Source organism: Streptacidiphilus sp. BW17, from assembly GCF_041262485.1.
GTDB lineage: Bacteria > Actinomycetota > Actinomycetes > Streptomycetales > Streptomycetaceae > Streptacidiphilus.
On record NZ_JBGCCR010000032.1, the window covers coordinates 1 to 57671 of the forward strand.

52 protein-coding genes (1 of these 52 running past the window's edge) are annotated in these 57671 nt (G+C 70.9%); 30 read left to right on the top strand and 22 right to left on the bottom strand.

Annotation, left to right across the window (positions count from 1 at the left end; genetic code table 11):
* Window positions 1-113 precede the first annotated feature (113 nt).
* The 4 genes from ABH940_RS29350 to ABH940_RS29365 all read right to left on the bottom strand — a co-directional run bounded on the left by ABH940_RS29350 (window position 114) and on the right by ABH940_RS29365 (window position 4750).
* Window positions 114-1490 carry a GH1 family beta-glucosidase gene (locus tag ABH940_RS29350; RefSeq protein ID WP_370106644.1) on the bottom strand — a complete coding sequence of 459 codons (1377 nt, stop codon included), beginning with the start codon at window positions 1488-1490 and terminating at the stop codon, window positions 114-116.
* A gap of 96 nt (window positions 1491-1586) precedes the next feature.
* Window positions 1587-2489: a carbohydrate ABC transporter permease gene (locus ABH940_RS29355; protein WP_370071585.1), complete on the bottom strand. Its 903-nt coding sequence runs from the start codon at window positions 2487-2489 to the stop codon at window positions 1587-1589.
* Window positions 2482-3429, bottom strand: coding sequence for a carbohydrate ABC transporter permease (locus ABH940_RS29360; RefSeq protein ID WP_370071586.1), 948 nt, complete (start codon window positions 3427-3429; stop codon window positions 2482-2484). The genes ABH940_RS29355 and ABH940_RS29360 overlap by 8 nt, the downstream gene beginning before the upstream one ends.
* Window positions 3422-4750 (bottom strand): ABC transporter substrate-binding protein, encoded by a 1329-nt coding sequence (locus ABH940_RS29365; protein ID WP_370106645.1) that lies wholly within the window; start codon window positions 4748-4750, stop codon window positions 3422-3424. Before ABH940_RS29365 ends, ABH940_RS29360 begins: the two co-directional genes overlap by 8 nt.
* A 195-nt stretch (window positions 4751-4945) precedes the next feature.
* On the opposite strand from ABH940_RS29365, the gene ABH940_RS29370 reads away from it, so the two are divergent.
* The 7 genes from ABH940_RS29370 to ABH940_RS29400 all read left to right on the top strand — a co-directional run bounded on the left by ABH940_RS29370 (window position 4946) and on the right by ABH940_RS29400 (window position 13801).
* The gene (locus ABH940_RS29370; protein ID WP_370106646.1) at window positions 4946-6259 is read left to right on the top strand and encodes an ROK family transcriptional regulator; all 1314 of its coding nucleotides are present in this window, start codon (window positions 4946-4948) and stop codon (window positions 6257-6259) included.
* Window positions 6256-8214: a hypothetical protein gene (locus ABH940_RS29375; RefSeq protein ID WP_370106647.1), complete on the top strand. Its 1959-nt coding sequence runs from the start codon at window positions 6256-6258 to the stop codon at window positions 8212-8214. Before ABH940_RS29370 ends, ABH940_RS29375 begins: the two co-directional genes overlap by 4 nt.
* A 197-nt stretch (window positions 8215-8411) precedes the next feature.
* Complete coding sequence (gene kdpF, locus ABH940_RS29380) at window positions 8412-8501, top strand: K(+)-transporting ATPase subunit F (protein ID WP_370071590.1); 90 nt, start codon at window positions 8412-8414, stop codon at window positions 8499-8501.
* Window positions 8501-10165 (top strand): potassium-transporting ATPase subunit KdpA, encoded by a 1665-nt coding sequence (gene kdpA, locus ABH940_RS29385; RefSeq protein WP_370106648.1) that lies wholly within the window; start codon window positions 8501-8503, stop codon window positions 10163-10165. Before kdpF ends, kdpA begins: the two co-directional genes overlap by 1 nt.
* Window positions 10162-12282 (top strand): potassium-transporting ATPase subunit KdpB, encoded by a 2121-nt coding sequence (kdpB, locus tag ABH940_RS29390; protein ID WP_370071592.1) that lies wholly within the window; start codon window positions 10162-10164, stop codon window positions 12280-12282. The genes kdpA and kdpB overlap by 4 nt, the downstream gene beginning before the upstream one ends.
* 44 nt (window positions 12283-12326) lie before the next feature.
* Window positions 12327-12956 carry a potassium-transporting ATPase subunit KdpC gene (kdpC, locus tag ABH940_RS29395; protein WP_370071593.1) on the top strand — a complete coding sequence of 210 codons (630 nt, stop codon included), beginning with the start codon at window positions 12327-12329 and terminating at the stop codon, window positions 12954-12956.
* Window positions 12957-12997: 41 nt separating this feature from the next.
* Window positions 12998-13801 carry a class I SAM-dependent methyltransferase gene (locus tag ABH940_RS29400; RefSeq protein ID WP_370071594.1) on the top strand — a complete coding sequence of 268 codons (804 nt, stop codon included), beginning with the start codon at window positions 12998-13000 and terminating at the stop codon, window positions 13799-13801.
* A 17-nt stretch (window positions 13802-13818) separates the two neighbouring features.
* On the opposite strand, the gene ABH940_RS29405 is transcribed toward ABH940_RS29400, so the two are convergent.
* A complete protein-coding gene (locus ABH940_RS29405) occupies window positions 13819-14592 on the bottom strand; it encodes an HAD family hydrolase (protein WP_370106649.1) in 774 nt (257 codons plus the stop codon).
* A gap of 53 nt (window positions 14593-14645) precedes the next feature.
* Window positions 14646-15713: a YeiH family protein gene (locus tag ABH940_RS29410; protein ID WP_370071596.1), complete on the bottom strand. Its 1068-nt coding sequence runs from the start codon at window positions 15711-15713 to the stop codon at window positions 14646-14648.
* 147 nt (window positions 15714-15860) lie between these two features.
* On the opposite strand from ABH940_RS29410, the gene ABH940_RS29415 reads away from it, so the two are divergent.
* The 4 genes from ABH940_RS29415 to ABH940_RS29430 all read left to right on the top strand — a co-directional run bounded on the left by ABH940_RS29415 (window position 15861) and on the right by ABH940_RS29430 (window position 19850).
* The gene (locus ABH940_RS29415; RefSeq protein ID WP_370106650.1) at window positions 15861-16910 is read left to right on the top strand and encodes a LysR substrate-binding domain-containing protein; all 1050 of its coding nucleotides are present in this window, start codon (window positions 15861-15863) and stop codon (window positions 16908-16910) included.
* Between the two features lie 28 nt (window positions 16911-16938).
* A complete protein-coding gene (locus ABH940_RS29420) occupies window positions 16939-17301 on the top strand; it encodes an ArsR/SmtB family transcription factor (protein ID WP_370071598.1) in 363 nt (120 codons plus the stop codon).
* A 246-nt stretch (window positions 17302-17547) separates the two neighbouring features.
* Window positions 17548-19353 (top strand): alkaline phosphatase family protein, encoded by a 1806-nt coding sequence (locus ABH940_RS29425; RefSeq protein WP_370106651.1) that lies wholly within the window; start codon window positions 17548-17550, stop codon window positions 19351-19353.
* A 140-nt stretch (window positions 19354-19493) separates the two neighbouring features.
* A complete protein-coding gene (locus ABH940_RS29430; protein WP_370071600.1) occupies window positions 19494-19850 on the top strand; it encodes a hypothetical protein in 357 nt (118 codons plus the stop codon).
* Window positions 19851-19861: 11 nt separating this feature from the next.
* Here ABH940_RS29430 and ABH940_RS29435 read toward each other — a convergent pair whose 3' ends face one another.
* The 3 genes from ABH940_RS29435 to ABH940_RS29445 form a co-directional block, all read right to left on the bottom strand.
* Entirely contained in the window at window positions 19862-21553 is a 1692-nt protein-coding gene (locus tag ABH940_RS29435) for a sigma-70 family RNA polymerase sigma factor (protein ID WP_370106652.1), read from the bottom strand.
* Window positions 21554-21741: 188 nt separating this feature from the next.
* On the bottom strand, window positions 21742-22266 hold the full coding sequence (locus ABH940_RS29440) for an SsgA family sporulation/cell division regulator (protein ID WP_370071602.1): 525 nt from the start codon (window positions 22264-22266) through the stop codon (window positions 21742-21744).
* A 117-nt stretch (window positions 22267-22383) separates the two neighbouring features.
* Window positions 22384-22674 (bottom strand): dsRBD fold-containing protein, encoded by a 291-nt coding sequence (locus ABH940_RS29445; RefSeq protein WP_370071603.1) that lies wholly within the window; start codon window positions 22672-22674, stop codon window positions 22384-22386.
* A 107-nt stretch (window positions 22675-22781) separates the two neighbouring features.
* Between ABH940_RS29445 and ABH940_RS29450 the strand changes: the two genes are divergently transcribed.
* From ABH940_RS29450 to ABH940_RS29470, 5 genes are all read left to right on the top strand, one after another.
* Entirely contained in the window at window positions 22782-23045 is a 264-nt protein-coding gene (locus tag ABH940_RS29450) for a lipopolysaccharide assembly protein LapA domain-containing protein (RefSeq protein WP_370071604.1), read from the top strand.
* 51 nt (window positions 23046-23096) lie between these two features.
* Complete coding sequence (locus ABH940_RS29455; protein WP_370071605.1) at window positions 23097-24596, top strand: phytoene desaturase family protein; 1500 nt, start codon at window positions 23097-23099, stop codon at window positions 24594-24596.
* A 178-nt stretch (window positions 24597-24774) separates the two neighbouring features.
* The gene (locus ABH940_RS29460; RefSeq protein WP_370106678.1) at window positions 24775-26172 is read left to right on the top strand and encodes an APC family permease; all 1398 of its coding nucleotides are present in this window, start codon (window positions 24775-24777) and stop codon (window positions 26170-26172) included.
* A gap of 25 nt (window positions 26173-26197) precedes the next feature.
* Entirely contained in the window at window positions 26198-26914 is a 717-nt protein-coding gene (locus ABH940_RS29465; protein ID WP_370106653.1) for a FadR/GntR family transcriptional regulator, read from the top strand.
* A gap of 45 nt (window positions 26915-26959) precedes the next feature.
* Window positions 26960-28438 carry an acyl-CoA synthetase gene (locus tag ABH940_RS29470; RefSeq protein WP_370106654.1) on the top strand — a complete coding sequence of 493 codons (1479 nt, stop codon included), beginning with the start codon at window positions 26960-26962 and terminating at the stop codon, window positions 28436-28438.
* Window positions 28439-28473: 35 nt separating this feature from the next.
* Here ABH940_RS29470 and ABH940_RS29475 read toward each other — a convergent pair whose 3' ends face one another.
* The 5 genes from ABH940_RS29475 to tdh all read right to left on the bottom strand — a co-directional run bounded on the left by ABH940_RS29475 (window position 28474) and on the right by tdh (window position 33744).
* On the bottom strand, window positions 28474-29697 hold the full coding sequence (locus ABH940_RS29475) for an LLM class flavin-dependent oxidoreductase (protein ID WP_370071608.1): 1224 nt from the start codon (window positions 29695-29697) through the stop codon (window positions 28474-28476).
* Window positions 29698-29908: 211 nt separating this feature from the next.
* Entirely contained in the window at window positions 29909-30400 is a 492-nt protein-coding gene (locus tag ABH940_RS29480; protein ID WP_370071609.1) for a peptidylprolyl isomerase, read from the bottom strand.
* Window positions 30401-30476: 76 nt separating this feature from the next.
* Window positions 30477-31421, bottom strand: a complete 945-nt coding sequence (locus ABH940_RS29485; RefSeq protein ID WP_370071610.1) for a LysR family transcriptional regulator — start codon at window positions 31419-31421, stop codon at window positions 30477-30479.
* A 4-nt stretch (window positions 31422-31425) separates the two neighbouring features.
* Complete coding sequence (locus ABH940_RS29490) at window positions 31426-32628, bottom strand: glycine C-acetyltransferase (RefSeq protein ID WP_370106655.1); 1203 nt, start codon at window positions 32626-32628, stop codon at window positions 31426-31428.
* Window positions 32629-32715: 87 nt separating this feature from the next.
* Entirely contained in the window at window positions 32716-33744 is a 1029-nt protein-coding gene (gene tdh, locus ABH940_RS29495; RefSeq protein WP_370071612.1) for an L-threonine 3-dehydrogenase, read from the bottom strand.
* A 211-nt stretch (window positions 33745-33955) separates the two neighbouring features.
* Here tdh and ABH940_RS29500 point away from each other — a divergent pair, with 211 nt between their 5' ends.
* The 3 genes from ABH940_RS29500 to ABH940_RS29510 all read left to right on the top strand — a co-directional run bounded on the left by ABH940_RS29500 (window position 33956) and on the right by ABH940_RS29510 (window position 38192).
* Window positions 33956-36088, top strand: a complete 2133-nt coding sequence (locus ABH940_RS29500) for a SpoIIE family protein phosphatase (protein WP_370106656.1) — start codon at window positions 33956-33958, stop codon at window positions 36086-36088.
* 145 nt (window positions 36089-36233) lie between these two features.
* Window positions 36234-37046: a PP2C family protein-serine/threonine phosphatase gene (locus ABH940_RS29505; RefSeq protein ID WP_370071614.1), complete on the top strand. Its 813-nt coding sequence runs from the start codon at window positions 36234-36236 to the stop codon at window positions 37044-37046.
* Between the two features lie 105 nt (window positions 37047-37151).
* Entirely contained in the window at window positions 37152-38192 is a 1041-nt protein-coding gene (locus tag ABH940_RS29510; protein WP_370071615.1) for an MASE1 domain-containing protein, read from the top strand.
* Here ABH940_RS29510 and ABH940_RS29515 read toward each other — a convergent pair.
* The 3 genes from ABH940_RS29515 to ABH940_RS29525 form a co-directional block, all read right to left on the bottom strand.
* Window positions 38189-39115 carry a hypothetical protein gene (locus ABH940_RS29515; protein WP_370071616.1) on the bottom strand — a complete coding sequence of 309 codons (927 nt, stop codon included), beginning with the start codon at window positions 39113-39115 and terminating at the stop codon, window positions 38189-38191. The two genes, ABH940_RS29510 and ABH940_RS29515, sit on opposite strands and share 4 nt — an antisense overlap.
* A 4-nt stretch (window positions 39116-39119) precedes the next feature.
* Complete coding sequence (locus ABH940_RS29520; RefSeq protein WP_370106657.1) at window positions 39120-40151, bottom strand: SPFH domain-containing protein; 1032 nt, start codon at window positions 40149-40151, stop codon at window positions 39120-39122.
* Between the two features lie 104 nt (window positions 40152-40255).
* Window positions 40256-41755: a cytosine permease gene (locus ABH940_RS29525; protein WP_370106659.1), complete on the bottom strand. Its 1500-nt coding sequence runs from the start codon at window positions 41753-41755 to the stop codon at window positions 40256-40258.
* A gap of 70 nt (window positions 41756-41825) precedes the next feature.
* On the opposite strand from ABH940_RS29525, the gene ABH940_RS29530 reads away from it, so the two are divergent.
* Window positions 41826-42494 carry a TetR/AcrR family transcriptional regulator gene (locus ABH940_RS29530; RefSeq protein ID WP_370106660.1) on the top strand — a complete coding sequence of 223 codons (669 nt, stop codon included), beginning with the start codon at window positions 41826-41828 and terminating at the stop codon, window positions 42492-42494.
* A 44-nt stretch (window positions 42495-42538) separates the two neighbouring features.
* Complete coding sequence (locus ABH940_RS29535) at window positions 42539-44194, top strand: amidohydrolase (protein ID WP_370106661.1); 1656 nt, start codon at window positions 42539-42541, stop codon at window positions 44192-44194.
* 27 nt (window positions 44195-44221) lie between these two features.
* Here the strand turns inward: ABH940_RS29535 and ABH940_RS29540 are convergent, their stop codons facing one another.
* Together ABH940_RS29540 and ABH940_RS29545 are read right to left on the bottom strand one after the other, a co-directional pair.
* Entirely contained in the window at window positions 44222-46420 is a 2199-nt protein-coding gene (locus ABH940_RS29540; protein WP_370071621.1) for an NEW3 domain-containing protein, read from the bottom strand.
* A 150-nt stretch (window positions 46421-46570) separates the two neighbouring features.
* The gene (locus ABH940_RS29545) at window positions 46571-47572 is read right to left on the bottom strand and encodes an ROK family protein (RefSeq protein ID WP_370106662.1); all 1002 of its coding nucleotides are present in this window, start codon (window positions 47570-47572) and stop codon (window positions 46571-46573) included.
* Window positions 47573-47722: 150 nt separating this feature from the next.
* Here ABH940_RS29545 and ABH940_RS29550 point away from each other — a divergent pair, with 150 nt between their 5' ends.
* The 9 genes from ABH940_RS29550 (at window position 47723) to ABH940_RS29590 (ending at window position 56486) form a co-directional block, all read left to right on the top strand.
* The gene (locus tag ABH940_RS29550) at window positions 47723-48859 is read left to right on the top strand and encodes an ROK family protein (protein WP_370106663.1); all 1137 of its coding nucleotides are present in this window, start codon (window positions 47723-47725) and stop codon (window positions 48857-48859) included.
* A 355-nt stretch (window positions 48860-49214) separates the two neighbouring features.
* Window positions 49215-50483: a sugar ABC transporter substrate-binding protein gene (locus ABH940_RS29555; protein ID WP_370071624.1), complete on the top strand. Its 1269-nt coding sequence runs from the start codon at window positions 49215-49217 to the stop codon at window positions 50481-50483.
* Window positions 50484-50485: 2 nt separating this feature from the next.
* The gene (locus ABH940_RS29560; RefSeq protein WP_370106664.1) at window positions 50486-51454 is read left to right on the top strand and encodes a carbohydrate ABC transporter permease; all 969 of its coding nucleotides are present in this window, start codon (window positions 50486-50488) and stop codon (window positions 51452-51454) included.
* Window positions 51447-52259 (top strand): carbohydrate ABC transporter permease, encoded by an 813-nt coding sequence (locus ABH940_RS29565; protein ID WP_370071626.1) that lies wholly within the window; start codon window positions 51447-51449, stop codon window positions 52257-52259. Before ABH940_RS29560 ends, ABH940_RS29565 begins: the two co-directional genes overlap by 8 nt.
* A 29-nt stretch (window positions 52260-52288) precedes the next feature.
* Entirely contained in the window at window positions 52289-53569 is a 1281-nt protein-coding gene (locus ABH940_RS29570; protein ID WP_370071627.1) for a Gfo/Idh/MocA family protein, read from the top strand.
* 165 nt (window positions 53570-53734) lie between these two features.
* On the top strand, window positions 53735-54061 hold the full coding sequence (locus tag ABH940_RS29575) for a hypothetical protein (RefSeq protein ID WP_370071628.1): 327 nt from the start codon (window positions 53735-53737) through the stop codon (window positions 54059-54061).
* A gap of 99 nt (window positions 54062-54160) precedes the next feature.
* Window positions 54161-54838, top strand: a complete 678-nt coding sequence (locus ABH940_RS29580; RefSeq protein WP_370071629.1) for a hypothetical protein — start codon at window positions 54161-54163, stop codon at window positions 54836-54838.
* Window positions 54839-54949: 111 nt separating this feature from the next.
* Entirely contained in the window at window positions 54950-55786 is an 837-nt protein-coding gene (locus ABH940_RS29585) for a thioredoxin domain-containing protein (protein ID WP_370106665.1), read from the top strand.
* Window positions 55787-55835: 49 nt separating this feature from the next.
* Complete coding sequence (locus ABH940_RS29590) at window positions 55836-56486, top strand: vitamin K epoxide reductase family protein (protein WP_370106666.1); 651 nt, start codon at window positions 55836-55838, stop codon at window positions 56484-56486.
* A 57-nt stretch (window positions 56487-56543) separates the two neighbouring features.
* Here ABH940_RS29590 and ABH940_RS29595 read toward each other — a convergent pair whose 3' ends face one another.
* The 3 genes in view from ABH940_RS29595 to ABH940_RS29605 are tightly spaced (at most 44 nt apart) and all read right to left on the bottom strand, a layout consistent with a single transcriptional unit that may run on beyond the window.
* Window positions 56544-57203, bottom strand: a complete 660-nt coding sequence (locus ABH940_RS29595; RefSeq protein WP_370071632.1) for a class I SAM-dependent methyltransferase — start codon at window positions 57201-57203, stop codon at window positions 56544-56546.
* A gap of 44 nt (window positions 57204-57247) precedes the next feature.
* On the bottom strand, window positions 57248-57586 hold the full coding sequence (locus tag ABH940_RS29600) for a winged helix-turn-helix domain-containing protein (protein WP_370071633.1): 339 nt from the start codon (window positions 57584-57586) through the stop codon (window positions 57248-57250).
* Window positions 57583-57671, bottom strand: the 3' end of a protein-coding gene (locus ABH940_RS29605; protein ID WP_370071634.1) for a hypothetical protein. It continues 679 nt past the right edge of the window; only the last 89 of its 768 coding nucleotides appear in the window; its start codon lies off the right edge, out of view; the stop codon is at window positions 57583-57585. The genes ABH940_RS29600 and ABH940_RS29605 overlap by 4 nt, the downstream gene beginning before the upstream one ends.

Consider the following 57671-nt stretch of genomic DNA (forward strand, 5'->3'; position numbering starts at 1 on the left):
CCGACACCCCACCCCCACCCAACACCCGCTACCCCCACCGCGACTAGCAACCCCCCGCCCGCCGACCAGCCGCTGTCCCAGCCGGGAGCGGCCCACCGGCACGTCCTCACCCCTCACACCGTCCCGGGAAACTGGGCGCGGTGGGCGCGGATGATGTCGGCGTAGCGGTGGCCGCTGGACTTGATGGTGCGGCGTTGGGTCGGGTAGTCGACGTGGACCAGGCCGAAGCGCTTGTCGTAGCCGTAGGCCCACTCGAAGTTGTCCAGCAGGGACCAGCAGTAGTAGCCGCGCAGGGGCGCTCCGCCCTCGACGGCGCGGGCGCAGGCGGCAAGGTGCTGCTCCAGGTACGCGGCGCGCTCCGGGTCGAGGACCGATGGCGCGCCCGCCGCACCGCCCGCCGTGACGACGTCCGCGTAGGCCGCGCCGTTCTCGGTGACGAACAGGTGCTGGGCGCCGTAGTCGCGGGTGACGCGGAGCAGCAGTTCCTCCAGTCCGGCCGCGTGGACCTCCCAGCCCATCGCCGTCTTCGGGCCGGGGCCCGAAAGCTGGGTGAAGTGCGGGACAGGACCGTCCGGCCGGTCCGCGATGATCTGGCGGAAGTAGTAGTTGACGCCCAGCCAGTCCAGCGGCTGCGCGATGGTCTCCAGGTCGCCCGGATGGACGGGCAGGTCCACGCCGTAGACGTCGAGCATGTCCTGCGGGTAGCCGCGGCCGAAGATCGGGTCGAGCCACCAGCGGTTGATGTGGCCGTCCGCGCGTCGCGTCGCCGCGGCGTCCGCGTCCGACTCGGACGCCGGTTCGCAGGTGCTGAGGTTGTTGGTGAGGCCCACCCGGACCGGGCCCGGGGCGGCGGCGCGGACCGCCTGGGCGGCGAGGCCGTGGCCGAGGTGGAGGTGGAACGAGGCGCGGACGGCTGCGGTCAGGTCGGTCAGGCCGGGGGCCATGTTGCCCTCCAGATGCCCGATCCAGGCGCTGCACAGCGGCTCGTTGAGGGTGGCCCAGTACTCGACGCGGTCGCCCAGGCGGGCGGCGACGGCTCCGGCGTAGTCCGCGAAGGCGTGGGCGGTGGCGCGGAAGGGCCAGCCGCCGCGGTCCTGGAGCGCCTGAGGGAGGTCCCAGTGGTAGAGCGTGGCGTTCGGGCGGATCCCCGCCTCCAGCAGCGCGTCGACCAGGCGGTCGTAGTGGTCGAGTCCGGCCTGGTTCACCGCGCCGGTGCCGTCGGGGAAGATCCGGGGCCAGGCCAGCGAGAAGCGGTACGAGTCGAGGCCGAGGGTGCGCATCAGAGCGATGTCCTCCGGCCAGCGGTGGTAGCTGTCGCACGCGTCCGCGCCGGTGTCGCCGTTGTCGATCGCGCCGGGGACGGCGCAGAAGGTGTCCCAGATGGACGCGGTCCGCCCGTCCTCGGCGACCGCCCCCTCGATCTGGTACGCGGACGTCGCCGCGCCCCACAGGAAGTCGGGGCCGAACACGGACGTGTCGGGGGAAGACATGGGTCTCCTCAGCTCACGGTGCAGGGAACGGGAAGGGCGAATGACGAAGGGCGAAAGACCAGACGAGAAGGGCGAAGGACAGCGGAACGCGGCGCCCTACTTGACGGAACCGGCGGTCAACCCGGCCACCAGATACCGCTGGAGCAGCAGGAACGCCACCACCACGGGAACGCTCACCACCAGCGACGCCGCCATGATCTGGTTCCAGTACACGTCGTTCTGCGACGCGTAGTTGCGCAGGCCGACGGCCAGCGTCCGCGTCGAGTCGTCGGTCATCACCGAGGCGAAGAGCACCTCGCCCCAGGCGGTCATGAAGGAGTACACCGCCACGGTCACGATCCCGGGGACGGCGGCCGGGATGATGACCCGTACCAGCGCGCCGATCGGGCCGTTGCCGTCGACCTTGGCGGCCTCGTCCAACTCCCGTGGGATGGAGTCGAAGTAGCCGACCAGCATCCAGATGGAGAAGGGCAGGGTGAAGGTCAGGTAGGTGATGACCAGGCCGAGCAGGGTGTTGGACAGCTGGACGCCGGTGGCCGTGCCGATGTTGACGTAGATGAGAAAGAGCGGCAGTAGGAACAGGATCCCGGGGAACATCTGTGTCGACAGCACCGTCACGCTGAACAACTGCCGTCCCGGGAACCGGTACCGGCTCACCGCGTAGGCGGCGAGGATCGCGATCAGCACCGAGACGACGGTCGAACAGGTAGAGACGATCAGGCTGTTGACGAAGTAGTGGCCCAGCGGGACTGTGCTCCAGATGTCGATGTAGGGGCGCAGCGTCAGGTGCTGGGGGATCCACTGGAACGCCGACTGGACGTCCTGCAGCGGCTTGAGCGAGCCGGTCACCATGACGTACAGCGGCACGAAGGTGAACAGGCCGAGCAGCGTCAACACGATCCGCCGGGTCCACAGGAAGGCGGGCGGAGGCGCCATCGGCGAGCGCGGCGAGCGACGTCGGCGGCGGTTCCCCCGCAGAGCAGAGGCAGCGTCAGACATCCGCCTTCCTCCTCCGGTTGGTGACGAGCAGGTAGATCGCCGTGACGACGAGCAGGAAGAGGAGCAGCAGCACCGACATCGCCGAGCCGGAGCCGAAGTTCCAGTTCTCGAAGGACGTGTCGTAGATCTGCAACGAGATCAGGTTGGCCTGCGGCGGCGGGACATTGCCGAAGAGGACGTACGGGGTGTTGAAGTCGTTGAAGTTCCACAGGAACAGCACCAGCACCAACACCTGGTTGACCGGGCGCAGTTGCGGCAGCGTGATTGAGCGGATCCGCCGCCAGACGCCCGCGCCGTCGATCGCCGCCGCCTCGTAGAGGTCGCCGGGGATGTTCTGCAGACCGGCGGTGACCACCAGGAAGGCGAAGGGCCAGGTGCGCCAGACCGCGGTGACGACCAGGGCCCAGAAGCTGTTGCCGCCGATGAGCCAGAACGGCGCGGTGTGGAACAGGTGCAGGTCGTCGACGAGCAGGCGGTTCACCAGACCGGTGTCGCGCTGGAACATGAACTCCCAGGTGATCGCGGCGGTGTAGGCGGGCAGCGCGTACGGGACGAGGAAGTAGGTGCGGAGCAGGCCACGGCCGCGGAACGGGTCCTGCATCAGCAGCGCGGCGCCCGTGCCGAGCAGCCAGGAGATCCCGACCGTCAGCACGGTGAACCCGCAGGTGACCAGGAAGGAGTGGAGCAGCAAGCTGCCGACCGCGCCGTTGAAGTTCAGGGCGAAGCGGTAGTTGTCGAGCCCGGCGGAGGGCGCGGCGGTCCAGTTGCGGATGAAGAACTCGGTGAGCTGCTTGAAGCTCATGACGATGCCGACGAGCATCGGCACCACGTGGACCAGCAGTTCGAAGAGGACGGCGGGAAGCAGCAGCAGGTACGGCAGCCCGGCGCGGCGGACGTGGCGAGTAACGGCAGCGCGGACCGCTGCGCGCGCCTCAGCCACCGGCCTGCAACTGCTGCTGGGCCTGGTCGAGTTGGCTGGCGATGCTCTGGTCGGTGACCGGCTTGCCGCTGGCTGCGTCGGCGAACAGGTTCTTCAGCGCAGTGCCGATCACGGTCTCGAACTGGCTCTCCGTCGCGACCGCCGGCATCGGCGCGGCTGAGGAGGCGAGCACGTTCTGGAAGACCTTGACGGTCGGGGTCTGGAAGGCCGGGTCGGTGTACGCGTCGCTGACCGAGGGCAGTGAGCCGTAGGACTTGTTCAGCGCGATCTGTGTCGGCTGACTGGTCATGAACTTCACGAACTTCAGCGCCGCGTCCTTGTTCTTCGTGCCGCCGAAGACGGAGAGGTTGATCCCGGCGACGATCGAGTCGACGTGGGTGGGTCCGCTCGTAGCGGAGGTGTCGGCGAACGGGACCGGGACGACGCCGTACTGGCTGGGCGACATCCCGTAGTTGGTGAGGTCCTGCCCGGCGTCCTGCCAGAGCATCATGGCGGCCTTGCCGGTGGCGAAGTCCTTGACCGCCTCGGTGCCGTTGGAGTACTCGGCGTCGCTCGGGTTGGCGATCTTGTCGGCGGCCATGAAGTCGACGTACGTCTTGACGCCCGCGATGTTCTGCGGGGTGTCGAAGGTCGGTTTGCCGGAGCTGTCGAAGAAGCTGCCGCCCTGCTGCGCCGCGAAGGTGAAGGCGTGGTGCGCGTTCTCGGGGGTCTGGGCGCCCTCGACGCTGACGCCCCACTGGCCGCTCTTGGTGAGCTTCGTGCCGTCCGCGACGAACTCGCTCCAGGTGGTGGGCGGGGTGGTGATCCCGGCGGCCTGGAACATCGCCTTGTTGTAGTAGAGGGCGTAGGCCATCGAGTAGATGGGGACGCCGACCGGCGGTTTGCCGGGCGCGCCGGTGGCGGCCAGGGCGCCGGGCAGGAACCGGCTCGAACCGCCGATCTGTTGCATCACGTCACTGGTGAACGGCAGGAAGGCGCCGGTCGCCTGGAGCGAGGCGGACCACGTGTTGCCGATGTTGAGGACGTCGGGGCCCTGGCCCGAACTCACCGCCGCCATGATCCGGTTGAGCAGGTCGTTCCAGCCGATGACTTCGAGGTGGACCTTGATGCCGGTCTGCTTGGTGAAGGCGTTGAGCTCCGGGGTGAGCACCTGGACGTCGTCGGCGATCGAACTGCCCTGGTCGCTGGCCCAGTAGGTAAGCGTCTGCTGCGAACTGCCGGATCCTCCGCCGGAGTTGCTCCCCGAACTGCTGCACCCCGTGGCCAACAGGGCGGTGGCTGTGCTGCACACGGCGAGGGCGAGCAAGGCTGATCTACGCATGGTGAGCCTTTCGACGGCGTGCGGGCGTGTGGGTGTGTGGGTGTGCGGGCGTGTGGGTGCGCGGGTCTGTAAGGGGTGGGGGACGAGTACGGAAGAAGGTTTGCTCATGACTTAGTTCGAGGTGTGATTTAACTCGTGGGAGAATGCACCGTCAACAGCTTGCGAGGGCATGAAATTGGCCGAGAGGATGGCGCCATGACGGATGAGGGTCGGCGCAACGTCCGTGACCTGCGGCGCGGCAACCGGGCTCGGCTGCTGCGCCGGCTCTACTTCCACGGCCCGCTGAGTCGGCAGGAGTTGGTGGAGACCACGGGCCTGAGCTCGGCGTCGGTGAGCAACGTGGTTGCCGACCTGCTGGAGGCCGGGGTCGTCGTCGAGGCGGGCGCGGTCGAGTCGGACGGCGGGCGCCCGCGGATCCTGCTGCGCGTCGACCACGCACGGTTCCAGGCCATCGGCGTGGACGTGGGGGAGACCCGGGTCCGGATGGAGCGCTTCGACCTCGGACTGCACGAACTCGCGGCCGTGGACGTGCCGATGGTGGGAGCAGGCACCGCAGGCTCGCTGGAGCCTGAGCACGTGGTGGCCGCGATCGCAGGCGGACTGCGGGAGTTGACGGCCGACGTGTCCGAGCCGCTGCTCGGCGTGGGGATCGGCGTACCGGGGATCGTGCAGCATCACCCGCAGGCCGTCGTCCACGGGCAGACCGTGGGGTGGGACGCGGTTCCGCTGGAGGAGATGCTGCGCGAGCACACCGACCTGCCGCTGCACATCGACAACGGCGCGACCACCATGGCGCAGGCCGAGATGTGGTTCGGCGCGGGCAGCACCGCGCGTTCGGGTGCCGGAGGTTCGGGCAACGCCGCAGGTTCGGGCAGTGCCGCGCGGCCGGGCAGCGCGGTTTTCCTGCTGCTCGGTTCCGGCGCGGGCGGGGCGGTGATCCTGGACGGCGCGCCGATGCGCGGCTCGACGACCAGCGCGGGGGAATGGGGCCACCTCAACGTCGAGTACGGCGGGCGTCTCTGCCGCTGCGGCTCACGGGGCTGCCTGGAGGCGTACGTCGGCGCGGAGGCGGTGATCGCCCGGTTTCAGGAGGCGGCGGGCGATGATGCGATGGACCGTCAGAGTCCCGATGTGGACGAGGAATCGGTACTACGACGGATCCTGACGCTCGCGGACGAGGACGCCGGACCGGTCAGCGACGCCGCACGTGAGGTGCTGGACGAGACGGCGGTGCGGATCGGGGTGGGCATCGCCAACGTGGTCAACTTCCTCAACCCGCAGCAGGTCATCATCGGTGGCTGGGCCGGTCTGGCGATGGCGCCACGCCTGCTGTCGCGCATCCGTGAGGTTGCCCGCGCCCACGCGCTGCGGCTGCCCTACGCGTTGACCTCGGTGGAGTTGGGCGCGCTCGGTCCGGACGCCGTCGCTCGCGGCGCGGCGACCCTCCCGGTCGCACGGTTCCTGGCGGCGGGGGGTTCCGCACGGGCCCATGAGAGAGTGCTGAAGTGACCGTCGCACCGCGCAAGCTGCTCCTGTCCCTGATCGTCGTCCTCGCCTTAGTCCTCGCGACCGTTGTCGCCCTCCTGCTGCACACCGGCGCAACGCCCGGGGCACGCAGCGCCGATGCGGCACCGGCGTCCACCGGCGGCGGCCTCGGGCCGAACGTGGTGGTCTTCGACCCGACCATGTCCGAGTCGTCGATCCAGGACCAGTTGAACCTGATCGCCAACTCCCAGGCGGGCAACGAGTTCGGGACCGGCCGCTACGCGATCCTGTTCAAGCCGGGTACCTACGGTTCGGGCGCCGATCCGCTGGTCTTCTCGGTCGGCTACTACGAGAGCGTCGCGGGTCTCGGGCAGAACCCGGGCGATGTCGTCATCAACGGCAGCGTCGACGTGTACAACCAGTGCAACGACGGCAACCAGAGCCAGTGCTACGCCACCACCAACTTCTGGCGCTCGTTGACCAACCTCACCGTCAACGTCACCGGCGGCTCTGCCGCGAATGTCACCGGCGGCTCCGCCGCGGGCGTCACCGGAGGCTCCGCCGGCGCGGACGGCTGTTACGCGGGCACCGACTTCTGGGCCGTGTCCCAGGCCGCGCCGCTGCGGCGGGTGCACATCAACGGCAACCTCAGCCTGATGGACCACTGCACCGGTTCGCCGGACTGGGCCAGCGGTGGCTTCATCGCCGACTCGGAGCTCGCCGGAGGGACCGTCACCAACGGCTCCCAGCAGCAGTTCTTCACCCGGGACAGCAGCCTGGACGGGTGGAGCAACTCGGTGTGGAACCAGGTCTTCTGCGGCGACGCCGGCGCGCCCGCGCAGAGCTTCGCGAGCGACTCCGGCGACCAGGGCGGGCCCGACTCCTACACCACGCTGTCCACCTGCCCGGTCACCCGCGAGGCGCCCTACCTCTACCTGGACGCGACCGGGAACTACCGCGTCTTCGTCCCCGCCACGCAGACCGACTCGACCGGTCCGACCTGGGCTCACGGCAACACAGCCGGGACCTCGCTCCCGCTCAGCAGCTTCTTCGTCGTCCGGCCGGGTGCGACCGTCGACCAGATCAACGCCGCGCTGTCGACCGGCGAGAACCTGCTCGTCACGCCGGGCGTCTACGACGTGCCGAGCAGCATCCAGGTGAGCCACCCGGACACGAAGATCGTCGGCCTGGGTTTCGCGACCCTGGTCCCGACCCGCGGCAACGTCACCATGAACATCGCCGACGTCGGCGGCGTCAACGTCACCGGCCTGATCCTCGACGCGGGGACGACCGGCTCGCCCGCGCTGCTCCAGGTCGGAACCAAGGGGTCGACGGTCAGTCATGCGGCCGACCCGGTCAGCCTGGACGACGTCTTCTTCCGGATCGGCGGGGCGACGCCGGGGACGGCGACGACGGCGTTGGTCGACAACAGCAACGACTCCCTGATCGACGACGCCTGGATCTGGCGCGCCGACCACGGCGCGGGCGCCGGCAGCTGGGCCGGGGACCGGAGCGACACCGGTCTCGTGGTCAACGGCGACCACGTCACCGCCACCGGACTTGCCGTGGAGCACTTCCAGAAGAGCGAGGCCGTCTGGAACGGCCAGCACGGCGAGGTGATCTTCTATCAGAACGAGAACCCCTACGACGTCCCCAGCCAGTCCGCCTGGCGGGCGAGCCCGACCCAGAACGGCTACCCGGCGTTCTCCGTCGCCGACAGCGTCACCTCGTTCCAGGGGTACGGGATGGGCAGCTACTCGAACTTCAACCAGGGCAGCGTCCAGGGCAACCTCAATCAGGGCAGCGCAGTCCACAACGCCATGGCCTTCCAGGCCCCGCACGCCCCGGGCGTACAGTTCCACGACCTGCTCACGGTCTTCCTCAACGGCACCGGCGGCATCGACTCCGTGATCGACGGCACCGGTGCGGCCGTGGGCCAGTCCTCCGCCGGCCCCAGGGACGTCGTGTCGTATCCCTGACGGGGCCGGCACTGACGGGGGCCGGCACTGACGTGTCCCAGCTGTTCGTACGGCCTTTCGGGGGACGCCGCCGTCCGGGTGGTTTGCCCGGACGGTCGCGGGGTGACCGTTCGGCGTATGTCCGACGTGGCCTTCATCGCCGTGACCGTTGCCGTCTTCGGTCTGCTCGCCCTGATCGCGAAGGGGGTCGAGCGGCTGTGACGGCTGACAACATCGTGGGTCTGGTGGTGGCCTTCGCCCTGGTCGGGTACCTGGTCGTGGCGCTTCTGCTGCCGGAGAGGTTCTAGTGAGCCCGACCCTGGCCGGGTTCCTGCAGGCGATCGCGCTGGTGGCGGCGCTGGCTCTGTCCCACCGGCCGCTCGGCGACTACATGGCCGGGGTGCTGACGGGCAGTCGGCACCTGCGGATCGAGCGCGTGGTCTACCGGGCCATCGGCGTCAATCCGGACGGCGACCAGACCTGGTACGTCTACCTGCGCAGCGTGCTGGCCTTCTCGGCCGTCTCGGTGCTGTTCCTGTACGGCTTCCAGCGGCTGCAGAACGACCTGTGGCTCTCGCTGGGCTTTCCGGCCGTGCCGCCCCCGACTGCCTGGAACACCGCCGCGTCGTTCGTCACCAACACCAACTGGCAGTCGTACTCCGGTGAGGCGACGATGGGCCATCTGGTGCAGATGGCCGGGCTCGCGGTGCAGAACTTCCTCTCCGCCGCCGTCGCCATCGCCGTCGTCGCGACGCTGATCCGCGGCTTCGTCCGGGCGAAGACGGACCGGGTGGGCAACTTCTGGACCGACCTGACCCGCATCACCGTCCGGGTGCTGCTGCCGATCGCGGTGGTCTTCGCCATCGTCCTGATCGCCTCCGGTGTGGTGGAGAACCTGCACGCGGCGCAGACCATCCACACCATCAGCGGGGCGACCCAGTCGATCCCGGGCGGGCCGGTCGCCTCCCAGGAGGCGATCAAGGAGCTCGGGACCAACGGCGGCGGCTTCTACAACGCCAACTCCGCCCACCCGTTCGAGAACCCCAACGCGTGGACCAACTGGCTGGAGATCTACCTGCTGCTGGTCATCTCCTTCGCGTTGCCGCGCACCTTCGGCACGATGATCGGCGACCACCGCCAGGGCTACGCGATCGTGGCCGTGATGTCGGTGTACTGGGTGGCGTCGACGAGTCTGGTGTCCTTCTTCGAATGGCAGCACCACGGCACCGCGCTTCAGGCCGCGGGTGCGGCGATGGAGGGCAAGGAGGTGCGGTTCGGCATCGCCGGCTCCGCACTGTTCATCAGTTCCACCACGCTGACCTCGACCGGCGCGGTCAACGCCGCGCACGACTCGCTCAGCCCGCTCGGTGGCGGGGTGGCGCTCTTCGACATGATGCTCGGCGAGATCGCGCCCGGCGGTACCGGATCGGGCCTCTACGGGATGCTGATCCTGGCGATCGTGACCGTCTTCGTCGCGGGCCTGATGGTCGGCCGCACGCCGGAGTACCTGGGCAAGAAGCTGGGCGGGCACGAGATGAAGTTCGCCTCGCTGTACATCCTGACCACGCCGGCGATCGTGCTGGTCGGCACGGGTGTGGCGATGACGTTCCCGGCGGAGCGGGCCGCGATGCTCAACAACGGCGCGCACGGTTTCACCGAGGTCCTCTACGCCTTCACCTCGGCGGCCAACAACAACGGCTCGGCCTTCGCCGGACTGAACGTCACCAGCACGTGGTGGAACACCGCACTCGGTCTGACCATGCTCTTCGGCCGATTCCTGCCGATGGTGTTCGTCCTGGCGCTGGCGGGGACGCTGGCCAAACAGAAGCCCGTGCCCAGGACGGCCGGGACGCTTGCCACGCACAACACGCTCTTCGTCGGGATGCTGAGCGGCGTGGTGCTGATCGTCGTCGGCCTCACCTACTTCCCGGCGCTGGCGCTGGGACCGCTCGCGGAGGGCCTGCACAAGTGAGCGAGATCAGCGAGAGCGGGATCGGCGAAAGCGACCTGTCGGAGACCCATCGGGTCTCCGGCGGTCTGCTCGACCCGAAGCAGTTGCTGGAGTCGCTGCCCGACGCGGTCCGCAAGGTCGACCCGCGGGTGATGGTCCGCAACCCGGTCATGTTCGTGGTGGAGATCGGTTCGCTGCTCACCACGTACGCGGCGATCCGGCACCCCAGCGTCTTCGCCTGGGTGATCACGGCGTGGCTCTGGTTGACCGTCGTCTTCGCCAATCTGGCCGAGGCGGTGGCGGAGGGCCGGGGCAAGGCCCAGGCGGAGACGCTCCGCAAGACCCGCACCGACACCCTGGCACGCCGGGTCGTCGGCTCGTGGACGCCGGGCGCGACCGACGTGCCGGAGGAGACCGTCGCGGCGACCGAACTCCGGCTCGGCGACCACGTGGTGGTCGAGGCGCAGCAGATCATCCCGGGCGACGGGGACGTGGTCGAGGGTGTCGCCTCCGTGGACGAGTCGGCGATCACCGGTGAGTCCGCGCCCGTGATCCGTGAGTCCGGCGGTGACCGGTCGGCCGTGACCGGTGGTACGAAGGTACTCTCGGACCGGATCGTCGTGAAGATCACCTCGGAGCCGGGCAAGACCTTCATCGACCGGATGATCGCACTGGTCGAGGGCGCGGCCCGGCAGAAGACGCCGAACGAGATCGCGCTCAACATCCTGCTGGCGTCGCTGACCATCGTCTTCCTGCTTGCGGTCGTGACGCTGCAGCCGATGGCGACCTACGCGGGCGCCGAGCAGACCATCGTCGTCCTGGTCGCGCTGCTGGTCGCGCTGATCCCGACGACGATCGGTGCGCTGCTCTCCGCGATCGGCATCGCCGGCATGGACCGGCTGGTCCAGCGCAACGTGCTGGCGATGTCCGGCCGTGCGGTCGAGGCGGCCGGTGACGTCTCCACCCTGCTGCTGGACAAGACCGGCACCATCACCTTCGGCAACCGCCAGGCCGCCGAGTTCCTCCCGGTCGGCGCGGTGGAGGTGGCCAAGCTGGCCGACGCCGCGCAGTTGTCGTCGCTGGCGGACGAGACGCCCGAGGGTCGTTCCATCGTGGTGCTGGCCAAGGAGAAGTACGGCCTGCGCGCCCGGCACCAGGGCGAGCTCGGGCATGCGACCTGGATCGAGTTCACCGCGCAGACCCGGATGTCCGGCGTGGACCTGGACGAGCCCGACGGCGTCCACGCCACCCGCAAGGGCGCGGCCGCGGCCGTGGCCACCTGGGTCCGGGACAACGGTGGTGAGCCGGACCCGGCACTGGACACGGTCGTGGGCCGGATCTCCAACCTGGGCGGCACGCCACTGGTCGTGGCGGAGCGCGTGTCCACGCGACCGGCGCAGGTGCTCGGCGTGATCTACCTCAAGGACGTGGTCAAGCACGGCATCCGCGAGCGCTTCGAGGACCTGCGGGCGATGGGCATCAGGACGGTCATGATCACGGGCGACAACCCGCTGACGGCTGCCGCCATCGCCGAGGAGGCGGGCGTTGACGACTTCCTGGCCGAGGCGACGCCCGAGGACAAGATGGCGTTGATCCGTCAGGAGCAGGCGGGCGGCAAGTTGGTGGCCATGACCGGCGACGGCACCAACGACGCCCCCGCGCTGGCCCAGGCGGACGTCGGCGTGGCGATGAACACGGGCACCTCGGCCGCGAAAGAGGCCGGGAACATGGTCGATCTCGACTCCAACCCGACCAAGTTGATCGAGATCGTCGAGATCGGCAAGCAGTTGCTCATCACGCGCGGCGCGCTGACCACCTTTTCGATCGCCAACGACGTGGCGAAGTACTTCGCGATCATCCCGGCCATGTTCGCCAGCGTGTACCCGGGGCTCGGGCATCTGAACATCATGCACCTGCACAGCCCGAAGTCGGCGATCACCTCGGCGATCATCTTCAACGCGCTGATCATCATCGGGCTGATCCCGCTGGCGCTGCGCGGCGTCCGCTACAAGCCGTCGTCCGCCTCCTCGTTGCTGCGCCGGAACCTCGGCGTCTACGGCGTGGGCGGGCTGATCCTGCCGTTCATCGGCATCAAGGTGATCGACCTGATCGTCCAGTTCATCCCCGGGCTGCACTGATGGCTTCTGGCCTGCACTGAGCCGGACGACACTGAGGAGTTGTGATGGCTGCGCCCCTGCCGGCGGTGGTCCGGCTGCATCTGACCGGGCTTCGGCTGCTGCTGGTCTTCACGGTGGTCTGCGGCATCGTCTACCCGCTGGTCATCACCGGGATCGGCGAGCTGATCCTCCCGGGGCAGGCCAACGGCTCCCGGGTGACGCTGAACGGACGGACCGTCGGCTCCAGCCTGATCGGGCAGACCTTCTCGCTGCGCCCGATCGACCCGAAGGCCCCCTCGCTGCCGGATGCGCGCTGGTTCCAGCCGCGTCCCTCGGCGGCGGGCACCGGCTACGACACCACCGCCTCGGGCGGCTCCAACCTGGGCCCCGACGACGCCGGCCTGACCCGGACGGTCAAGGCCCGGCGGTTGGCGATCGCGCTCTTCGACGGTGTGTCACCGGCCTCCGTGCCGCCGGACGCGCTCACGTCCAGCGGCTCCGGCCTGGACCCGGACATCTCGCCCGCGTACGCCTACGAGCAGGTGAACCGGGTCGCCCGCCGACGCGGGCTGGCGCCCTCGGTGGTGCGCGCGCTGGTCAGCGACCACATCCAGGGGCGCGTGCTCGGCTTCCTTGGCCAGCAGCGGGTGAACGTGGTGACGCTCAATCTGGCGCTGGCGCGCCTGCAACCGTAAATACGAGCAATCGACGCCGCGTCCGTCCGAAAATATCGCTCATGATGCACTCCTTCGAAGAACTGATCACCGAGGCGGAGCACGCTCCGACCGAGGGCTGGGACTTCTCCTGGTTCGAGGGACGTGCCACCGAGGCACGGCCCTCCTGGGGCTACCAACGTGTGCTCGGCGAGTGGCTCGCGCGGACGGCAGGCGGTACGTCGCTGGACCTGCAGACCGGCGGCGGCGAGGTGCTGGCGGGCGCGCTCGCAGGTGGACCGGTGGGTGTGCCACTGGGTGTGTCCGGCGAGCGCCGTCCGCGCACCATGGTGGCGACGGAGTCCTGGCCGCCCAACGCCGCCAAGGCGACGCGGCTGCTCCACCCGCTCGGCGTCGCGGTCGTGGCAACGCCGGACGAGCCGCCGCTGCCCTTCGCCGACGGCGGGTTCGACCTGGTGACGTCGCGTCACCCGGTCCGGGCGTGGTGGGACGAGATCGCCCGGGTGCTGGCGCCCGGTGGGCACTACGTGGCACAGCACGTCGGGCCGTCCAGCGTCTTCGAGGTGACCGAGTTCTTCCTCGGCCCGCAGCCCGAGTCCACCCGCAACTCGCGCCACCCCGACGGGGAGGTCGCGGAGCTGCGGGAGGCCGGTCTGGAGCTGGTCGACCTGCGGGCCGAGCGGCTGAGGATGGAGTTCTTCGACGTCGGCGCGGTGGTCCACTTCCTGCGCAAGGTCGTCTGGATCGTCCCCGGCTTCACCGTCGACGCCTACCGCGACCGGCTGCGCGAGCTGGACGCCCTGATCCGCGCGGAGGGCCCTTTCGTGGCGCACTCCGCGCGGCATCTGATCATCGCTCAGAAGTGATCGCTTCTTGTGAGCGATCAGACCTCGTCGAGCACGGCTGTGAGACCGTTCGGTCGCTGGTCCACCGGCAGGGGGGCGACCTCCAGGAAGGTGCAGCCGAGGGCCGTCGCGCCGCCGTCGGCGCCGGCGTCGTCGCCGACCATCAGGGTCTCGGTGGGGACGCGGCCGAGCGCGGTGAAGGCGGCCTGGAAGATCGCCGGGTCGGGCTTCACCACCCCGACCTCGTAGGACAGCACGTAGGCGTCGACCAGTTCGTCGAACCCGTGCTCGCGGAAGACCGGCCGCAGGTCCCAGCCGATGTTGCTGACCACCGCGATCGGGATCTCGCGGCGGCGCAGCTCCTTCAGCGTCGCCTCGGCGTCGGGGTAGGGCCGCCAGGCGGCCGGGCTCATGTGGCGGTCGTAGAGGACCTCGACCAGTTCGTCGGCTCGGTCGGCTCGGTCGGCTCGGTCGGCTCGGTCGGAGTGATCGGAGTGGTCGGCGTGGGCGGCCAGGGCGGTGTCGGACAGCGCCAGGCGGGTCATCGCGGTGAAGGCGGCGCGGTGGCGCCGGGCGTCGAGGTCGCGCTCCTTCCAGAGGGGGACCAGGTCGTCCGGGACCGCCTCGGGGACGGCGCCGCCGGGCAGCGCTCCGGCGCGCTCCAGCCGGGCGGCCAGGTCTTCCCTCTCGGCGGCCGGGAGCTCGATGCCCGTCGCCTCCAGCGCCCCGGCCAGCCACTCGGCGGTCGAGGTGACCCGGAACAGCGTCCCGGAGAAGTCGAACATCACGGCGTGGCTCTTGGTTCTGCTCATCACCCGCCATATTTGATCATGTCGATCGGCGCCCTGTGCACAGCACTGTGTGATCAGGTGGTCACCAGCACGCCCGCGTAGGCGACGCCGGCGATCATCGCCCAGGAGGCGAGGCCGACCAGCAGCGCCCGGCGGCCGGTGCGGACCAGGGTGCGGATGTCGACGGCAGCGCCGAGGGCGAAGAGCGCGGCGGCCATCAGCAGGTCGTCGACCGTCGCCGCGATGTTGACGGTCCCGGTGGAGAGCAGGTCGGTGCTCCGGATCGCGACGCAGGCGAGGAAGCCGACCAGGAAGAGCGGCACCGGCGCCGGGCGCTTCGTCCCCTGCGGGTCGGCGTGTGCAAGGTCGGCGCGTGCATCACGGCGGCTGCGGACCAGTGCCACGCCGGTGACGATCGGAGCGAGCAGGGCCACGCGCATCAGCTTGACCACGACGGCCTCGGCCAGTGCGGCCGGACCGGCGGTCTGGCCGACGGCGACGACCTGCCCGACGTCGTGGACGCTGGCCCCGGCCCAGCGGCCGAACTGGATCGGGTCCAGGCCGAGCGGGTGGCGCAGCAGCGGCAGCACGGCGATGGCCAGGCTGCCGCAGAGGGTCACCAGCGCGACGGCGGTGACCGTGTCCCGCTCCTCGCTCTCGGTGACGCCGTTCATGGCTGCCACGGCGGACGCGCCGCAGATGGAGAACCCGGTGGCGATCAGCAGCGGCTGGTCCCCGGGGAGCCCGGCCTTGCGGCCCAGCCACTGGGTGCCGAAGAAGGTCGCGAACAGGGTCACCGCGACGACCAGCAGCGTCTGCCAGCCGAGGCCGAGCACGTCGCTCAGCGCCAGCTTGAGGCCCAGCAGCACGATGCCGAGCCGCATCACGCGCTTGGCGGCGACGTCGAGACCGGGACGCGTCGCGGCGGGCAGCAGCCGCAGATTGCCCGCGAGGACCCCGAGCGCGACGGCCGCCGTCAGCGGGGAGAGCGACGGCACCAGCTGGTGCGCGCCCCACGCGATCCCGACCGCGACCGCCGAGGCGGCCAGTCCGGGCAGCGCGGCGGGAAGACGCCGCGAGAGGGGGAGTCCGACGGCAGTGCTGCCAGGGGGTCGTACGGGCGTCACGGTCACGATGCCCACTCTTGATCGACATCGAGGGAGCCGGTAGACGGAAATCCGGGAGGACATCATAAGGTTTCCCTATGGCGGACACGCAGCCATGACAGCAGGACAGCGATGACAGCAGGACAGCGATGACAGCAGGGCAGAAATGACAGCAGGGCAGAAATGACGGAGAACGGGGCCGACCAGCCGACCTCGCGGCGGTTGCCCGACCTGCAGACGCTGGAGTTGCTGGTCGCGGTCGCCGACACCGGCAGCATCGGGCGGGCTGCCGCCCAGCAGCGGATCACGCAGCCTGCGGCCAGCGCCCGGCTGCGGACCCTGGAGCGGAAGCTGGACCTGTCGCTGCTGGACCGGTCCCGGCGCGGCTCGCAGCTGACGGCCGCCGGGCTGGTGGTCACCGACTGGGCGCGCGGCGTGCTGGAACAGGCGCATGTGCTGGCCGAGTCGCTGGCGGCGCTCCAGGCGCAGCAGCGCGGCGAGCTACGGCTGGTGGCCAGCCTGACCCTGGCCGAACAGCTGCTGCCGGGCTGGCTGATCAGCCTGCGCCGGGTCAGCCCGGGGACGCATGTCGGGCTGCGGGTGACCAACAGCCACCAGGTGATCGAGGCACTCCGGCACGGTGAGGCGGACCTCGGGTTCATCGAGGGCCCGTTCGTGCCCAGGGACTTCCGCTCGCTGCCGGTCGGCCGGGACCGGCTGACCGTCGTCACCTCGCCGGAGCATCCCTGGGCGCGCCGCGCCGCACCCGGTGCAGCACCCGGGACCGGGCCCGTCCCCGTGACGGGTGCCGAGCTCGCCGAGACGCCGTTGCTGTTGCGCGAACCGGGCTCCGGGACGAGGGAGACGCTGGAGCGCGCGCTCCGACCGTGGGTCGGGCCGTCCGTGCCCGCGCTGGAGCTGGGCGCCACCGCACCGTTGCGCAGCGCCGCCGCCCAGGGCGCGGCCCCGGCGGTGCTGTCGCTGCTCGCCGTCGCCGACGACCTGGCGGCCGGGCGGCTGGTGGAGATCCCGGTCGCCCCGGACGTGGTGCTGAGCCGCGTGCTCCGCGCCGTCTGGCCCTCCGGCGGCGAACTGCCCGCGCCGGCCCGCCTGCTGCTGGACATGATCCGGAGTGGGCGGCCGGACGGACAGCAGGGGAGCGGACAGCAGGGGAGCGGACACCAGGCCAGGGGCCGGCAGGGGAGCGGCCGGCCGGGGAGCGGTGCGCGTTGAGCGCGGCGGAACTGGAAGGATGACGCAGGTGAGTACATCTTCCGAGCAGCCCGCGTACCGCCACAGCGTCCCCGGCCGGCCGTTGAGCGACGCGCAGGTCGGGACGGCCGTCGGGGTGCTGGCGATGCTCGCCGAGCCGACCCGGCTGCGACTGCTGTGGGCGCTGCGGGAGGGCGAGTTGGGCGTGACGGCGCTGGCCGAGGCGGCGGGCTGTTCACCGACGGCCGCGAGCCAGCACCTCTCCAAGCTGCGGATCAGCGGCCTGGTCGACCAGCGTGCGGAGGGGCGGGCCCGGCTGTACCGGCTGCGCGGCGCGCACCTGCACCGGTTGCTGGACGAGGTCGCTGCTCACGCGGACCACGCCCTCCAGGGGATCCCCCCGCACGCCTGAGTCGACCGCAGTCCCAGGCGGTGCGTGCTCCGCCCAACCACTTGTCTGGACAAGGACTGACCACTTGTCCAATCACGGTCAGACTACTTGTCCGGACAAGTTGGCCGACTTTAGTCTCTGAACGTTGTCCGACCGTTCGTCCTGCGGACAGCCCTGCACGTTACCCATGCACTGCATGGACAGGCAGTCCTCCCGGCGGGGCCCAAATCCGCAGCACGGGGGGACCGACGGAAGGGTCAGCGGAGAATGAGTCGGATCTGGCGGGCGCTCAGCGCCGTGGTCGCGCTGCTCGGCGCACTGTTGGTGGTGACGCCCGCTCATGCGGCCACCACCAGCGGCAACTTGATTGTGAACGGTGACGCGGAAGCGGGCTACTGCACCAAGGACTGGACCGCGGCCACCACCATGCCCGGGTGGAGCGTGCTCTCCGGCAGCCCGGACGTGGTCTGCTACTCGGCCGGCAGCTTCGGCCACCCGTCGACCCCCGCGCCCGGCAACGCCTTCTTCGCCCCGGGCGACCAGGGCGACGGCGCGATGGAGCAGACCGTCGACGTCTCCTCGGCGGCGACGGCGATCGACGCGGGCGGCGTCAACTACAACCTGTCCGGCTGGCTGGGGGGTTGGACCACCTACGCCGGGGAGGTCCAGGTCTCCCTGGCTTTCCACGACGCCTCGGGCAACCCCCTCGGCACGACCGCCGAGCTGCCCACCGTCAGCGCGGCCGACCGCGGTGACGCGACGTCGTTCCTGTCCCGCAGCGCGACCGGGGCGGTGCCCTCGGGGACCCGCTCGATCGTCGTCGAGGTCCAGTTCCTGAACAGCTCCGGCGAGTCCGGCTACCTGGACAACCTCTCGCTGACCCTGAACACCCCGGTGACCGCCGCCACGTTGACCCCGCCGGTCTCCCAGGTCCCGGGCTACGACCACGTGTTCATGGTCATGATGGAGAACACCGACTACTCGGCCGTCATGAACGACCCGACCGACACGCCGTTCATGCACAGCCTGATGTCCCAGGGCGCGACCCTGAACAACTACCACGGCGTCTACCACCCGAGCGACGAGAACTACCTCGCGATCGCGGGCGGTGACACCTACACCAACGGCGCCACCTACTGGCCCAACATCAACTCGCCGGAGCAGAACCTCGGCGACACCCTCGACGCCGCGGGCAAGAGCTGGAAGACCTATGAGCAGGGCATGGGCACGCCCTGCAACACCACCACCCAGTACGACGCCAAGTACGAGCCGGACGACGCGCCGTTCATCAACTACACGGACATCAGCGGCAATGCGTCCCGCTGCGCGGCGCACCTCTTCGACACCACGCAGCTGACCACCGACCTCAAGTCGGCGGCCACGACGCCGAACTTCTCCTGGATCGCCGCCGACGACTACTACGACGGCGAGGCCTCCGGCAACGGCAACACCACCAGCCTGCAGACCCAGGACACCTGGCTCAAGCAGACCCTGACGCCGGTGCTCGACTCCCCGGCCTGGACGACGCAGAAGTCGCTGCTGATCCTGACCTGGGACGAGGACACCAGCAACCCGGACAACCACGTCCTCGCCGTGGTCGACGGCTCCCAGGGAACGGTCCCCGCGGGCACCACCAGCAGCTCCCGCTACGACCACTACAGCACCGCCCGCACCATCGAGTCCGCCCTCGGCCTGCCGGGCCTGACGGCCAACGACACGTACGCGACCCCGCTCAACGACGCGTTCGTGCCGAGCTCCGGTTCGAACAACCCGCCGCCCACGGCCAGCACGCTGACCACCAGCACGCCGACCGTCAGCAACGGATCGACCGTCACCTTCCAGTACTCGACGCCGACGAACAGCGTCAGCTCCAGCAACTGGATCGGCATCTACCCGGCGGGCGTCACCCCTGGCTCGAAGTCCTCGCTGACCTGGCAGTACGCGCCCAACGCGAGCGGCAGCCTGAACTTCTCCACCAGCAAGCTGTCCGGGCCGGGCTCGTACGACGTCTGGTACCTCTCCAACGGCGGGTACACGGCGCTGGCCGGACCGGTCAGCCTCACCGTGAGCTGAGCACCCGTCTGAAGCAGGTCGTACAGGGGCCCGCTCACCCGTCCGGTCGCGGCGGGGGAGCGGGCCCCGGTGCGTCTGCTTAGCCTCGGAGGCGTGGCGACCGTGTCCGGCCCTGCGCCCAGTCCCGAGGAGGAGGCGTGATGTCCCGCGCTCCGATGTCCCGCGCTCTGATGTCCCGTCCCACGGCCGCGCTGCTCGGCGCCACCGTACTCGGGCTGGCCCTGGCCGGCTGCTCCGACCTGCCGCAGGGCCAGGTGTTCGCGACCGACGGCCGTGCTGTGCAGACTTTCACCAACCTGCCGGCGACGTCGGCCTGCCACAACTTCTCCATCCCGGACGTGACCACGGTCAGCGACATGACCCTGGCGGACATGCACCTCTACACCGGCCGGAACTGCACCAACATCACGGCCCCCGCTCCGTTCTACCTGTCGACCAACACCAGCACCGGCCCGACGCGGAGGGTCTACAGGAGCTTCAACTTCGTGGGGCAGTGAGCTCAGGCGGCTCAGTCCGAGAAGTCCTGGGTGAGCCAGACGTTGCCGCTGGAGTCGCGCATCACGGCGATGCCGATGTGGTGGAAGGCCGTGCTCAGGATGTTCTTGCGGTGGCCGTCGTTCGGCGGCTGTTCGGCCAGCATCGAGCGGGTCAGGCCGACGGCCATCCCGGCGACGCCGGACGTGGTGTCGGAGACCGGGCCGCCCGTGCCGATGTTCTCGCCCGCGGCCGACCACTGGACCCCGGCCGCCGTCTCGCGGTCCCCGAGGGACGCCTCGCCCGGGCACTGGTGCTGGAGGCCGCAGCCCGCGGCCATGGTCTGGTTGTGCGCGGCGGAGCTGCTCTCGAGGCCCGAGCTGAGCTGCAGCGGGGCCAGCCCCTGGCCTGCACGGGCCTGGTTGATGACCGCGAGCACCTGCTGCACCGCCGCCTGATCCGGCGAGAGCGCGGGCGGGGGCGCCGCGGCTGAGGGTGCGCCGGGAGTGGCGGAAGCGGGGGTGCCGGAGCGCGGCGTCGCGCTGCTGTGGGTCGGGGAGGGCTTGGCGGTGGTCGGGGAGGGGGAGGCGACCGGCTTACGGCTCGGCGTGGCGGTGGGCGAGGGGACGGCGCCCGACGTGCTGGGCAGCGTCCCCGAGATCGCGGCAGCCGGTTGTCCGGCGGAGCCCGTCGCATGCCCGCCGCCGAGGGAGAGCGTCAGCACGCCCGCGCCCACCACGGCCGCGACACCCGCGGTCACCCCGGCGGCGACGAGCAGCGGCTTGCCGCCGAACGTCCCGCCGGTCCGTCTCCGCCGGTGCGAGACCGGACGGGACACCGCTCGTGAATGGCCTGTGCCGGCAGAAGACGCCTGTGCGGGAATCACCTGTGCAGTGTTGACGAGGGAGTGGCCGGATATGTCCGGCAGACCCACGCGGGTGAGCATGTAGGCCGCGTAGCCCAGCGGCAGCGGCAGCAGCGCGAAGTTGACCAGCAGCCGTTCGGCCGGGACCAGGTCCGCGCCGCGGGCGCCGCAGTCGGCGCAGGAGCGTACGTGCCGGGCCAGCCGCTTGCGCCACAGGGCGCTCGGACGACCGTCCCAGACGGTCAGGGCCGCCTCCAGCTCGGCGCAGCGCGGGCGGGCCGCCAGCGACCTGACGATCAGCCGGGCGGCGTCGAGCTGGGCCTTCATCCGGCTGACGCGGACCGTGACGTGGTGCGAGCCGAGGCCCAGCGCCGAGACGAGTTCGGCGCGGGTGAGGTGCCCGGCGGTGACCAGCCACCAGAGGGAGAGCAGCTCCCGGTCGTCCGGGTCCAGCCAGCGGGTGGCCTCGACGGTCTCGCGGCGCTGACCGGAGAGGCCGAGCTCGGTCAGGGTCAGGTCGGTGAAGTCCGCGCCCGGGTCGGCGACCGCGGACAGGTCGTCGAGCTCGTCCAGCGCCCGCGGAGCGGCCGGCCCCGGGGCGTGGTGCCGCCGGATCTGGTTCATGGTCACCGCCACCAGCCACGACCGGAACACCTCGTCGTCGCGGAGCCCCGGCAGGCCGCGGACCACGCGCAGCATCGTCTCCTGCACGACGTCGTCCACGTCCACGCGCCCGGACAGGGCGCGGCCGACGATGTTGTAGACCAGCGGGAGGCAGCACCCGACCAGTTCGTCCATCGCCTCGGCCGAGCCGCTGCGGGCGGCGGCCACCAGCTCGGCGTCCATCGCCGTGCGCGTCATCCTGCGCTCCTTCGGTCACCCGTGGATGTGCGTACGTGAAAGGAGACCCTACGGAGGACAGGCAGGTCACAGAAATCCGGCAACAGGGATTTCGATCACAGTTCCGCGATCACTGGGATGTCCAAAGCTGCTGAGCTGTCCACTGCTGCTGAGATGTTCGCTTCGGCTGGAGATGTTCGACCCGGCTCTCAGCTGAGTGAGAGCAGTCGTTCGATCATCGCGTCGAGATCGAGGTGCTGGTGTTCCGAGCCGAGCGGGACGATCCGGGTGGACTGTTCCAGGAACCGGCGCACCTTGCGGGCGCGGGCGCGCAGCACGGCGCGGCCGTCGGCGCCGTCGAGGCAGAGGAAGATCCAGCCGCGGTCCCGGCCGTGGCCCGGCCGGACCCGGACGTCTCCCATGCCGGTGGGCCGGTTGAGGCCGAGCCAGAGCAGATGACGGGCGAAGAGCCAGGTCACCGTGAACGGCGTGTCCACGTAGCAGTGCAGCCGGATCGCGTACGGGTCGGCGCGCAGGTAGCTGAGGTGGGCGGCCACGGGCAGCTCGCCGTAGTGCTCGGTGACGACGTGGAGGTCGAGGGACGTCCCGCAGGCGACCGCCTCGGCCGAGGCAGTCCTGGGCGTACGGCCGCGCGCCCCGGAGCGTCCGGCACCGCGAGGGAGAAACGTTTCGGCAGATGCGGCCTCGATAGGCAACAACGGATCGGTACTCATGTCCGGAACAACGATTCAGCGCGGGCTAGGCAACCCTCCTCGGCCCGGCGTGTCGCTGTCGGAAATCATGCGCCGTCCGGGTGATGCGGACTGGACGGGTGGCGTACGCGGGGCGGGTCAGCCGAAACGGCCGTCACCGTGGGCGGCGGCGTCGACCGAGCCGGCCCGCAGGAGTTGTTCGCCGAGCTCGATCAGGGCGCGGCCCGCCGCGTACTCGTCGCCGATCTCGGCGACCGACTCGTCGTGCGGGTTGCGCCGGGAGGTGCCGCGCCCCTCCAGGGTGCGATCCCCGGCGGAGAGGGTCACCCGCGCCTTGGTCACGTCGCCCTCCTCGTAGAGGTCGACGTCGAGGGACCAGTGCTTGGTCCGCATCGGGGTTTGTGGCGGCATGGGGGTCTGTGTGCTCATCGTCGCGCCTCGTCTCGTGTTCGCGTGCCACGGACACCTCCACGCTATGCCGTCTGCCGGCGTGCCGCCCGATCGCGGCGGGGCTCCGGGGAACGCACGATGGAGGTATGAGCACGAATGGCAGGCCTCCTGACTCCTCCCCGCCCCTGCTCAAGGTGAAGGGCGTACCGGTGCGGGCGAAGCCCGTGGCTGTGGGGCTGATCGCGGTGGCGGCCGTCTGGTTCATCGCGGTCAACACCGAGACGGTCAAGATGACGTTCTGGGTCGTCGACATCAGCGCGCCGCTGTGGGTGGTGCTGCTGGTCACGCTGCTGGTGGGGGCCGTGCTCGGCAAGTTCGTCTCGAAGCGGCGGGCTTCGAGGAAGCAGTGATCCGGCAGAGCGGCAGTGATCCGGCAGCGCCGGCAGTAATACGCTGGCCCGGTGACCGTCGCAGCAGTCGTCGTGGGCAGCGGACCGAACGGGCTGGCCGCTGCTGTGCGGCTGGCGCAGGACGGGCTGCGGGTGACCGTGCTGGAGGCCGCCGAGCGGCCCGGAGGCGGGGCCAGGACCTCGCAGTTGACCCTGCCAGGCGTGCTCCACGACGACTGCGCCGCCTTCCACCCCACCGCGCTGGTCTCGCCCTTCTTCGCCTCGCTCGGCTTGGAACGGTACGGGCTGCGCTGGCGTTGGGCGGAGCTCGACCTGGCGCACCCGCTGGACGACGGCCGGGCCGGGGTGCTCAGCCGGGACCAGGCGCGGACAGCCGCCTCCCTCGGCCCGGTCGACGCCCGCGCCTGGCGTCGCCTCTTCGCGCCCCTGGTCGCCGACGCGGAGGCGCTCAACGCCGAGGTGCTGCGTCCGCTGCTGCACCTGCCCCGGCATCCGTTCGCGCTGGCCCGGTTCGGCGTGGACGCGCTGCAGCCCGCGACCTGGACGGTCCGCCGTTGGCAGGACGCGCCCGCGCGGGCCCTGTTCATGGGAGCGGCGGCGCACGCGTTCGGCCGGTTGGACACCCCGCTCAGCGCCTCGATCGGCCTGATGCTGGCCGCCACCGGCCACGCGGTCGGCTGGCCGGTGGCCGAGGGCGGGACGCAGGCGATCACCGACGCGCTGCTCCGCGTGCTGGACAGCCTCGGCGGCACGGTCCGCACGGGGGTCACCGTCACCGGGCTCGACCAACTGCCCGCGCTGCTCGGGGAACGGCCGGAGCTGGTGCTGCTGGACACCGCGCCGGACGCGGCCGTCCGGATCGTGGGTGACGGGATCGCCGGTGCCCGGATGCCCCCTCGGGTGCGGCGAGCGCTCGGCCGCTACCGGTACGGACCGGCGGCGCACAAGGTGGACTTCGCGATCCGGGGCGACGTCCCGTGGACCAACGAGGACTGCCGTCGCGCGGGCGCGCTGCATCTGGGCGGCACGGCGGAGGAGATCGCCGCCGCCGAATCCGCCACCGTCGCCGGACGGCTGGCGGACCGGCCGTTCGTGCTGGTCGGGCAGCAGTACCTGGCGGACCCGTCGCGTTCGGCCGACGGGGCTGGTTCGGCAGGCGGCGGTTCGGCGGGCGGAGGTTCTACGGGCAGAGTCAACCCGCTGTGGGCCTACGCCCATGTCCCGGCCGGGTACCGGGGCGACGCGACCGAGGCGGTGGTCGCGCAGATCGAGCGCTTCGCGCCCGGCTTCCGCGAGCGGATCGTCGCGACGCATGTCCGGACGGCCCGTCAGTTGGCGCTGTACAACGCCAACTACGTGGGTGGCGACATCAGCGCGGGCGCCAACTCGGCCCGGCAGCTGGTCTTCCGGCCGCGACCGGCCCTCGACCCGTATGCGCTGGGCGTACCGGGCGTCTACCTCTGCTCCTCGGCCACGCCGCCGGGTGGTGGGGTCCACGGCATGTGCGGGGCCAACGCGGCCGAGGCGGCACTGAGTTGGATGGGTGGGTAGCCGGGCTCGCGCGGTGGCGGGTTGCTGCGCGCACCCTTGTTTAACTGATCGTCCTGAACTATTTTCTCGGCACGCCACCAGCCTTCCTGCGCCGCACGCGAAGGAGCACGCCGTGTCCGATCAGCTCGCCGACACCACCACCGTCAGATCCCAGCGCCTACGCGGCGGAACACTGGGCATGGTCGACATCGCGGCCGCCACCATGGCCAACATCGGCCCCGCGATGAGCTTCTTCTTCGGGTTCGGCTTCCTCGCCACCACGGCGGGCGTCGCCTCGCCGCTGACCGTCATCGCGGCCGGGATCGCGGTGGCGCTGCTGGGCAACACGCTCTCGCAGTTCTCCAAGGCGCACCCGTCCGCGGGCAGCTTCATCACCTTCGTCGGCAAGACCTTCGGCCCGACCAGCGCCGTCACCACCGCGCTGCTGGCGGGCCTCGGCTACATCATCGCGATGGCCTCGGTGATCGCCGTCGCCGGCGGCTTCCTGGAGACGACGCTCAACCACTACTTCAAGTGGAACGTCCCCTGGATCATCTGGACGCTGCTGCTGACCGCGATCGCGGTGGTGCTGATGGTCCGTGGCATCGCCGTCTCCACCAAGCTGGCCGGGCTGTTCTTCGGCGTCGAGATGGTGGTGCTGGTCGTCGTCTCGGTCGCCGCGATCGTCAACCACGCCGGGCACCTCTCGCTGGACCCGTTCCGTCCGAGCCTGATCACCGGCGGCTTCCAGGGCCTGGCCGAGGGATTCCCGTTGGCCGTCTACCTCTTCATCGGCTGGGAGAACTCCGCCGCGCTGGCCGAGGAGACGCAGGATCCGAGGCGCAACGTCGGGCGCGCGGTCTTCCTCTCGGTCGGCATCATGTCCGTCAGCTACCTGCTCTTCTCCTACGCCACGCTGACCGGCTTCGACTACAACGTCGCCAAGGTCGGCGCCTCCGCCGTCCCGTTCATCGACGTCGCGCAGGGGACGCTCGGCGCGCTGGCGTTCTTCGCCTACCTGGCCGGACTCACCTCCACGCTCGGCGCGCTGATCGCCGGGACCAACTCGCAGGCGCGGCTGATCTTCAACGCCGGACGCGAGGGCCTGTTGCCGTCCGCGATCGGCGCGGTCCACCCGACCCGGCGGACGCCGACCCGGGCCATCATCGTCTTCGTCTCCATCTCGCTGCTGATCATCGGCGGTTGGGGCCTGCTGCACCTGCTCGGCGGGCACGCCCAGTCGGGCTCGATGGACCCGATGGTCTTCTTCGCCGAGGCGTCGACGATGGGCACCATCCTGGTGCTGCTGGTCTACCTGGCCTCGAACGTGGCGCTGCCGTTCTACTACCACCGGTACCGGCGCAGCGAGTTCCACTGGGCCCGGCACGTGCTGCTGCCGGGGCTGGGCGCGGCGGCGATCCTGGTGCCGCTCTACTACCTGGTCAAGCCGGGGCAGCCCGAGCCCTACAACTGGTTCCCCTACCTGGCGCTGGGCATCCTGGTCGTGGCGCTCGGCTACGCGGCCGTCCTGGTCCGGCGTGACCCGACCCTGGGCGAGCGAGTGGGCTCGATCGTCGCGGACAGCCACGGCAGTTGACCGGCGGGACGGTTGGGGTGGCTCGGTGGTGAGCCCAGCGGGCAAGTTCGGCCCGTACAGCCTGGCGGGGCCGCACAGTCAGACCGGCCCGTACAGTCGGAGCGGCGCGGATCTGGTCCGTTCCCGGATCGCGCTGCAGGTCCGGCTGGCGCTGCTCCGCCCCGGGGACCGGCTGCCGGACACCGGCGCGCTGGCGGAGCAGCTCGGCATCGGCGAGATGACGGTGCGTCGCGCGCTGGAGGGCATGTGCCAGGACGGCCTGCTCGACCGGCGACGCGGGCGTACCGGCGGCACCTTCGTCTCCGCCGCCTTCGACGCCGTGGTCCCCGCGCACCACGATCCGGCCGCGGCGGCCTCGGCCGAGGCCTTCCTGCTGCTGCTGGAGTGCGGCCTGGTCGCCCACGCCTCCGGCGAGGTGGGGGAGGGCGAGCTGGGCAGCCTGCGCAAGCTGGTCGCGGCGGAGCAGGAGTTCGCGGAGGACCAGGAGTTCACGGCGGATGCAGTGTCGGCGCTGGAGCGCGAGACCCGGTTCCACCTCGAACTGGCGGAGACCCTCGGCGGTCCCGGACTGCGCGCGGTGACGTCCGACCTGCTCGGCCGCCTCGCGCTGCTTGCGCCGCCGCCCGGGGCTGAGGCGATCCGCCACCGGAACCGCTGCCACGCCGAGCTGTTGGACTGCCTGGTCGAGGGCCGCACCGACCGCGCGGTCCGGGCGGTCAAGGACCACGCGATCCACGGGTGACAGACTGGCGTGCAGACGTGGTAGCCCGACGAAGGAGTACGAACGGTGTCCTCACTCGTGCCCGCACTGGCGACCGGTGGATCACGCCGCGCGCTGCGGTTCGGCGAACGGTTCCTCAGCTATGCCGAACTGGCCGCGACGGCAGCCGCGCTGGCCCCGCGTCTGACGGGCGTGAGCCGGGTCGCGCTCTGGGCCACGCCCAGCCTGGAGACCGCTGTGGGCGCGGTCGCCGGACTGCTGGCCGGAGTGCCGGTGGTGCCGATCAACCCGCGGATCGGGGAGAAGGAGCTGACCCACGTCCTCGGCGACAGCACGCCGGAGCTGGTGCTGGCCGCGCCGGACGCGGAGCTGCCGGGCCCGCTGGCCGGGTTGCCGCGCGTGGACGTGCCGGACCACCCCACCGGCCCGGCCCTGTCCCAAGGTCCGGCACCGTCTCATGGTCCAGCACTGCCGCTCCCCGAGGAGCCGGACGACGAGCAGACCGCGCTGGTCATCTACACCTCGGGCACCACCGGACCGCCCAAGGGGGCGCTGATCTCGCGTCGCGCGATCCGCACCACGCTGGACGCGCTGGCCGAGGCCTGGTCCTGGACCGGGGACGACGTGCTCGTCCACGCGCTGCCGCTGTTCCACGTGCACGGGCTGGTGCTCGGCATCCTCGGCCCGCTGCGGCGCGGCGGTACGGTTCACCATCTGGGCCGGTTCGAGACGGACACGGTCGCGGCCGAGCTCGCGGGCGAGGGCACCATGCTCTTCGGCGTGCCGACGATGTACCACCGGCTCGCCGAGGCGGTGGCGAGCGACGCGGAGCTCGCTGCGGCGTTGGCCAAGGCACGGCTGCTGGTCAGCGGTTCGGCCGCGCTGTCGCGCCGGGACCACGAGGCGCTGCTCGCCGCGACGGGCCGTCAGGTCATCGAGCGCTACGGCATGACCGAGACGCTGATGAACACCAGCATGGTGCTCGGCGGCGCCTGCACGCCGGGAACGGTCGGGCTGCCGCTGCCCGGTGTCGAGCTGCGGCTGGTCGAGGACGACGGCACCCCTGTCCCCGCTGGGACGGACGCGGTGGGCGAGATCCAGGTGCGTGGCGCGAACCTGTTCTCCGGCTACCTCAACCGCCCCGAGGCGACCGCCGCCGCGTTCGCCGAGGACGGCTGGTTCCGCACCGGCGACATGGCCGTCCTGGAGCCGGACGGCTCGGTGCGGATCGTCGGCCGCCGCTCCACCGACCTGATCAAGAGCGGCGGTTACAAGATCGGCGCGGGCGAGATCGAGACCGTCCTGCTGGACCACCCCGGCGTCGCCGACGCGGCGGTGACCGGGGAGCCGGACGAGGACCTGGGCGAACGGATCATCGCCTGGATCGTCCCCGCCGACCCGGCCGCGCCGCCGACTGCGGACGCGCTGACCGCCCATGTCGCGGGCCATCTGGCCCCGCACAAGCGTCCCCGTGAGGTCCGCTTCGTGGCGGCGCTGCCGCGCAACGACATGGGCAAGATCATGAAGCGTGCGCTGAGTCTCTGAGTCTCTGTCGCTGGGTCGCTGATGCTGACGACTCGTCAGTCCTCCGGCAGGGGCAGGATCGCGCTGAGCGGCAGCACGGTGTGCTTGAGGTCGGGGTCGACCGGCTGGTTGAGCGGCGGGTACTTCGGGGCGCCCGCGTTGCGGCGGTAGACCGCCGTCGAGTGCTCGGGGTTGCGGTCGAACTCCGGGATCACCCGCTCGCCGAAGAGCTCCAGCATCTCCAGATGCTCGTCGAAGGTCATGCCACCGGTCAGGCCGAAGACCAACTGGTCGCAGCCGACCTGCTGGTAGGCGGCGACCTGCTCGCACACCTCGTCCGGGGTGCCGCAGAGCAGGTAGCCGCCGGCGATCAGCTCGTCCAGCAACTCCTCGCCGCCCCACGCGCCGAGGTTGATCGGCGGCTCCGGCCAGGTGATGCCGTCGGCGGACTTCGGCATCGTGTCGTGGTAGAGGTTGACCAGGGTGACCAGGTACGCGTTGCCCGCCGACAGGGCTATCTCACGGGCCCGCTTGCGGTCGTTGAGACAGACCACCGCGTTGGTCATCATCACGTTGTTGTTCTGGTAGTCGCCGAGGATCTCGACCGGGTTCTCGGCGGCCTCCTTGTACGCCTCGATCCGGCCCTTGAGGTTGTAGATCGGCTCGAAGTTGAAGGCGATCGCGCCTATCCCGAGCGACCCGGCCTTGGCGAAGGACGGCGGGTTGCCGCAGGCCATCCAGATCGGCGGGTGGGAGTGCCCGTACGGCTTTGGCAGGATGTTGTGCGGGGTCGGCACGGTGAAGTGCTCGCCCTGGAAGGAGTAGTCGTACTGCTCCCACATCCGGACGACCTCGCGGGAGACCTCGTCCCACTCCGGCTTGGTCGAGTTGGTGTCCATGATGTTGAAGGACTTCAGCTCGTGCGAGCCCGCGCCGCGGCCGGTGCCCCACTCGAAGCGGCCCTCGGTGATGTGGTCCAGCATGGCGGCGCGCTCGGCGAAGCGGACCGGGTGCTCCTTGCGGGGCGAGAGGGAGTTGATACCGGTGCCGAGGTGGATCCGCTCGGTGCGGGCGGCGACGTAGCCCATCACCACCTCGGGGGCGGACATGTGGCTGTACTCGGTGAGCGAGTGGTGCTCGCCGAACCAGACGTACTTCCAGTTGTGCTTGTCGGCCTTGACGGCCAGCTCCATCTCGCGCTTGAGCGCGAGGTGTTCGGAGGGCCGGTCGTGTGCCGCCGGGCCGGGGATGAATCCGTTCATGAAGATGCCGAACTCCACGGAGGCCTCCTGACCCTGGGTACCGCTGATTCACTGACTCGCTCAAATCTGATGCATCGTCAGAAACTGCATCATGCCTGCGGTCCGGTGATCTGTCCAGGGAGGGCGACGGCAAATGTGACAGGGCATCAGACAAGGCTGCCGCCGTTCGGGTGAACGGCGGCAGCGGATCGAGCGCGGTGGTCAGAAGTAGTGGATCGAGTGCGTCAGATCAGATCTGGCCGCAGTCGTCGATCACGATCGCCTTGGAGGTGCGGCCGCTGCCCGAACCGAGCGCCTCGATGGCCTTGACCACGTCCATGCCTTCGGTGACCTTGCCGAAGACCACGTGCTTGCCGTCCAGCCACGGGGTGACGACGGTGGTGATGAAGAACTGCGAGCCGTTGGTGTTCGGGCCCGCGTTGGCCATGGAGAGCAGGCCCGGCACGGTGTGCTTGAGGGTGAAGTTCTCGTCCGCGAACTTCTCGCCGTAGATGCTCTTGCCACCGGTGCCGTTGCCCTCGGTGAAGTCACCGCCCTGGAGCATGAACTCGGGGATGACACGGTGGAAGGAGGAGCCCTTGTAGCCGAAGCCCTTCTCGCCCGTGCACAGGGCGCGGAAGTTCTCGGCCGTCTTCGGGGCGACATCGGCGGCGAGCTCGAACTCGATGCGACCGAGCTTCTCACCGTTGGCGGACACGTCGAAGTAAACCTTGGGATTCATACCGCCATCCTGGCAGTACCCCGCCCCGGCTGCGCAAATCGACCCGCACCGGGCCCGCCATCACTCCACGTGATCCTCACAGTCCGTAGCTGCGTGCCAGCGGCCGCTCGACCAGATCCGCCTGGGCGGTCGCCGTGGTCAGGGCGTCGAGGACCGGGCGGAACAGCGGGTGGTCCGCCGAGCCGCGGCGGACGGCGGCGAAGACGCGGCGGGTGGCCGGGGCGCCGAGGACCGGGAGGACGACGACGTCCGGGAGGTCGACGCCGCGCAGCGCGGAGCGGGGGACCAGGGCGACGCCCGCGCCCGCGCCCGCGAGTGCGGCGACCGCGCGGAAGTCGTCGGAGGAGTGGGCCAGGCGCGGCTGGAAGCCGGACGACTCGCAGGCCAGCATCACCGCGTCCAGGCAGGGGTTGCCCGGGTAGGGGCCGATCCACGGCTCGTCGGCGAGCTCGGCGACGGCCACGGCCGGGGCGGCGGCCAGGTGGTGCCCGCGCGGCAACACCGCGTCGAAGGGCTCGGCGTAGAGCGGGACGCGGGAGAGGCGGGCGTCGTCCTCGGCCGGGGCGCCGCGGTACTCGACGGCTACCGCGATGTCGGCGCGGCCGTCGAGGACCATCAGCAGGCTCGCGTCGCCCTCGGCGTCGCGGACGGTGAGGCGGATGCCGGGAGCGGCCTGCGCGAGGCGGGTCATGGCGGGGGCGACCACGGCGGCGATGCCGGTGGCGAAGGAGACGAGAGTCACGTCGCCCGCGTGCCCCTGGGCGAAGGCGGCCAGCTCCGCCTCCGCGTTCTCCAGCTGCGCCAGGACCGCGTTGCTGTGGCGCAGCAGGATCTCGCCGGCGGCGGTGAGCCGGACCCCCCGGCCGTCTCGGAGCAGCAGCTGGTGGCCGACCTCGTGTTCCAGGGCGGCCAGTTGCTGGGAGACGGCGGAGGGGGTCAGGTACAGCGCGGCTGCCGCGGCGGTCACGGTTCCGTGGTCCGCCACGGCGCGCAGCGTGCGCAGCCGGCGCGAGTCGATCACCGACTCATTCTGCCAGGGCGGACCTCGCGGCGACGAATGCCTTGACAGCGCGCTCCACGTCCTGGGTGGAGTGGCCGGCCGAGAGCTGCACCCGGATCCGGGCCTTGCCGTGCGGGACCACCGGATAGGAGAAGCCGACGGCGTAGACGCCGTGCTCCAGCAGGAACTCGGCCATCTTCCCGGCCTTGGCCGCGTCGCCGATCATGACCGGGGCGATCGGGTGCTCGCCGGGGAGGATCTCGAAGCCTTCCTCGGTCATCCGCGAGCGGAACAGCGCGGTGTTGGCGGCCAGTTGCTCGCGCAGCGACGCGCCGAGCTCGCCGCTCTCCAGCAGGTCAAGGACCTGGATCGAGGCGGCGGCGATCACCGGGGCCAGCGAGTTGGAGAACAGGTAGGGACGGGAGCGCTGGCGCAGCAGTGCCACGATCTCGGCGCGGGCCGCGACGTAGCCGCCGGACGCGCCGCCCAGCGCCTTGCCGAGCGTGCCGGTGATGATGTCGACGCGGTCCATCACGCCGTGCAGCTCGTGGGTGCCGCGACCGCCCGGGCCGACGAAGCCGACCGCGTGCGAGTCGTCGACCATGACCATCGCGCCGTAGCGCTCGGCCAGGTCGCAGATCTCCTTGAGCGGGGCGATGTAGCCGTCCATGGAGAAGACGCCGTCGGTGACGATCAGCTTGCGGCGGGCGTCCGAGGCCTCCTTGAGCTGCTGCTCCAGGTCGGCCATGTCGCGGTTGGCGTAACGGAGGCGGCGCGCCTTGCAGAGCCGGATGCCGTCGATGATGCTGGCGTGGTTGAGCGCGTCGGAGATCACCGCGTCGCGATCGTCCAGCAGCGTCTCGAAGACGCCGCCGTTGGCGTCGAAGCAGGAGCTGTAGAGGACCGTGTCCTCCATGCCGAGGAAGCCGGAGATCCGCGCCTCGAGCTCCTTGTGGACCTCCTGGGTGCCGCAGATGAAGCGGACCGAGGCCATGCCGTAGCCCCAGCGGTCCAGGGCGTCCTTGGCGGCGGCGATCACCTCGGGGTTGTCCGCCAGGCCGAGGTAGTTGTTGGCGCAGAAGTTCAGCACCTCGCCGGGCCGGCCGCCCGCGGTGACGTCGACGGTGGCGCTCTGCGGGCCGCCGATCACCCGCTCAGGCTTGTGCAGGCCGGCGTCGCGGATCTCGTCGAGGGTGGCCCGGAGGTCGTCGCGGACGGAGTCGAGCATCGAGTGGCTCCTGGTTCGAAAGGGTCCGAAGGTCGGGAGGTCGGGAGAGCCCGAAGGGCAGGAGATCGGGCGGGCGGAGGGGGTTGCTCAGGCGGTCCAGTCGAGGATGATCTTGCCGCAGCGGCCACCGGCCGCCTCGTCGAACGCGGCGTCGAAGTCCTGGTACGGGTAGCGGCCGGTGATCACCGGGGAGAGGTCCAGGCCGCCCTCCAGCAGCACCGACATCGCGTACCAGGTCTCGAACATCTCGCGGCCGTAGATGCCCTTGAGGGTGATCATCGAGGTGACGATCCGGGCGAAGTCGACCGGGAACTCGTCGGAGGGCAGGCCGAGCATCGCGATCCGGCCGCCGTTGGTCATGTTGGCGATCATCTCGCGCAGCGCCTCGGGGCGGCCGGACATCTCCATGCCGATGTCGAAGCCCTCACGCATGCCGAGCTTCCGCTGGCCGTCCTCGATGGTGTGGTCGCCCACGTTGAGCGCCAGCGTGACGCCGACCTTCTCGGCCAGCTGCAGGCGGTAGGGGCTGACGTCGGTGATGACGACGCTGCGCGCGCCGGCGTGCTTGGCGACGGCGGCGGCCATGATGCCGATCGGGCCCGCGCCGGTGATCAGCACGTCCTCGTTGACCAGCGGGAACGACAGCGCGGTGTGGACCGCGTTGCCGAACGGGTCGAAGATCGCGGCCACGTCGAGGTTGACCGGGACCCGGTGCACCCAGACGTTGGCGGCGGGCAGCGTGACGTACTCGGCGAACGCGCCGTCCCGGCCGATGCCCAGGCCGATCGTGCTGCGGCAGAGGTGACGGCGGCCGGCCAGACAGTTGCGGCACTTGCCGCAGACCAGGTGGCCCTCGCCGCTGACCAGGTCGCCGACGGCGACGTCGGTGACGCCCGACGCGACCTCGACGACCTCGCCGACGAACTCGTGGCCGATCACCCGAGGCACGCTGACGGCCTGCTGCGCCCAGCTGTCGTACTTGCGGATGTGCAGGTCGGTGCCGCAGATGCCCGTGCGCAGCACCTTGATCAGCACCTCACCGGGGCCGACCTCGGGCTCGGGCACGTCCATCAGCCACAGGCCGGGCTCTCCCTTGGCCTTCACGAGTGCCTTCACAGCGGTGCCTCCCGGACGTCGCGCCCCAACAAGTCGCACAAACCACACAAAGGGATGCAGGAACGTTCCGCACCCCGGGCCTCAGCCTGGGGGTCCAGGGCAGGTCAGGTCCATCGAGACTTGCTTAAGCGGGTGACCAGGAAATCTTCAGGCGCACGAGTGACCGTGCACGGGGTGCTGCGTTCCGACCCGGTCGCGCGACAATGGTCGGGTGACGACAGACGGCGAGGCAGCGCTCGACGTGGCGCTCGACGCCGCGTTCGCCCGAGCGATGTTCGGGCAGGGCAGCATCGGGATCGTCGTCCACGACCGCGAGCTGCGCCTGCTGCGTACCAATGCCGCCCGCTGTCTGGCCGGTCCGGACGGTGCGCTGCCGGAGCGGCTGGCCGACATCCTCGAGCCGGAGCAGGCCGAGGAGATCGAGAGCAGGCTGCGCACGGTGGTCAGTGACGGCGTCCCGGTGCACCGCGCCGAGTACCGGGTCCGGCCGCTGCGGTCGGCGCAGTCACATGGAACAGAGCAGTCACCGGGGGCAGAGCCGGCGCAGCTGTGGCTGTCGCTCTCCGCGTTCCCGCTGACCGACGACGACGGGGGGATCACCGGCGTCGCGGTCGCCTTCACCGACATCACCGCCGAGCGTCAGGCCCGGCGGCGGCTCGAACTGCTGGACGAGGCGGCGACCCGGATCGGAGCCTCGCTCGACGTCGGCCGTACCGCCCAGGACCTCGCCGAGGTGCTGGGCGGGTTCGCCGACGTGGTGATGGTCGACCTGGCCGACGCCGTCTTCACCGGGGCTGATCCGCCGCAGCCCGAGATGACGAACGAGTGGCACGTCCGCCGAGCCGCCGGACTCTGCCGGACCGGGCCTTTTCCGGCGGCGTTGATCCGGCCGGGCGAGCCGATGCCGCCGGTGCCGACCGCGCCCGAGCTGGACCGGATCCGGCGCGGGGACGTGCTGGTCTACCAGGTGGACGAGGCGGAGCTGGCGGAGATCTTCAGCGCCGACCCGGAGCTGCGGCGGCGGATCGTGCCGGAGGGCGCGCGGTCGCTGATGGCCGCCTCGCTCTACGCCCGTGGGCTGGTTCTCGGCACCGTCCAGGTCTGGCGCACCGAGGACGCCGTCCCCTACGACGACCAGGACGCCGCACTGCTCTCCCAGATCGTCTCCCGCGCCGCGCTCGGCGTGGACAACGCCCGCCGCTACACCCGCGAGCACAGCACCGCCGTCACCCTCCAGCGTGGGCTGCTGCCGACGGCGGCGGTCGCGGCGATCGGCGTGGAGACGGCCGCCTCCTACGTCCCCTCGGCGGCCCGGCCCGGTGTGGGCGGGGACTGGTTCGACGTCATCCCGCTCTCCTCGTTGCGGGTCGCGCTGATCGTGGGGGACGTGGTCGGCCACGGCCTCGGCGCGTCGGTGGCGATGGGGCGGCTGCGCACGGCGGTGCAGACGCTGGCCGACCTCGACCTCGATCCGGGCGAGCTGCTGGTCCATCTGGACGACCTGGTGCAGCGGCTCGCCGTGGAGTCCGACGGCGAGTACCAGGACCTGTCCGGCGCGACCTGCCTCTACGCGATCTACGACCCGGTCACCGGCCACTGCGCCATGGCCAGCGCCGGGCACCCGCCGCCGCTGCTCGTCGCGCCGGACGGCAGCACCGCCTTCGCCGAGCTGGATCCCGGGCCGCCGCTGGGCGTCGGGGCCTTCCCGTTCGAGGTGGCGGAGGTGCGGCTGGAACCCGGCAGCACGCTGGCCCTCTACACCGACGGCCTGGTGCAGGGTGCGGACCACGACCTCGACGCGGGCATGGCCCGGCTGCTGCGGCAGGCGGGACGGCTCTGCCTGGCGGAACGCCCGCTCGCGGACGCGGCGCGCGGTCTGCTGTCCGCCGTCACCACGGATCAACCGTCCGACGACGTGGCCCTGCTGCTGGCCCGCACCCGGCGGGTGGCCCCCGGGTCCACGGCGCACTGGGAGTTCCCGACCCATGCCGAGTCGGTGTCCCTTGCCCGGCGGGCCGCCGTCGGGCAACTGGACCGCTGGGGCCTTTCCGACCTGGCCTTCTCCACCGAACTGGTGGTCAGCGAGCTGGTCACCAACGCGCTGCGCTACGCGGGCGGCCCGATCGGGCTGCGGCTGGTCCACGGCGACGGAGTGCTGGTCTGCGAGGTCTCCGACCCCTCCAACACCCAACCCCGGCTGCGGCGCGCCCGGGACACGGACGAGGGCGGACGCGGGCTCTTCCTGGTGGCGCAGCTGACCTCGCGCTGGGGCAGCCGCTACGGACAGTCGGGCAAGACCATCTGGACCGAGCAGGACACCGGCTCAGGAGAAGGCGGGCAGTAGACGCTGGTCAGCAGAGGCGCTGGTCAGTAGACGCGCTGGTCAGCACAGGCTGATCGGTGGTAAGCCGGTCGGACCAGCCTTTCCGGGCGGATCAGAGGACAATGGGATCGACGTTCTCCTGCCCAGACGTACCCCGGAGCGGTTCATGGCCCGACGCCGTCCCCCTCCGCCCGTGAGCTCCGGTGAACTGCTGAGCACCCTCGGGCGGCTCACCGCAGAGGCCCTGGAACGGGCGGAGTCGCAGAAAGCCCGCGTCGAACTGGCCATGGCGCTGCAGCGGGACCTGCTGCCCGCCGTGCTGCCGAGCAGCCCGGGTCTGCGGGCCGCCGCCCGCTACGCGCCCGCCCGCCACGGCCTGGACATCGGCGGTGACTGGTACGACGGCTTCCTGCTCCCCGGCGGGGTGCTGGGCTTCTCGATCGGCGACGTGCAGGGACACGACGTGGAGGCGGCGGCCTTCATGGGCCAGGTCCGGATCGCGCTGCGCGCCATGGCCACCGTCTCGCCGGACCCCGGCGAGGTGCTGAGCCGGACCAACGACCTGCTGCTGGCGATGGGTGTCGAACTCCTGGCCACCTGCTGCTTCCTGCGCTACGACCCCGCCACGGGCGACCTGGCGGTGGCCCGGGCGGGCCATGTGCCCGCCGTCTGGGCGACGCTGGACGGGCACAGCGGGGTCGCCGAGGAGGGCGTGGGACTGCCGCTGGGCGTGCAGTCGGGGGAGGACTACCCGGTCACCCGGCACCGGCTCGACGGGACCGGGGCGTTCGTCATGGTCACCGACGGAGTGGTGGAGGGCCCGTCGTTCTCGATGGAGGAGGGGCTGGACCAGATCACGCTGCTGGTCCGCCGTGGCGCGGGTGGCGAACCGGGGGAGCTGGCCGCCCAGGTGATCAAGGTCGCCGAGCTGACCGGCCACGCCGACGACGCAGCAGTCCTGGTGCTTCGGCACGGATGAGCGCAGTGCTCCGGCACGGGTGAGCGCAGTGCTCCGGCACGGGTGATCCGCTGTGGCGGGCGTGTCACGGCTGCGCAGGCACGAAGGCACCAGGAAAGTTGTCCCATGCCTGCACTGGAGCGCGTCCGGGAGATCCGGGAACCCCGAACCGTCGCCACGACGGTGCTGTGGATCCTCGCCCTGTCGGGTGTCTACTACGCGAGCGGTCGGCTCGGACTGCTGGCCCAGGTGGTGGTCGGCGGCGTCCGGGTCACCCCGCTCTGGCCGCCGACCGGCGTCGCTCTGGCCAGCCTGCTGCTCCTCGGGCTGCGGATCTGGCCCGCCATCGCGCTCGGCGAGTTCTTCGTCGTGGCCTCGATCGGCGGCGTCTCCTGGGGGACGCTGGGCATCGTCACCGGCAACACCGTCGCGCCCGTCGTCGCCTACCTGCTGCTGCGCCGGTTCGGCTTCCGGCCGCAGCTGGACCGGCTCCGGGACGGGCTGCTGCTGGTCTTCGTCGGCGGGGCGTCGATGCTGCTCAGCGCCACGACGGCGACCCTGGTCCTCTACGGCGAGGGTGCGCTGCCCGGGCCCGACTACGTGCAGGCGTGGTCGGCCTGGTGGACCGGCGACGCGATGGGCGTGCTGGTGGTCGCCCCGCTGCTGCTCGCAGTCCGCTCGCCGGAGCTGCCGGGGGAGACGTCGGTGTGGCGGTGGACGGAGATGCTGGTGCTGCTGGCCGCCACGGCCGGGGTGACCCTGGCGGTGACCTCCAGCCCGCTGTCGTTGCTCTTCCTGGTCTTCCCGCTGGTGATCTGGGCGGCGATCCGCTTCCAGCTGCCGGGCGCGGCGCCGTGCGTGCTGCTGATCTCGGTGCTCGCGGTCCCGGCGGCCGTCGGGCACACCGGGCCGTTCCACGGGCACACCATCGCCGCCACCATGCTCATCCTCCAACTGCTCAACGGTTCGGCGGCGCTCACCGCGCTGCTGCTCTCCGCGGTGATCACGGAGCGCAACGTCACCCACCGGATGATCGAGGAGGCCTGCATCGGCCTGGCCGAGGTCGTCGCCCGCCTCGCCCCGGACGAGGTGGCCGACCGCTGGCCGGGGGCGCAGGACGAGGAGGGCGAGGAGGAGTACCAGGGCGAGGGCGAGGAGGAGTACTAGGGCAGGACCAGGGCGAGGCGGCGGTCCGAGGTCCGGACGGTGACGGACCGGCCCCAGCCGACGGAGAGGCGGTCCGCCTCGATGCCGTCGCCGAAGACCACCAACTCCTCGCTCTCGACCAGGATCGACAGCTCCTGACCACCACTCAGCAGACCCGCCGTCAGATCCGCTCCGGTCGTGGGGGAGGGCCAGGCCTCGCGGACGAACCAGCTAAGCGCGGAGTCCGTCGGCTGGGGCAGTTCGAAGGCGCCGTCGCGCTGACGGGAGGCGGAGAGGCACCAGCCGGTCGCGCCGGTCCCGGTGCCGACCAGCAGGCCGGAGGACGACTGGTGTTCCTGGCCGCCGTCCGGCAGCGAGAGCCGGTAGCGGGCGGACTGGTGGCCGCGGTGACCGAGGTAGACCTCGTTGAGCGCGGTGATGCTGTCGCCCTCGGCGGTCTCCGCGCGGACCATGGTCCGCTGCTCGGTGCGGGCCGAGCCGTCCGCGACCGCGTCCAGCAGCCCGGCCAGGTCCTGCGGGGCGTGCTGGACCAGGACGCCCCAGCCGTTGGCCGGATCGGGGTTGACGCCGATCACCGGCTGGCCGCTCAGGTACTTGGCGGTGTTGGCCACCAGCCCGTCCTGGCCGACCACGACCACCACGTCCTCCGGCTCGAACAGGAACCGGTCCAGGTCGTCGCGGAGCACGCTGCCGCGCCGCCACTGCTTGGGGACCGCGGCGGACGCGGTGCGCAGCGCCTCGCCGAGGCGTTCGTGGCGCTGCTGGACCGCGTCCAGCGAGACGCCGCGCATCCGCTGCACGAACTGGGCCTGGCCCCAGGTTCCCTGCTCGGCGACGATCTCCTCGCGCTCGGTGCGGCGGTGGACCAGTACGACGCGCGGTGCGAGAGTCCTGCGCGCGAGTGGCCCGGTTGCGAGGGCCATCGGGTCAGCCGCCGTTCGGGGCGGCCAGGCGTGCCAGCGCGCCGGTGACCACGTCCGGGGTGAGGTTGAGCGTGCCGATCGCCGGCAGGCCGCCCGCCAACTCCTTTGCCGCGAGGGCCAGCAGCAGGCGCGGGTCGAGGCCCGCGTAGTTGGCCAGCTTGGCCGCCTCGGCCTGTGCCTCCGCCGCTCCGACCAGCTCGATCTGCTCCGCCTGGGCGGCGGCGAGGGTGCGGGTGCGGGCGGCCTCCGCGTCGGTGGTGATCCGGGCGGCCTCCGCGTCGGTGGTGATCCGGGCGGCCTCCGCCTTCTGCTCGGCGCGGCGACGCTCGTTGGCGCCCTGCTGGCCGACCAACTGCTCCTCGCGGCGGGCCAGTTCGATCCGGCTCTGCAGCTCGTTCTCGCTGATCGCCCGCTCCCGCTCGACGGCGAGGGCGCGGCGCTCGAAGCCGGCCCGGTCCGCCTCCTGGGCGATCTGCTCCCGGGCGGGGGTCCGCAGCGCCCGCTCCACCTCGGCCTCGGGCTTGACGGCGACGACGCGGACGCCGACCACGCCGACGCCGGTGTCGGTGAGCCGGGCGTCGGCGGTCAGGCCCTCGCTGATCCGCGCCTGAACGGCGGCGGTGCCGGTGGCGAGCGCCGTGGTGAGGTCGAGCGTGGCGACCAGGCCGATCGCCTGTTGCTGTGCCAGCTCGGTCAGCAGCGTCGCCACCTGCTCCAGCGGCGCGGACCGCCACCGGCCGGTGCCCGGGTCGATGGCGAAGTCCAGCCTGCGGGTGGCGAGTTCGGGGTCGGTGAAGCGGTACGTGACGCTGGCCTGGACGGTGACGTCCTGGAAGTCGGCGGTCCGGGCGTGGAAGAGCAGCGGCAGCTCGCGGTCGTCGACCGGGACCTCGGCCAGCACGGCGCTGATCGGCCGGAACCAGAACGCCTGGCCGGTGCCCTGGTGCACGACCTGACCACGTCGCAGGTGCACGACATGGTCGGTCGGGCTGCCGCGGAAGTGACTGAACAGCGGTCGTCTGGTGATGTCGGCCATGGCTGTTTCCCCCTGGGTGAGCGTCTGTTCTCAGGGGAACGGTAGGCCCGCCGCGGGGATATCGTCAATATGACGAGATAGGGTGCACGGCAGTTGACGCAGTGTCAGTGCCGGGCGGGTCGCCTGCCGCGCATCAGCAGCAGGTAGATCCCGGCGCCGAGGATGATGCCGACCGGCAGGGAGAGGTCGGTGCCGCCCAGGGCCGTGGCGATCGGGCCGGTCCACAGCGGCGGCGCGTCGACGCAGAGGCCGGCGGTGACGGCGGCGACGACCAGTGCGCTGGCCCCGGCCCAGTTGACCCCGCCGCGGTACCAGAACGGCGAGCCCTTGCTCTCGTCGCTCAGCTCGTGGCCGTCGTAGCGGTTGCGCCGCCAGAGCACGTCGGCGGCGTAGATCGCGATGGTCGGGCCCATCAGGGCGACCATCAGCTGCAGCACGTTGTTGACGGTGTCGAGGAAGTTCGACACCAGCAGCGCGTAGAGGGTCAGCGCGACGCCGAGCGTGCCGTCCAGCGCGACGCTCCGGGAGCGGCGGATCCTGACGCCGATGGCCTGCAGCGACAGGCCGGAGCTGTAGGCGGTCATCGCGTTGTTGGCGATGGCGGAGAGGATGATCGCCAGCAGGAAGACCGGTCGGAACCAGCCCGGGATGATCTGCTCCAGCGCCGTCTGCGGATCGGTCATGTCCAGCGCGGTCCCGGCCACCGCGCCCAGCCCGGTGAACAGGACGCTGGGGACGAACGAGCCCAGCGCGGTCCAGCCGGCGACCGAGGCCGCGCTGGTGGTGCGCGGCAGGTAGCGTGCGAAGTCGGCGCTGTTGCTGTACGAGAGCGGCGCGGACGCGACCAGGGCCAGTCCGCCGGCCAGGGCCGCGATCAACGGGGTGCCGTGCAGCGGCTGCTGCGGGTGGTAGTGCCAGTCGGCGTGTGCGCAGACGTAGCCGGACAGCACCGCGAAGACCGCGGTCAGCGCGATGGTGAAGGGCAGGTAGAGCCGGATGATGGTGGCGTGGCCGTAGACGCTGATGGCCAAGGTGGCCGCGGCGATGGCCACGATGACCACGATCTTGACGACGGTGTCCGGCTGCAGTCCGACCTCGCCCAGGATCGCGAAGGCGGCCAGTGAGGCGGCGGCCCAGTTGAGTGCGAGGTAGCAGACCGAGGCGAACCAGCCGGTGATCGCGATGTTGCCGCGGTTGCCGCGGACGCCGAACATCGCCCGCATGATCACCTCGCTGGGCGTGCCCGAGGCCGGGCCGCTCACCGCGACCAGCCCGACTAGCGCCCAGAACAGGTTCCCGACCACGATCACGGCCAGCGCCTGCCACAGGCTCAGTCCCATCAGCATCAGAGCGCCGCCGACGACCAGGCTGAGGTAGCTGACGTTCGGCGCGGCCCAGACCCCGAGCAGCTCCCGGGCGCGGCCGTGCCGCTCGCTGTCGGGGATCACGTCGATGCCGTGGGCCTCGACGCCGCCATGGCTCTGGGTGCCGCCGACCTGGTCGGTCGGGCCGGGCTGATCGGCGGTGCGGAGCATGTCAGCAGTGTGCGAGGGGACGGGGTCCGATGGGGGAGCCGTCTCGGGGTCTGGAATCGTGGATGCCATGGAGTCCTCCGAACCAACAAGCCCTGGGGGCAGCTTGTCTATTGGTCGCACATCCAATAGCGTGCACGTCGTGTCGTCAAGCGTCCAGCCGAAACGGACCAGGAAAACCCCTGAGGCCCGTCGCGCCGAGATCGTGGCCGCATCCGCTGCGGTCGCCCTCGATGAGGGACTGGAATGCATCACGGTCCGTCGTATCGCCGACGAACTCGGCGTCCGACCCGGCCTGATCAGCCACTACTTCCCGGTGGCGGAGGATCTGGTCGCGGAGGCGTTCGGGGTCGCGGCGAGTGCCGAGCTCGACGACCTGATCCCGGCCGACCCGGCCGGTGACCAGGCGTTGGCGCTGCTGGACCGGTTCCTCTCGCTCACCGCGGGGGACCGGTACGACGGGATGAGCCGCCTCTGGCTCAACGCCCGCCACCTGAGCCGGTACCGCCCCACCCTGCGGGACCGGGTCGTGCACCAGATGGCGCAGTGGCGGGACCGGCTGACCCGGCTGATCGAGGCCGGGGTGTCGGTCGGGGCCTTTCGGGCCGCCAGTCCGGGAGTCGCCGCGATGCAGATCCTGGTCGTCATGGACGGCCTGGGCTCGGACGTCAACACCGACCGCGGCCCGGTGCCGCCCGAGATCAGCGCGATGCCCGCGCTGACCGCGGAGCGGGTGCTGGAGCTGCCGGCCGGGACTCTCGCCGCCGGTCGATCCGACGCGGGGGCCACGGCTGCCGGGACGACCGACTGAACCAACCCCCACCGCGCATCACCGCAGCACCGAAGGAGCCGCCCGTGTCCACCGATCTCGTCCTGTTCAACGCCCGGTTGCTGGACCCGGGCACGGGAACGCTCCTCCCACACACCGCCCTCGCCGCCGGGGCCGGACTCATCACGGCGCTCGGCGACGACCGCGAGGTCCGCGCCCTGGCGGGTCGCGCCACCACGGTGATCGACCTCAAGGGCGCGGTGGTCACCGTCGGCTTCACCGACGGGCACCTGCACCCGGTCTCCGGGGCCGAGCGGACCATGGGCGTCGACCTGTCGGGCTGCCGCGACCTCGACGCCGTCCGCGCGGCGGTGGCCGGGGCGGCACGGGAGCTCAAGCCGGGTGCCTGGCTGCGCGGTTGGGGACTGGACCCGAACACCTTCGGCGACCGGCCCGTCGGTGCGGCTGCGCTGACCCCGGTGCTCGACGGCATCCCGGCGCTGCTGGACCTCTTCGACGGCCACTCGCTGCTGGCCAGCTTCCGGGCGCTGGAGCTGGCGGGCGTCGAGGGTCCGCGCGAGTTCGAGCAGGCCTCCGAGATCGTCTGCGACGCCGACGGCCGTCCGACCGGACTGCTGCTGGAATACGCCGCCTGCGCCGTGGTCGAGGGCGTCGCGCCCAAGCCCACCGAGGCCCAGGTCCGCGCCCGCACGGCCGAGCTGCTGCGCGCCATGGCCGAGACCGGCCTGACCGGCGGCCACGCCATGGACGCGGGCGGCGATTCCCTGGCGATCCTCACGAAGTTGGACGGCGGGGACGGCGGGGACGCGCTGTCGCTGCGCCTGCGGGTCGCGCCGTGGTGCCAGCCGGGTGCGGACGGCGCGGCGGTCGCCGAGCTGGTCCGGCTCCAGGGCCGGAGCGGGCGGCTGTGGCAGGTCGCGGGCGTGAAGATGTTCATGGACGGGACCGTCGACAACGGCACCGCCTGGCTGGAACGGCCGGACTGCCACGGTGAGTCCACCCACGCGTTCTGGCCCGACCCGGAGCAGTACAGCTGGGTGGTCGGTGAGCTGCACCGGGCCGGGGTGCCGACCGCCACCCACGCGATCGGCGACGCGGCCGTTCGCCACGCACTCGACTCGATCGAGAAGGCGCAGACCGACAGCGTGCTCGCGCCCGGCGGCAGGGGAGCGGCGAGCCCGGTCCGGCACCGGATCGAGCACATCGAGACCGTTCCCGACGACACCGTGGCCCGGTTCGCCCGACTCGGCGTCACCGCCTCGATGCAGCCCACCCACTGCTGCGAGTACACCCGCGCCGACCACACCGACAACTGGTCCCGCCGCCTCGGCGAGGAGCGCGCGGGACGTGCGTTCCGCTGCCGTGACCTGTGGGACGCGGGCGTGCGGGTCGTGCTCGGCTCGGACTGGCCGATCGCGCCCTACCCGCCGCTCAGCGTGATGGCCGGGGCCCGGCACCGTCGCCCGGCCGACCTCTCGCTGCCCCCGCACGGCCCCGAACAGGCACTCACCCCGCTCCAGGCGCTCCAGGGCATGACGGTCAACCCGGCCTGGGCCGCGGGCGAGGAGTACGTGGGCGGTCGGCTGGCTGTCGGGTACCGGGCCGACCTGACGGTCCTCGCCGACAGCCCGCTCACCGTCCCGGACGCCCAACTGGCCGCACTGCCGGTGCTGTTGACGGTCGTCGCCGGGCACCCGACGCACCGCGTGCCGGAGTTCTGACGCTCCGACACGCGGTGGCCCGTCAGGTCAGGGCTTGATCGCGAGCCCGAAGACGTGGATCGCGGGCTCCTGGGGCAGCGTCACCGAGCGGACGGTCTTCCCCGGCGTCAGCGGCACGGTGTTGGTGAAGACGCCGTAGCTGGTGCCGTAGTTGGCCGGTCCGCTCGGGGTGTTGCGGTGGTCCGTGGTGAAGGCGGTCAGCGCGCCGTACGCATTGGTCGGCGCGCAGCACCAGTTGGGGAAGCCGAGCTGGCCGGTGCTGGTGGTCCCGTCGGTGTAGGTGACGGTGACCGGGCCGGAGACGAACCCGGCCTCCGCGCCCAGGAAGCCGAGCGCCGAGCCCTGCCCGGTCAGCGTGACCTCCTGGCCGTCGGCCGAGACGTTGTCCGGCGTGCCGGGAGCGGCGGTCGGCCAGGTGAAGGTCAGGCCGTTGGCGTTGACCGTCGCGCCGGGTGTGGCTCCGGCCTTGGCCAGTGCGTCCGAGGAGTAACTGTCGCCGCTGCCGTCGAAGTTGCCCGGAGTGGTGTTGCTCTCCGAGGTGGCCCCGACGTTGTCGAAGGCGGCGGCGAGAGTCGGGTAGGGGACGACCTGGACCACGGTCTCCTGGCCGCTGACCGAGCCGTCGGTCGAGCCGCCGCGGTAGGTCGCGGTGGCGGCGACCGGCGTGATCGTCGTGCCGGGCACGGGGGCCGGCCCGCTCAGCCGGACCGTGGCGGAGGCGGTCCCGCCCGCCGGAACGCGCGGCAGGGAAACGGCACTCGGACTGACCGTCCAGCCCTTGGGCGCGGTGACCGAGAGCCGGACGCCGGTCAGCGGCTTCGAGCCGTGGTCGGCCAGCGTGACCCGGTAAGTGCCAGGCTGCGCAGCTGAACTGACGTCACGCCAGGTGATCGCCGTGGCGGGTGCGAGGCCGGCCCCGGCGCCTGCCGAGACCCGGTAGAGCACGGTGGCGTGCGGCGGCACGTCGGCGGAGATGGTGCCGGTGGTCTCCGTGACCTGCTTGCTGACCAGGTTCTCCAGCCGGTAGGCCTTGGCGCTGGAAAGGCCCGCCGTCCGCGCGGCGACCGAGATCGTCTGCGCCGCGTCCGAGGAGTTGAACAGCGCGACGGCGCGGTCGCCGTTGGCCAGCGGCTTGGCCAGCACGTCGTAGCCGGTGCCGTGGGCGACGATCCGGCCCTGGACGCCGAGGCGGTCCTGGTCGACCGCGATGACGTCCTTGTTGCCCAGCACTTCGAGCGCGGCGGGCGAGAGGTGGGTCAGGTCGGTGCTGGAGATCAGCGGGGCGGCCATCATCGACCAGAGCGAGACCTGGCTCTGGATCTCGTCCTGGGTCAACCCCGAGTCGCCCGCGAGCAGGAAGTCCGGGTCGTTCCAACGGCCGGGGTGCTGGAGGTCGGCAAGGCCCACGTTGTAGCTGTAGTTGTAGTCGATCGAGGCCCACTTGTCGGGGCCGGTGTCCTGGCCCAGCGCGATGTCCGCGCCCTCACGCCAGAGGTTGCCCAACTGGGCGGACCAGCCGATCACCTGGTTCCAGTTCGACTCGCCCTGGAAGTAGGCGGGCGCGGAGATGGAGAAGACGATCGGCCGGTGGGTGTTGACGAGCGCCTGGCTCATCGCGGCGTAGGTGGCGTGGTACGCCTGTTCGTCGGTCTGGCCGGTGGGCGTCGGCACGTTGCAGCCGTCGAGCTTGACGTAGTCGACGCCCCAGGAGGCGAAGAGGTCCGCGTCCTGCTGCCAGTGGCCCATCGAGCCGGGGAAGCCGCCGCAGGTCTGCGTCCCGGCGTCCTCGTAGATGCCGAACTTCAGGCCCAGCTTGTGGAGTTGCTGTCCGATGTAGGCCATGCCGTGTGGGAACTCGGTCGGGTTGGCGACCAGGTTGCCCTTGGCGTCCCGGTTCGGGGCCATCCAACAGTCGTCGATGGTGACGGTGTTGAAGCCCTTCTTGGCCAGGCCGGTGGTGACCAGGGCGTGGGCGTTGTCGAGGATCGTCTTCTCGTTGATGCCGCACTGGTAGTAGGACCAGTCGTTCCAGCCCATGGGCGGGGTCGGCGCGTAGTCGGGGTACTGCGCGGTGCCAGCGGCGTTGCCTGTGGCGTTGACCGCGGCGGCAGTTGGGGCGGTGGCGGCGACGGCGGGTGTGCCGAGCAGCAGGCCGGACGAGGCGGCGGCCAGCGCCGAGACGCAGGCGAGCGCGGCACGGAGCCGCCGTGACGGGGGAGTTGGCACACGAGTTGGCACACTAGCTGGCGCGGGAGTGAGCACGGGAGCGACCTCACGGATTCTCGGGTACGGGCACTCCGTTGTAGGGGAAACTGAGCAGATTTGACAAGAACCTTGTAGAAATAAGCATCACTGATCGGCCATCAGCGCATATGCTCAGCCGCGCCGCGCCAGCAGTGCGGCACCCAGGCAACCGGCCTGGCCGTGCAGCGTGGTGGGCACCAGGGCCGGCGGGGCCTGTACGGTGAGCCGCTCGGCGAGCGCAGCGGACAGGTCCGCGCAGACCTGCGGCAGCAGGTCCGCGACCCGGAGCGTCTCGGCGAAATGCCCGCCCAGTACGACGCGTTTGGGATCCAGCACCACCACCGCCGCGCACAGGGCGTCGGCCAGCGCCGCGACCGCCTGGCGCCAGACGGCGACAGCGGCCGGTTCGCCGTCGTGCGCGCGCCGGACCACCTCCGCCGCGTCGACGGCCGCATCGCCTGTCCCGCCGCCTGCCGCGCCGCCTGTTGTGCCGTCGGCTGCCCCGCGTGCCTCGCGGTAGCGGGCGAGCAGCGCGGTGGTCGAGGCCAGGCTCTCCACGCAGCCGCGTCCGCCGCACGGACATGATGGACCGTCAGGCTGCACCACCAGATGGCCGAGTTCACCTGCCCGTCCCTGGCCGCCGACGAGGATCCGCCCGTCCAGCACCGCCGCCGAGGCGACGCCCGCGCCGAGGGAGAGCAGGAGCAGTGAACGCGAGCCCTGCCCCGCGCCGAACTGGGCCTCCGCCAACGCGGCTGCGCGGACGTCGTGCCCGAACGCGACGGGGATGCCGAGCTCGTCCGCCAGCCAGCGCGGCAACGGCAGGTCGCGCCAGCGCAGATGGGCGGAGAAGACGGCCAGGCCGGTGCGCTCGTCGACGATCCCCGGCACCGCGACACCCGCCGCGACCGGGGTGTATCGCCGCGACAGCTCCGTCGCGCAGTCGACCAGCGCGTCGATGATGGAGTCCGAGCCCAGCGCGCTGTCGCTGGGACGGCTCTCCCGGTGCCGCCAGGCGCCGTCCGCGCCGAGCACGCCCGCCTCGATCCGGTCCCCGGCGATCTCCAGGGCCAGCACGTCGCCGTGGTCGCAGGTCGGTCCGGGCAGTCGGGGTAGTCCGGGCAGTCGGGTCACCCGGCGGAACGTAATCAGCGGGCGTCCCCACCGTCAAGCGAGTCGAGCACCGTCAAGCAGGCCAAGCACTGTCAAGCAGGTCAACCGCCGTCCGGCGCGGTCGGGCACCGTTTAGGATCAGCCTCGGTCGGCGACACAGCAGGAGGAAGCGTGCCACGGGAGAGCGGTGACGCGAGTTTCCTGCGCCGGTTGAACCAGGTCGCCATCCTGCGCGGCCTACACGGGACGGAGAGCGCCACGCTGGCCGAGCTGGCCAGGGCGGCGCGGGTCTCCCGGGCCACCACCGAGGCGATCATGGAGACACTGCTCCGGGAGGGCCAGGCCGAGGAGTACGCGGAGGGCGCGGCCGAGGGGCTGCGCGGCCGACCGGCCCGGCGCTTCGCCTTCCGCGCGGCCGTGGGCCATGTCGCGGGCGTCGGGATCGGCGCCGCACACCTCACCGCGATGGTCGCCGATCTGCGCGGCCGGATCGTCGCCCGCAGTACCGTCGGCGTGCCGCGCGACCTGCCGGCGGCGGAGCGGCTCGACGCGGTCGCGCGCCTGGTCGGTGATGTGTGCGCGCAGGCCGGACTGACCGTCGGCGACCTCACCGCCGCCGGTGTCGGCACCACGGGCGTGATCGACGCCGACGGCCGGGTGGTCAAGAGCGTGGTGCTCGCCGACTGGACGGGGGTGGCGCTCCAGGCGGAGCTGGCCCGGCGGTTGGCGGTGCCGGTGCTGGTCGAGAACGACATGCGGCTGGCGGTGCTGGCCGAGCACTGGCTCGGCGCCGCACGCGGCCGGGCGGACGTGCTCTACCTGCACAGCGGCAGCCGGATCGGCCTGGGGATGCTGCTCGGCGGCGTCCCGTACCGGGGCTCGCACGCGGCGGCCGGGGAGCTGGGCGGCCACCCCAACAGCAGGTGGCGCGCGTTCCGGCACGTCATGGACTACGCGCTGGCCGTCGACCCGGGGGAGCTGCGGGCCCCCTCCCAGGCGGCGCTCTTCGCGCTGACCCGAGCCCAGGAGGGCGACGCGGAGGCGGCGACGGTCGTCGAGTCCTTCGCGACCGGCCTGGCCGAGGCGCTGGTGACCCTGGTGACGCCGCTCGACCCCGAGCTGGTGGTGATCGGCGGTGCCCTGGCCCAGGCGGGGGAGTGGATCACCGCACCGATCCGCGACTACCTGGGTGCGGTCTGCCTCTACCCCCCGGAGGTCGCGGTCTCGGAGCTCGGCGCGGACGCGGTCTGCCTGGGCGCGGTCCGGTACGGCCTCAACGAGGCCGAGCGGCGGCTCTTCGCCTCCTGAGGCGCGCTCCGACGCAGGCCCTGACACCGGTCCCCGCGCGGGCCCTGACACCGGTCCCTGCGCGGGCCCTGACACCGGTCCCTGCGCGGGCCCTGACACCGGTCCCTGCGCGGGCCCTGATGAGGTTCCGACGCGTGTTCCGACGCATGTCCCGAGCGGCGGATTTACCTCAACAACTCGCGCAATGACCCCTGAGTAGGGTCACGAGAACGTCTCGCTCCGGTTTCGGCTGCGCACTCTTGCTCGATTAACGCTAGTTCTTCGCATAAATGCTCGGCTACTGTCCCGTCACCACCCCTCAGTGCCGCTCACCCCGGTACCACCCCCACGCCACACCGACCGATGGGACCGAACCATGGGATCGAAGATCGCCGGAAAGGCCTCCGCGCTGGTCTGCGCCGCCGCGCTCGTGACCTGCGTCTCCGCCTGCTCGAGCGGAGCCTCCGGCTCCGGCGGCAACAGCTCCGGCCCGGTCACCCTCACCTACGGCATCTGGGATGCCAACCAGAAGCCCGCGATGCAGCAGATCGCCACCGCCTTCGAGAAGCTCCACCCGAACATCACCGTCGACATCGAACTGACCCCCGTTGCCGACTACTGGACCAAGCTGCAGACCGAGGCCGCCTCGGGCACCGCCCCGGACGTCTTCTGGATGAGCACCACCCAGATCGGCCTCTACGGCGGCCAGGGCCAACTGATGCCGCTCTCGGACCAGTCGGGCTTCGACAACAAGCCGTTCCCGGCCTCGCTGAACTCCATCTACACCATCAACGGCAAGCAGTACGGGATGCCGAAGGACTTCGACACGATCGGCCTCTGGTACAACAAGAAGCTCTTCGACGCCGCCGGGGTGAAGTACCCCACCGCCAACTGGACCTGGCAGGACGTCATCGACGCGTCGAAGAAGCTGACGAACTCCGCCAAGGGCGTCTGGGGCATCGCCTCGCCGGACTGGACGCAGGAGAACCTCTACAACGACATCTACCAGGCCGGTGGCAGCGTCGTCTCCGCCGACAAGAAGTCCTCCGAGCTGGACGGGCCCAAGGCCCTCGCCGGACTGCAGTACGCGCTGGACTTCATCACCAAGTACCACACCTCGCCCACCGCGCAGCAGATGGCGGACACCGACCCGTCCCAGCTGTTCGCCTCCGGCAAGGTGGCGATGTTCACCGACGGCGACTGGGACATGCCGACCTACAAGAACGCCCCGGGCCTCGACGCCGACGTCGCGCCGCTGCCCGCCGGGCCGAACGGCAACGCCACCGTCATCAACGGCCTGGCCAACGTCATCTACGCCAAGACCCCGCATGCTGCGGCTGCCTGGCAGTTCGTCAAGTTCCTCGGCGGCGAGCAGGCCAACCAGATCCAGGCGGCCAGCGGCGCGGTCATCCCCGCGTACCAGGGCCTCGCCGGAGACTGGGTGAAGTCGACGCCGCAGTACCACCTGCAGACCTTCATCGACGAGCTGAAGTACGCGGTGCCGTACCCGGTCTCCTCCGACAGCATGCCGTGGATCACCGACACCCAGAGCATCCTGGACCAGATCTGGGCCGGCAAGACCGGTCTGAACGCCGGGGCCCGGCAGTTGACGTCCACCATGAACGCCGACCTGGCGAAGGGGTGACCGTGGCCCTCGCCAAAGCACCCGGCCTCCGGATCAGCCGCCGGACCGGCCGCCGGACCTGCCGCCGGACCGGACTGCGCATCGGTGAGCAGCACGGGCATCCGCGCGAGTGGATCTGGGGCTACCTGATGGTCCTGCCGCTGGTCGCCGGGATCGGTGTCTTCTACCTGTGGCCGATCGTCCAGTCCTGCTACTACAGCTTCACCAGCTGGGGCGTCTTCGGCGGGCAGCAGTGGGTCGGGTTCGCCAACTACCGTGCGTTCCTGAGCGATCCGCAGCTGCCCAAGGCGGCCTGGAACACCGTGCTGTACTCGCTGCTGATGCTGCTGTCGATCCCGTTCTCGATCGTCTGCGCCGCGCTGCTCAACCAGGTGCGCGGACGCAGCGTCGCGCTCTACCGGACGCTGTTCTTTCTGCCGGTGGTCAGCATGCCCGCCGCGGTGGCGATGGTGTGGCGCTGGCTCTACAACGGCGACTACGGCCTGATCAACTACCTGCTGTCGCTGGTCGGCATCCACGGCCCGCACTGGGTCTTCGACCCCAGGTTCACCGTCTACGCGATGGCCGTGGTCGGGATCTGGGCCAGCCTCGGCTACAACATGATCATTTTCGCGGCCGGCCTCAAGGGCATTCCGCGTCACTACTACGAGGCGGCCGAGCTCGACGGCGCGGGCCGGATCCGGCAGTTCTTCTCGATCACGCTGCCGCTGCTCAGCCCGAGCATCTTCTTCGTCTCGGTACTGACGGTCATCGGCGGCCTGCAGATGTTCGACACCGTCCTGATGATGCTCGGCAAGGCCAACCCGGCCCTGGCCGACAGCAAGACCATCGCCTACCTCTTCTACGAGGACGTCTTCCTCGACAACCAGCAGGGGATGGGCTGCGCGATCGCGGTCGTGCTGATGGCGGTCCTGCTGGTGCTGACCGCCGTCCAGTTCCGGCTGCAGAAGAAGTGGGTGCACTATGAATAAGCAGCGGTTGTGGCCGGTTCATGTCGTGCTGGCGATCGGCGCGGCGGCGATGGTCGCCCCGTTCTTCTGGCAGTTGCTGACCTCCCTGCAGACGCTGGGTCAGGCGACCAGCGTGCCACCGGACTTCGTGCCCGGCTGGCGCTGGTCCAACTACTCGGAGGTGTTCACGAGCATGCCGTTCCTGCGGCAGTTCCTGAACACCGTGCTGATCACCGTGGTCCGGGTCGCGGCGCAGCTGCTGTTCTGCTCGATGGCCGCCTACGCCTTCGCCCGGCTGCGCTTTCCGGGACGAAACGCGTTGTTCCTGCTGCTGCTCGCGGTGCTGATGGTGCCCAGCCAGGTCTACCTGCTGCCGCAGTACCAGATCCTCATGCACCTGGGCCTGCTCAACACCCTGACCGGCATCGTGCTGCCGGGCCTGTTCAGCGCCTTCGGCACCTTCATGCTGCGGCAGTTCTTCCTCTCGCTTCCGCTGGACGTCGAGGAGGCCGCCCGGCTCGACGGCGCGGGACCGCTGCGGATCTTCTGGTCGGTGATGCTGCCGCTGGCCAAGCCCGGTCTGATCTCGCTCGGCGTGCTGACCGTGCTCTGGTCCTGGAACGACCTACTGTGGCCGCTGGTGGTCGCCAACGACGCCAACCAGATGCCGCTCTCGGTCGGTCTGGCCACGCTTCAGGGCGAGCACAGCACCGACTACCCGGTGCTGATGGCGGGTTCGCTGCTGGCCAGCCTGCCGATGATCGTCATGTTCGTCCTGGCGCAGCGCCGGATCACCGAAGGCATCGCCTTCACCGGCTCCAAGTGACACCACTCAGGGAAGGGAACTCTGTGACCGTGGAAGACGTGCGCCTCGGCGTCATCGGTCTGGGCCTGCGCATCTCGCTGGCCGTCGCCGCCCACCGGCCCGGGCGCGGTACCGTCGTCGCCGCCGTCTGCGACAGCGACCCCGCAGCGCTGCGGCGCGGCCTGGAACGGCTCGACGGCGTCGAGCCCGGCTCGGTCAAGTCCGAGGACGCGGTGACCGACTACCGGGAGCTGTTGGCCCGCGACGACCTCGACGCGGTGTTGGTGGTGACCCCGGACGACACCCACGAGCAGATCGCCGTCGACTGCCTGCGTGCGGGCAAGCCGGTCTACCTGGAGAAGCCGATGGCGATCACCGTCGACGGCTGCGACGCGATCCTGCGCGCCGCGTACGAGACCGGCACCCGCCTCTACGTCGGTCACAACATGCGGCACATGGGCGTGGTCCGGCGGATGCGGGAGGTCATCACGCGCGGCGACATCGGCGAGCCGAAGACCGTCTGGGTGCGCCACTTCGTCTCCTACGGCGGCGACTTCTACTTCAAGGACTGGCACGCCGACCGCCGCCGCACCACCGGACTGCTGCTGCAGAAGGCCGCCCACGACATCGACGTGGTGCACTGGTTGGCGGGCGGCTACACCGAACGCGTCAACGCGTTCGGCTCGTTGATGCTCCACGGCGACCTGCCGCGCCGGGCCCCGGGCATGCCGCGTCCGGAGAACTGGCTCAAGGAGTACGAGTGGCCGCCGACCACGCGGGCCGACCTGCACCACCGCATCGACGTCGAGGACGTCTCGGTGATGAACATGCAGCTGGACAACGGCGTGATCGCCGCGTACCAGCAGTGCCACTTCAGCCCTGACTACTTCCGCAACTACACGGTGATCGGGACCGAGGGGCGGCTGGAGAACTTCGGCGACGAGGCCGGAGCGGAGGTCCGGGTGTGGAACACCGGGCCCTCCCGCTACCGCGCGGACTGCGACATCTCCTACCGCGTGCCGGACTCGTCGGGCACGCACGGCGGCAGCGACGTCGCCATCATGCAGGAGTTCGCGCGGTTCGTCCGTGAGGGCGGCCCGACGGACACCTCACCGCTGGCGGCGCGGATGAGCGTGGCCGCCGGATACATGGCGACGATGTCGCTGCGCGACGGCGGCCGTCCCTACGACATCCCGCCGCTGGACCGGGAGTTGGCCGCCTACTTCGACAACGCGCAGCAGTCGGTGCCGGGTGGTTTCGGCGGGTCCGCCGGGTCCGGAGATTCCGGCGCTTCGGGCGTCTCTGGAGCGGGGCGGCTCACGGCCGACTGACGGGCGTGGTGTCGACGTCCGCGCCGGCCAGGAGGTGCCTGGGGCCTGTTGTGCGCGACGGTATTGTGCACGGCGGTATTGCGCACCAGGGTATTACGTGCACGAATGGTTGCCCCGGCATACGCTTGCAAGCGGCAGGAGATGTCGAAAGGAGTGGATTGGGGAGTGGATATGGGCCCGTCGTCGTCCGCGCCGAGTGCCGAACTCCACCGGGCCCGTGAGCTGCGGCTCGCCGCCACGGCGGAGGAGGGCCCGACCCGGCTCGCCCACATCTGCCTCGACGCCTGGCATGGCGGTGACGTGGTCGCCGCCGGGATGACCCTCGCGTCCCTGCTCCGCGCGCTGCCCGGGGTGGGCCCGGTCACCGCGCACGACATCCTGATCGGCGCCCGTGCGACCGAGGCCACCTTGTTGGGCGCGCTCGACCACGACCAGCGCGCGGCCCTCGCGTCCAGCCTCGCCCGGATCCCGACGGCCGGCGGTTCGGCGTGACGGCGTAGGGCGTAGGGCATGACGGCGTAGGGCGGGGCGGGGAAGGGTGGCCGAGGACTTTACAGCGCCTTCACACGTGCCCCTGCGATACTCCGAACGATGGACGGATGGGGACTGAGGCTCCTGCGCGCGGTGGTGTTCGCCGCGCTCTCCGTCATGCTCCCGGTCGGGGCGCGCCTGGCGGTGACCGGGCAGCCGGTCCCCGTGGACGTCGCGCTCCTCGCGCTCGGCGGCAGTCTGGTCGTCGCCCTGCTGCTCTTCGCGGGCGAACGCGGCTACCGGAGCATCGTCGCCGTCCTTGTCCCGCTCCAGGTCGGGATGAACGTCCTCTTCAACACCGGTCAGCAGAGCTGTCCGCCCGGTCCGGTCGCCGCGCATGCGGGCCTGCCGGGGTGGGGCATGCTCGCGTGCGGCGGCGGGACCATCCGTCCCGGCCTGCTGGGACTGACCGAGCAGACGCACGCCGCGCTGGTCGCCCTGACGGGTGGTCAGGCGATGCTGCTGTTGGTGGTCCACCTGGTGCTGGCGCTGGCCGCCGCGTGGTGGCTGCGCCGCGGTGAGGCGGCCCTCTTCGCGCTGGTCCGGGTGGCGGTGCTCGCCGGGTGGCACGGCGTCCGCGCCCTGCTCGTCCGGCTCTCGGCGCCTGTCGCGCTGCCCGAGCCGAGCGGCCCCCGGCCGCCGCTTCCCGCACCCCGTTCCAAGGCGCGCGGTCCACAGGACGTGCTGCCGCGCACCGCGCCGCGTCGCGGCCCGCCGATGCTCGCTCAGGCCTGCTGAGCGGCGTCGCTTCGCGTTCTCCCTTTTCTTTTCTTTCTTCTTTTGCGCTGCGCTGCCTGAACAGGCCTGTCCCTCACCCTTTCCTGCACTTCTTCATCTGTGAGGACAGCCATGAGCAAGACCAAGAACCGCAACAACCCCAGCAACCACAGCAACCACAACTCCAACAAGCCCGGAAACGCCCGCGAGCGGCTGCAGTACGAGCGCGAGGCGCAGGCCCGCAAGCAGGTCCGGATGCGCCGGATCGGCATCGGCTCGACCGTCGTCGCGGTCGTCGCCGTCGGCGCGGTGGTGGCCGTCGCCCTCGCCGGCAACAGCGGGGGCAGCGCCGGGGCCGGCCAGCCGTTGGTGATCCCGGCCCACGCCAGCGGCCCGGACGGCACGGTGATCGTCTACGGCAACCCGAACGCCAAGCACACGCTGGACGTGTGGGAGGACTTCCGCTGCCCCATCTGCGACAAGCTGGAGAAGGCCGACGGCCCGACCATCAAGCAGCTCGCGGACAACGGCACGTACAAGATCCAATACCACATGGCCACGTTCCTGGACAACAACCTCGGCGGCACCGGCTCGATGGACGCCCTGGAGGTCGCGGGAGCCGCACTCAACGAGGGCGGCCCGACGGCGTTCAAGGAGTTCCACGACGTCCTCTACGCCAACCAGCCCTCCGAGGAGACGGACGGCTTCGGCAACCTCAACACCCTGCTGGACCTGGCGAAGAAGGTGCCGGGCCTGGTGACGCCGCAGTTCACCAAGGACGTCGAGAACCGCGTCTTCGCCCCCTGGGCGGCCAAGGTCTCGGACGCGTTCAACAGCAGCGGCATCCAGGGCACGCCCACGCTCAAGCTCGACGGTCAGGTGCTCAACGTCTTCGACAACAGCAGCAACCCGGTGACCCCGGCCCAGTACACGGGCCTGGTCCAGCAGGCCGTCGGCACGAACAAGTAGCGGACCGGAGCCGACGAGGATGAACCCCGAACTGGCTGATGAGGCGGATATGTTGGACACCGTCGAACCGAACGCCGTAGAGCCCGGCGGCAGTTGGATCACTGACCAGGTCGCCGCCACGCGCGGCTACGCCTGGTTGCTGCTGATCGCCGGCGCCCTGGGTCTGGCCGCCGCGATCACGCTGACGCTGGAGAAGATCCGGCTGCTGGAAAACCCGCATTACATCCCGAGCTGCAACATCAGCCCGATCATCAGTTGCGGTTCGGTGATGCGCACCGCGCAGGCCTCCGTCTTCGGCTTCCCCAACTCGCTGATCGGCGTGGGGGCCTTCGCGGCGGTCGTCACCATCGGCGTCGTCGCCCTGACCGGCGTCCGGCTGCCCCGCTGGTTCTGGCTCGGCCTCCAGGCCGGGACGCTGTTCGGGATCGGCTTCGTGTGCTGGCTGATCGACCAGACGCTGTACTCGATCGGTGCGGTCTGCCCGTACTGCATGGTCGTCTGGACGGCCACGATCCCGCTGCTCTGGTACACCACCGTCCACAACCTGCGCACGGGCACCCTCCCGCTGCCGAGCGGTGCACGGGCGTGGTTCCAGCGGACCGGCGTGCACTGGGCGTGGGTCGTGCCGGCTGCGGGGTACCTGGTGATCGTGCTGCTGGTGCTGAACCGGTTCTGGTATTACTGGTCGACACATATCTGACGACACATCATATGTGTGTAAGTGGTTCGACGGCGGGCAGAAGGGTTGCATGCAGATCTAATCCGCGCGCTGTGCGGTGCCCAGGATGTGGGTTCCGGCGGGGGAGGGGATCCGGGTGTCCGGGAAGGTGAAGGTGCGGACGTCGGTGAGGCGGAAGCCGGCCGCGTCGATCGCGGAGCGGGTGTCGCGGCCGGTGTGGCAGCCGCCGCAGAGCAGTGGCCAGAAGGTCGCGTCCACGGCCCGCTGGACCTGGCGCATCGCCGGGGAGTCGGCGCGTACGTGCTCGAAGAAGCGCAGCTGCCCGCCGGGCTTGAGCACCCGGCGGGCCTCGGCCAGTGCTGCGGCCTGGTCGGGGACCGAGCAGAGCACCAGGCAGACCACGACCGCGTCGAAGGACGCGTCGTCCGCCGGGATCGCGTCCGCGGTGCCCGCCGCCACCTCGACCGGCACTGGCGCGGTGCGCGCGGCCTCGGTCGCCAGCGCGCGCAACTGCTCCTCCGGTTCCACAGCCAGGACGCGGGTGACGGTGGAGGGGTAGTGCGGGAAGTTCAGGCCGTTCCCGGGGCCGATCTCCACGACCTCACCGGAGAGCCCGGCGAGCAGGCGGGCACGATGCTCGCCGATCCCGGCCCGGTCCAGCGCCGGACCGGCGACGCGGGACCAGAGCCGGGCGAAGAGCGGACGGCGGACGCTGCCGGAGGGGCTACCGGCGGGCATGTGCGGTCACCATCACTTCCACGGGCCGACGGCGGGTCTGCCTCTCACGATAGGTCCGCCGCACCGTCGACGCGGCGGATGAGCTCCTTGAGGTGGGAGATCTCGGCAAGGAACGCCGCTCGCCCCGGCTTGGTGATCCGGACCCAGGTGCGGGCGCGACGGCCCTCGTAACCCTTGTCCACCGCGACCAGTCCGGCCTCCTCCAGCACCTGGAGGTGACGGGAGAGGTTGCCCGCGGTGAGGTCGAGTGCCTCGCGGAGGAAGGTGAACTCGACCCTGGCCGACTCGTGCAGCACCGCCAGGATGCCGAGGCGGGCGCGTTGGTGGACGGTGTCGTCCAGGCCCTGGGTGGGATGGGCCTGCTGGGCGGGTTCGTCGCTCACGTCGCCTGCCCCTGCGGCAGGATCTGAACGCGGGCGCGGTCACGGTCGCGCAGCAGCTTGGCGAGCCGGAAGCCCAGACCACCGA

Bases quoted from the DNA above. Each gene is read 5' to 3' on its own strand.
- ABH940_RS29350 (WP_370106644.1), bottom strand. From the start codon at position 1,490: ATGTCTTCCCCCGACACGTCCGTGTTCGGCCCCGACTTCCTGTGGGGC.
- ABH940_RS29355 (WP_370071585.1), bottom strand. From the start codon at position 2,489: ATGTCTGACGCTGCCTCTGCTCTGCGGGGGAACCGCCGCCGACGTCGC.
- ABH940_RS29365 (WP_370106645.1), bottom strand. From the start codon at position 4,750: ATGCGTAGATCAGCCTTGCTCGCCCTCGCCGTGTGCAGCACAGCCACC.
- ABH940_RS29370 (WP_370106646.1), top strand. From the start codon at position 4,946: ATGACGGATGAGGGTCGGCGCAACGTCCGTGACCTGCGGCGCGGCAAC.
- kdpC (WP_370071593.1), top strand. From the start codon at position 12,327: ATGGCTGCGCCCCTGCCGGCGGTGGTCCGGCTGCATCTGACCGGGCTT.
- ABH940_RS29400 (WP_370071594.1), top strand. From the start codon at position 12,998: ATGATGCACTCCTTCGAAGAACTGATCACCGAGGCGGAGCACGCTCCG.
- ABH940_RS29405 (WP_370106649.1), bottom strand. From the start codon at position 14,592: ATGAGCAGAACCAAGAGCCACGCCGTGATGTTCGACTTCTCCGGGACG.
- ABH940_RS29415 (WP_370106650.1), top strand. From the start codon at position 15,861: ATGACGGAGAACGGGGCCGACCAGCCGACCTCGCGGCGGTTGCCCGAC.
- ABH940_RS29425 (WP_370106651.1), top strand. From the start codon at position 17,548: ATGAGTCGGATCTGGCGGGCGCTCAGCGCCGTGGTCGCGCTGCTCGGC.
- ABH940_RS29430 (WP_370071600.1), top strand. From the start codon at position 19,494: ATGTCCCGCGCTCCGATGTCCCGCGCTCTGATGTCCCGTCCCACGGCC.
- ABH940_RS29435 (WP_370106652.1), bottom strand. From the start codon at position 21,553: ATGACGCGCACGGCGATGGACGCCGAGCTGGTGGCCGCCGCCCGCAGC.
- ABH940_RS29440 (WP_370071602.1), bottom strand. From the start codon at position 22,266: ATGAGTACCGATCCGTTGTTGCCTATCGAGGCCGCATCTGCCGAAACG.
- ABH940_RS29445 (WP_370071603.1), bottom strand. From the start codon at position 22,674: ATGAGCACACAGACCCCCATGCCGCCACAAACCCCGATGCGGACCAAG.
- ABH940_RS29450 (WP_370071604.1), top strand. From the start codon at position 22,782: ATGAGCACGAATGGCAGGCCTCCTGACTCCTCCCCGCCCCTGCTCAAG.
- ABH940_RS29460 (WP_370106678.1), top strand. From the start codon at position 24,775: ATGGTCGACATCGCGGCCGCCACCATGGCCAACATCGGCCCCGCGATG.
- ABH940_RS29480 (WP_370071609.1), bottom strand. From the start codon at position 30,400: ATGAATCCCAAGGTTTACTTCGACGTGTCCGCCAACGGTGAGAAGCTC.
- ABH940_RS29490 (WP_370106655.1), bottom strand. From the start codon at position 32,628: ATGCTCGACTCCGTCCGCGACGACCTCCGGGCCACCCTCGACGAGATC.
- ABH940_RS29505 (WP_370071614.1), top strand. From the start codon at position 36,234: ATGGCCCGACGCCGTCCCCCTCCGCCCGTGAGCTCCGGTGAACTGCTG.
- ABH940_RS29510 (WP_370071615.1), top strand. From the start codon at position 37,152: ATGCCTGCACTGGAGCGCGTCCGGGAGATCCGGGAACCCCGAACCGTC.
- ABH940_RS29515 (WP_370071616.1), bottom strand. From the start codon at position 39,115: ATGGCCCTCGCAACCGGGCCACTCGCGCGCAGGACTCTCGCACCGCGC.
- ABH940_RS29520 (WP_370106657.1), bottom strand. From the start codon at position 40,151: ATGGCCGACATCACCAGACGACCGCTGTTCAGTCACTTCCGCGGCAGC.
- ABH940_RS29525 (WP_370106659.1), bottom strand. From the start codon at position 41,755: ATGGCATCCACGATTCCAGACCCCGAGACGGCTCCCCCATCGGACCCC.
- ABH940_RS29555 (WP_370071624.1), top strand. From the start codon at position 49,215: ATGGGATCGAAGATCGCCGGAAAGGCCTCCGCGCTGGTCTGCGCCGCC.
- ABH940_RS29565 (WP_370071626.1), top strand. From the start codon at position 51,447: ATGAATAAGCAGCGGTTGTGGCCGGTTCATGTCGTGCTGGCGATCGGC.
- ABH940_RS29580 (WP_370071629.1), top strand. From the start codon at position 54,161: ATGGACGGATGGGGACTGAGGCTCCTGCGCGCGGTGGTGTTCGCCGCG.
- ABH940_RS29585 (WP_370106665.1), top strand. From the start codon at position 54,950: ATGAGCAAGACCAAGAACCGCAACAACCCCAGCAACCACAGCAACCAC.
- ABH940_RS29590 (WP_370106666.1), top strand. From the start codon at position 55,836: ATGTTGGACACCGTCGAACCGAACGCCGTAGAGCCCGGCGGCAGTTGG.
- ABH940_RS29595 (WP_370071632.1), bottom strand. From the start codon at position 57,203: ATGCCCGCCGGTAGCCCCTCCGGCAGCGTCCGCCGTCCGCTCTTCGCC.